Annotated in this window: 48 protein-coding genes and 2 pseudogenes; 16 read left to right on the top strand and 34 right to left on the bottom strand. The window is 41.8% G+C overall.

What is annotated here, in order from left to right; translation table 11 throughout:
• Positions 1-109: 109 nt before the first annotated feature.
• Entirely contained in the window at positions 110-475 is a 366-nt protein-coding gene (locus RTX25_RS11360; protein ID WP_312653759.1) for a DUF5412 domain-containing protein, read from the bottom strand.
• A gap of 390 nt (positions 476-865) precedes the next feature.
• On the opposite strand from RTX25_RS11360, the gene RTX25_RS11365 reads away from it, so the two are divergent.
• From RTX25_RS11365 to RTX25_RS11405, 9 genes are all read left to right on the top strand, one after another.
• Positions 866-2,308: a MerR family transcriptional regulator gene (locus RTX25_RS11365; RefSeq protein WP_312653761.1), complete on the top strand. Its 1,443-nt coding sequence runs from the start codon at positions 866-868 to the stop codon at positions 2,306-2,308.
• A gap of 100 nt (positions 2,309-2,408) precedes the next feature.
• The gene (locus RTX25_RS11370) at positions 2,409-2,819 is read left to right on the top strand and encodes a hypothetical protein (protein ID WP_312653763.1); all 411 of its coding nucleotides are present in this window, start codon (positions 2,409-2,411) and stop codon (positions 2,817-2,819) included.
• A 139-nt stretch (positions 2,820-2,958) separates the two neighbouring features.
• Positions 2,959-3,117 carry a hypothetical protein gene (locus RTX25_RS11375; RefSeq protein WP_312653765.1) on the top strand — a complete coding sequence of 53 codons (159 nt, stop codon included), beginning with the start codon at positions 2,959-2,961 and terminating at the stop codon, positions 3,115-3,117.
• A 65-nt stretch (positions 3,118-3,182) separates the two neighbouring features.
• Complete coding sequence (locus RTX25_RS11380; RefSeq protein ID WP_312653767.1) at positions 3,183-3,638, top strand: immunoglobulin-like domain-containing protein; 456 nt, start codon at positions 3,183-3,185, stop codon at positions 3,636-3,638.
• 56 nt (positions 3,639-3,694) lie between these two features.
• On the top strand, positions 3,695-3,886 hold the full coding sequence (locus tag RTX25_RS11385; protein ID WP_312653769.1) for a hypothetical protein: 192 nt from the start codon (positions 3,695-3,697) through the stop codon (positions 3,884-3,886).
• Positions 3,887-3,899: 13 nt separating this feature from the next.
• Positions 3,900-4,220 carry a hypothetical protein gene (locus RTX25_RS11390; protein WP_312653771.1) on the top strand — a complete coding sequence of 107 codons (321 nt, stop codon included), beginning with the start codon at positions 3,900-3,902 and terminating at the stop codon, positions 4,218-4,220.
• 103 nt (positions 4,221-4,323) lie between these two features.
• Complete coding sequence (locus RTX25_RS11395; protein ID WP_312653772.1) at positions 4,324-5,064, top strand: MerR family transcriptional regulator; 741 nt, start codon at positions 4,324-4,326, stop codon at positions 5,062-5,064.
• Positions 5,049-5,786, top strand: a complete 738-nt coding sequence (locus RTX25_RS11400; protein ID WP_312653774.1) for a hypothetical protein — start codon at positions 5,049-5,051, stop codon at positions 5,784-5,786. Before RTX25_RS11395 ends, RTX25_RS11400 begins: the two co-directional genes overlap by 16 nt.
• Positions 5,787-5,892: 106 nt before the next feature.
• Positions 5,893-6,300 carry a hypothetical protein gene (locus RTX25_RS11405; protein WP_312653776.1) on the top strand — a complete coding sequence of 136 codons (408 nt, stop codon included), beginning with the start codon at positions 5,893-5,895 and terminating at the stop codon, positions 6,298-6,300.
• Positions 6,301-6,449: 149 nt separating this feature from the next.
• Here the strand turns inward: RTX25_RS11405 and RTX25_RS11410 are convergent, their stop codons facing one another.
• The 7 genes from RTX25_RS11410 to RTX25_RS11440 all read right to left on the bottom strand — a co-directional run bounded on the left by RTX25_RS11410 (position 6,450) and on the right by RTX25_RS11440 (position 13,776).
• Positions 6,450-6,929, bottom strand: a complete 480-nt coding sequence (locus RTX25_RS11410) for a group II intron maturase-specific domain-containing protein (RefSeq protein WP_312653778.1) — start codon at positions 6,927-6,929, stop codon at positions 6,450-6,452.
• Complete coding sequence (gene ltrA, locus RTX25_RS11415) at positions 6,875-7,750, bottom strand: group II intron reverse transcriptase/maturase (protein WP_312653780.1); 876 nt, start codon at positions 7,748-7,750, stop codon at positions 6,875-6,877. The genes RTX25_RS11410 and ltrA overlap by 55 nt, the downstream gene beginning before the upstream one ends.
• Positions 7,751-8,439: 689 nt before the next feature.
• Positions 8,440-9,186, bottom strand: coding sequence for an ion transporter (locus RTX25_RS11420; protein ID WP_312653782.1), 747 nt, complete (start codon positions 9,184-9,186; stop codon positions 8,440-8,442).
• 146 nt (positions 9,187-9,332) lie between these two features.
• On the bottom strand, positions 9,333-10,619 hold the full coding sequence (locus RTX25_RS11425) for an L-serine ammonia-lyase, iron-sulfur-dependent, subunit alpha (protein WP_312653784.1): 1,287 nt from the start codon (positions 10,617-10,619) through the stop codon (positions 9,333-9,335).
• A 214-nt stretch (positions 10,620-10,833) separates the two neighbouring features.
• On the bottom strand, positions 10,834-11,544 hold the full coding sequence (locus tag RTX25_RS11430) for a Crp/Fnr family transcriptional regulator (protein WP_312653786.1): 711 nt from the start codon (positions 11,542-11,544) through the stop codon (positions 10,834-10,836).
• A 50-nt stretch (positions 11,545-11,594) separates the two neighbouring features.
• Positions 11,595-11,813, bottom strand: coding sequence for a heavy-metal-associated domain-containing protein (locus tag RTX25_RS11435; protein WP_312653787.1), 219 nt, complete (start codon positions 11,811-11,813; stop codon positions 11,595-11,597).
• A gap of 55 nt (positions 11,814-11,868) precedes the next feature.
• Complete coding sequence (locus RTX25_RS11440; protein ID WP_312653789.1) at positions 11,869-13,776, bottom strand: cation-translocating P-type ATPase; 1,908 nt, start codon at positions 13,774-13,776, stop codon at positions 11,869-11,871.
• A 285-nt stretch (positions 13,777-14,061) separates the two neighbouring features.
• Between RTX25_RS11440 and RTX25_RS11445 the strand changes: the two genes are divergently transcribed.
• Positions 14,062-14,490 (top strand): hypothetical protein, encoded by a 429-nt coding sequence (locus RTX25_RS11445; RefSeq protein ID WP_312653790.1) that lies wholly within the window; start codon positions 14,062-14,064, stop codon positions 14,488-14,490.
• 147 nt (positions 14,491-14,637) lie between these two features.
• Here RTX25_RS11445 and RTX25_RS11450 read toward each other — a convergent pair whose 3' ends face one another.
• The 4 genes from RTX25_RS11450 to RTX25_RS11465 all read right to left on the bottom strand — a co-directional run bounded on the left by RTX25_RS11450 (position 14,638) and on the right by RTX25_RS11465 (position 18,258).
• Positions 14,638-15,789 carry an SH3 domain-containing protein gene (locus tag RTX25_RS11450; RefSeq protein ID WP_312653792.1) on the bottom strand — a complete coding sequence of 384 codons (1,152 nt, stop codon included), beginning with the start codon at positions 15,787-15,789 and terminating at the stop codon, positions 14,638-14,640.
• Positions 15,790-16,043: 254 nt separating this feature from the next.
• Positions 16,044-16,487 carry a GNAT family N-acetyltransferase gene (locus tag RTX25_RS11455; protein WP_312653848.1) on the bottom strand — a complete coding sequence of 148 codons (444 nt, stop codon included), beginning with the start codon at positions 16,485-16,487 and terminating at the stop codon, positions 16,044-16,046.
• Positions 16,488-16,598: 111 nt separating this feature from the next.
• On the bottom strand, positions 16,599-17,639 hold the full coding sequence (locus tag RTX25_RS11460; protein WP_312653794.1) for an LD-carboxypeptidase: 1,041 nt from the start codon (positions 17,637-17,639) through the stop codon (positions 16,599-16,601).
• Between the two features lie 355 nt (positions 17,640-17,994).
• On the bottom strand, positions 17,995-18,258 hold the full coding sequence (locus RTX25_RS11465; protein WP_312653796.1) for an ATP-binding cassette domain-containing protein: 264 nt from the start codon (positions 18,256-18,258) through the stop codon (positions 17,995-17,997).
• Positions 18,259-18,596: 338 nt separating this feature from the next.
• Between RTX25_RS11465 and RTX25_RS11470 the strand changes: the two genes are divergently transcribed.
• Positions 18,597-19,136 (top strand): hypothetical protein, encoded by a 540-nt coding sequence (locus RTX25_RS11470; protein ID WP_312653798.1) that lies wholly within the window; start codon positions 18,597-18,599, stop codon positions 19,134-19,136.
• A gap of 240 nt (positions 19,137-19,376) precedes the next feature.
• Complete coding sequence (locus RTX25_RS11475) at positions 19,377-19,751, top strand: PH domain-containing protein (protein WP_312653800.1); 375 nt, start codon at positions 19,377-19,379, stop codon at positions 19,749-19,751.
• Between the two features lie 345 nt (positions 19,752-20,096).
• Here the strand turns inward: RTX25_RS11475 and RTX25_RS11480 are convergent, their stop codons facing one another.
• The 12 genes and pseudogenes from RTX25_RS11480 to RTX25_RS11535 form a co-directional block, all read right to left on the bottom strand.
• Positions 20,097-21,344, bottom strand: a complete 1,248-nt coding sequence (locus RTX25_RS11480; RefSeq protein WP_312653802.1) for a glycerate kinase — start codon at positions 21,342-21,344, stop codon at positions 20,097-20,099.
• An 11-nt stretch (positions 21,345-21,355) separates the two neighbouring features.
• Positions 21,356-22,252, bottom strand: coding sequence for a dihydrodipicolinate synthase family protein (locus tag RTX25_RS11485; protein ID WP_312653803.1), 897 nt, complete (start codon positions 22,250-22,252; stop codon positions 21,356-21,358).
• A gap of 26 nt (positions 22,253-22,278) precedes the next feature.
• Complete coding sequence (gene garD / locus RTX25_RS11490; RefSeq protein ID WP_312653805.1) at positions 22,279-23,790, bottom strand: galactarate dehydratase; 1,512 nt, start codon at positions 23,788-23,790, stop codon at positions 22,279-22,281.
• Positions 23,791-23,862: 72 nt separating this feature from the next.
• On the bottom strand, positions 23,863-25,353 hold the full coding sequence (locus RTX25_RS11495; protein ID WP_312653807.1) for a tripartite tricarboxylate transporter permease: 1,491 nt from the start codon (positions 25,351-25,353) through the stop codon (positions 23,863-23,865).
• A 13-nt stretch (positions 25,354-25,366) separates the two neighbouring features.
• The gene (locus RTX25_RS11500; protein ID WP_312653809.1) at positions 25,367-25,774 is read right to left on the bottom strand and encodes a tripartite tricarboxylate transporter TctB family protein; all 408 of its coding nucleotides are present in this window, start codon (positions 25,772-25,774) and stop codon (positions 25,367-25,369) included.
• 77 nt (positions 25,775-25,851) lie between these two features.
• Positions 25,852-26,892 (bottom strand): tripartite tricarboxylate transporter substrate-binding protein, encoded by a 1,041-nt coding sequence (locus RTX25_RS11505; protein ID WP_312653811.1) that lies wholly within the window; start codon positions 26,890-26,892, stop codon positions 25,852-25,854.
• A gap of 64 nt (positions 26,893-26,956) precedes the next feature.
• On the bottom strand, positions 26,957-28,282 hold the full coding sequence (locus RTX25_RS11510) for an enolase C-terminal domain-like protein (protein WP_312653813.1): 1,326 nt from the start codon (positions 28,280-28,282) through the stop codon (positions 26,957-26,959).
• Between the two features lie 19 nt (positions 28,283-28,301).
• Positions 28,302-29,192 (bottom strand): annotated as a pseudogene (gene garR, locus RTX25_RS11515) (2-hydroxy-3-oxopropionate reductase); the annotation flags it as partial.
• 275 nt (positions 29,193-29,467) lie between these two features.
• The gene (locus RTX25_RS11520; RefSeq protein WP_312653814.1) at positions 29,468-30,610 is read right to left on the bottom strand and encodes a sugar diacid recognition domain-containing protein; all 1,143 of its coding nucleotides are present in this window, start codon (positions 30,608-30,610) and stop codon (positions 29,468-29,470) included.
• Positions 30,611-30,802: 192 nt separating this feature from the next.
• Positions 30,803-31,750 carry an AEC family transporter gene (locus tag RTX25_RS11525; protein ID WP_312653816.1) on the bottom strand — a complete coding sequence of 316 codons (948 nt, stop codon included), beginning with the start codon at positions 31,748-31,750 and terminating at the stop codon, positions 30,803-30,805.
• A gap of 541 nt (positions 31,751-32,291) precedes the next feature.
• Positions 32,292-33,128 carry a nucleotidyl transferase AbiEii/AbiGii toxin family protein gene (locus RTX25_RS11530; RefSeq protein WP_312653818.1) on the bottom strand — a complete coding sequence of 279 codons (837 nt, stop codon included), beginning with the start codon at positions 33,126-33,128 and terminating at the stop codon, positions 32,292-32,294.
• On the bottom strand, positions 33,125-33,718 hold the full coding sequence (locus RTX25_RS11535) for a type IV toxin-antitoxin system AbiEi family antitoxin domain-containing protein (protein ID WP_312653820.1): 594 nt from the start codon (positions 33,716-33,718) through the stop codon (positions 33,125-33,127). Before RTX25_RS11535 ends, RTX25_RS11530 begins: the two co-directional genes overlap by 4 nt.
• Before the next feature lie 372 nt (positions 33,719-34,090).
• On the opposite strand from RTX25_RS11535, the gene RTX25_RS11540 reads away from it, so the two are divergent.
• Entirely contained in the window at positions 34,091-35,074 is a 984-nt protein-coding gene (locus RTX25_RS11540; protein WP_312653822.1) for an NADH:flavin oxidoreductase, read from the top strand.
• Between the two features lie 225 nt (positions 35,075-35,299).
• Positions 35,300-35,881: a helix-turn-helix transcriptional regulator gene (locus RTX25_RS11545; protein ID WP_312653824.1), complete on the top strand. Its 582-nt coding sequence runs from the start codon at positions 35,300-35,302 to the stop codon at positions 35,879-35,881.
• A gap of 122 nt (positions 35,882-36,003) precedes the next feature.
• On the opposite strand, the gene heR is transcribed toward RTX25_RS11545, so the two are convergent.
• Positions 36,004-36,795 carry a heliorhodopsin HeR gene (gene heR / locus RTX25_RS11550; protein ID WP_312653826.1) on the bottom strand — a complete coding sequence of 264 codons (792 nt, stop codon included), beginning with the start codon at positions 36,793-36,795 and terminating at the stop codon, positions 36,004-36,006.
• A gap of 305 nt (positions 36,796-37,100) precedes the next feature.
• Between heR and RTX25_RS11555 the strand changes: the two genes are divergently transcribed.
• Complete coding sequence (locus RTX25_RS11555; RefSeq protein WP_312653828.1) at positions 37,101-37,295, top strand: DUF4177 domain-containing protein; 195 nt, start codon at positions 37,101-37,103, stop codon at positions 37,293-37,295.
• Between the two features lie 59 nt (positions 37,296-37,354).
• Here the strand turns inward: RTX25_RS11555 and yiaK are convergent, their stop codons facing one another.
• Entirely contained in the window at positions 37,355-38,359 is a 1,005-nt protein-coding gene (gene yiaK / locus RTX25_RS11560; RefSeq protein ID WP_312653830.1) for a 3-dehydro-L-gulonate 2-dehydrogenase, read from the bottom strand.
• A gap of 82 nt (positions 38,360-38,441) precedes the next feature.
• A complete protein-coding gene (locus RTX25_RS11565; RefSeq protein WP_312653832.1) occupies positions 38,442-39,779 on the bottom strand; it encodes an MATE family efflux transporter in 1,338 nt (445 codons plus the stop codon).
• Positions 39,780-40,108: 329 nt separating this feature from the next.
• Between RTX25_RS11565 and RTX25_RS11570 the strand changes: the two genes are divergently transcribed.
• Positions 40,109-40,999 (top strand): DMT family transporter, encoded by an 891-nt coding sequence (locus RTX25_RS11570; protein ID WP_312653834.1) that lies wholly within the window; start codon positions 40,109-40,111, stop codon positions 40,997-40,999.
• Here the strand turns inward: RTX25_RS11570 and RTX25_RS11575 are convergent, their stop codons facing one another.
• From RTX25_RS11575 to RTX25_RS14645, 7 genes and pseudogenes are all read right to left on the bottom strand, one after another.
• Positions 41,000-41,302 carry a DUF960 family protein gene (locus RTX25_RS11575; protein ID WP_312653836.1) on the bottom strand — a complete coding sequence of 101 codons (303 nt, stop codon included), beginning with the start codon at positions 41,300-41,302 and terminating at the stop codon, positions 41,000-41,002.
• 90 nt (positions 41,303-41,392) lie between these two features.
• Complete coding sequence (locus RTX25_RS11580) at positions 41,393-44,311, bottom strand: DEAD/DEAH box helicase (protein ID WP_312653838.1); 2,919 nt, start codon at positions 44,309-44,311, stop codon at positions 41,393-41,395.
• The gene (locus RTX25_RS11585) at positions 44,312-44,713 is read right to left on the bottom strand and encodes a (deoxy)nucleoside triphosphate pyrophosphohydrolase (RefSeq protein WP_312653840.1); all 402 of its coding nucleotides are present in this window, start codon (positions 44,711-44,713) and stop codon (positions 44,312-44,314) included.
• A gap of 15 nt (positions 44,714-44,728) precedes the next feature.
• The gene (locus RTX25_RS11590; protein ID WP_312653842.1) at positions 44,729-45,499 is read right to left on the bottom strand and encodes an SDR family oxidoreductase; all 771 of its coding nucleotides are present in this window, start codon (positions 45,497-45,499) and stop codon (positions 44,729-44,731) included.
• Between the two features lie 166 nt (positions 45,500-45,665).
• Positions 45,666-46,427 (bottom strand): ABC transporter permease, encoded by a 762-nt coding sequence (locus RTX25_RS11595; RefSeq protein ID WP_312653844.1) that lies wholly within the window; start codon positions 46,425-46,427, stop codon positions 45,666-45,668.
• Positions 46,424-46,645: a hypothetical protein gene (locus RTX25_RS14640; RefSeq protein ID WP_397428552.1), complete on the bottom strand. Its 222-nt coding sequence runs from the start codon at positions 46,643-46,645 to the stop codon at positions 46,424-46,426. Before RTX25_RS14640 ends, RTX25_RS11595 begins: the two co-directional genes overlap by 4 nt.
• A gap of 47 nt (positions 46,646-46,692) precedes the next feature.
• Positions 46,693-46,891: pseudogene (locus tag RTX25_RS14645) on the bottom strand (ABC transporter ATP-binding protein); the annotation flags it as partial.
• Positions 46,892-46,947 lie beyond the last annotated feature (56 nt).

Raw genomic sequence — 46,947 nt, forward strand, 5'->3', positions numbered from 1 at the left:
GGACAACAGAAAGGAGCCGTTATAAAACCAGGTTACCTAGTTTTGCAACGACTCCAATTATTGCTGCTGAAACGTTTCAAGTGTCTCAAGATCAGATCTGTTTCATCTGTCACCTGTTTCTGAAATCAAACTTACTGTTCGGTACAGTTAGACCTATTCCATTGATGACAACCTTATTATCGTCAATCCATTTAATTGATGCTGAATCCTCCCTGTAATTCCAGTAGATATTCTTAGACCTTTTAGAGCTGTTATTGAAAATCAGCTCTCCTCTCACAGAATCAGAGACGGTCGCTCCGCCCTCAACATGATAAGCTTTCAAAGTATAGGTTCCATCCGGAGATTCCAGTTCATTAATCAGAACACCTTCAGGTAATCTGCTCATATCAAAAAACGCCCAGTATACACCAAAAGCAATCAGCATGACCGTTACTAGAAAAGTTGTAACAGCAGTTATGATTATGTTCTTTTTCATCCTCACTATCTCCTCTTAATTATAATCAATTGTTATAGTAACTATACCGTATTTCCTCCAACCCCGAACTCTTCTGGATCTGATCTATTCAAGTATAAAAAACGAGGTGGGGAGCTACTGATTAATCAAAATCATGATATTAAACTAATTTTTGTCTGCACCTTCGCTATTGTTTATTAAAGAATATATTCTATTTATCTTTCATAGTTATTATATTATTATTTGAGTATGCTTTACCAGTTAAAACTCTTTTTCCCTAAAAAATTATATCCGTTTAATTCAGACAGCTAGTCTAAAAATATGATTTCACACTTTTTGAAATAAAAGTGTTGACTGTAAAGGTCCTTGATAGTCTACAATGAAGGTAGCAACGAAGAAAGGAAGTACATCATGAAGATCAAAGAGATGGAATCCCGCTCGGGAATTGACCGGGCAACAATACGATATTATGAGAAAGAAGGTTTATTTGAACCTCTGCGTACGGATAATGGATATAGAGAATACTCAGAGAAAGATCTGGAACTTCTTATGAAAATCAAACTGCTTAGAAGTCTTCATGTCACGCTGGATGATATTAAATCACTCATTAAGGGTAAAACAAGTTTAAGGGATACTGTATCCAGTCAGACGAAATTTCTGGACAGCGAAGAAGAAAACATCACCTATGCAAAAGAGATGTGCCGAACAATCTATAAAAATGAAATGAATTTTGAACAGCTCGATGCAGAAAAATACCTTTCCGAAATCAACAGGTCAGCTGAAGAATCCGGCAGCAAGTACTTCCAGGTTAAGGAAGAACTTCCTATGGTCTACGATCCCTGGAGAAGATTTCTTGCAAGAGGTTTCGACTTGGCACTTTATCTTACTCTCTGGCATGCCGTTCTGGTAAAGATATTTCATGTCAATGTTGGAGAACGTATAGGACTGATCGGCTATCTTGATCTCATCGTCATCATCATCATGATGATTCTTATTGAACCTGTTCTACTCCACTTCTTCAGAACGACTCCAGGAAAAGCCATTTTCGGTCTTCGTATAGAGAATGCCGATGAAAATAGACTAACCTATATCGAGGCGTTCAACAGAACATGGGGAGTTGCTCTGAAAGGTCTTGGACTTGCTATTCCGCTTGTCAGTTTCATCACCTATTGGACGAGCTATGACCGGATGAAGAATGGTGAGATACAGCCCTGGGATGAAGGGATATCCTACAGGATCAAAGACAGAAAGATCTACCGCTTCGTCGTCTTCGGTCTTGCAAATGTCCTTCTAATTCTTGTGTTCAGCTTTGTCGAGTTTTCCTATTATGTTCCCCCTCACAAGGGAGATCTTACAGTAGAAGAGTTTTCCGAGAACTTCAACCATTATGCAAAAATCTACGATATGGACTTCGGCAATCTTTATCTGGACAAGAATGGTTCCTGGCAGGAGATCGTCAAGTATGATCACAGAACAAGCCTTCTTCCTGATTATCTGCTTCCGCCTGTCGTCCGCTTCAGACAGAAAGATGGCCTTGTCACGGGTATTTCATTCGTGGTGGAAGTTGAAGAAACTGATCTCTGGATAGAATCCAACAGGAATTTCATGATGCTCTCTAGCCTCGCGCTGAAAGGAAAGAATCAGTCTATCCTGCAGACGGATAGTGATCAGGCAATTATCGATGAAATATGGCGAAAGCCTTTTGAATCCTTTGCAATTGAAGCAGGCGGTCTACTGATAACAAACAGGATTGAGAATTCTGGTTACTACGATGGGCATGACTACATGCGTATGGACAGAGGCTATGATGACTATTATTTCAGACAGGAATTTTCAGTAACTATCACAGAATGACTTTGCTATATATTTATTTGTTAAAATATGTAAACCTTATTATAATGATAATATCGATAATATTTGAATACATAATAATCAGTGGAGGTAAATAAGCAACATGAATGATCTGACTTCACTACTTAGCAATCCTGATCTTGCCTCATATCTTGAATATCGAGATACGCTATCCAGTGGTGAACTCCGCTTCTCCTATATTGTAGTGTTTCTTTGGATGATTGTATTTGCTGTGTCGCTATGGTGGTTTATTCGAATTAAAAGAAGAGACATTGATCTGATTAATGCCTATATTGAAAAGCTGTTTCCAGATGAATCAGATTATGGGTTAATGCTGAAAGGTATAGAGAGATACGGTTTGACTCAGATGATATTTCCATTAATCATTGTCCTTGGTACACTTCTCTTTCCCACTAAAGAAATCCACTGGTTCAGTACAGCTCTATATCTCACCAGTATAAAAGCTGCTCGAGAGTGGTATAGAAAATCTGAATACAATACTTTTATCGGCTAGTTCACTTCAGATAAATATTGGAGCATTCCTGTAATGAAAATATCTGGACTTTGAAAAAAGAGACCCTTAGCAATACAATGAAAGTGTGCTGATCCAAGGCAAGAAAGGCACAAATTCAAAGTATGAAAGGAGTCTCCAAATGGATAGTACACAAAATGACAAGCTATTGCAAATTAATCCGGAAACGCTGGTGGTCGGAATTGATGCGGGAAAGAACAAACACTTTGTTCCCCATGCGCGGATCCTCTCAGTTATCAGAATATGCCCTGATCCTTGGAGTATGCTCTCACCAGGTTAATATGGAAAACTAAGATATATCAAGATAATAAGAGATAATTGGTTTAAATTAAGGGAGGTCCGAATATGAAAAAGATGACACTCATGTTTATAGCAGTATTTCTTTCAATAGCTTTTACAGGATGCAAAAACGAATCCTATGTCAGTGATCTGGAGATCAATAATGTACCTGGTGTCTCCATCAGTGAAGTAACACCTCTTGAAGACAAACTGAATTTCAATCTGGTCAATGAGTCTGATCAAAGAATATATTTCGGCGCAGACATCCGGCTTGAAAGAAAACGATTCGGTAAGTGGTATAAGGTAGATAAAGCAAATCTTGCTGAGTTTCCAGCACCACTTTATGATTTATCTCCTGAAAGTAAAGAGGAAAACAGCTGGCCTCTTGAGCACTGGAAAAACATGAAAAATGGTGATTATAGATTGATCAAAGAAATATATATTACAGAATATAATGAGCTCTTCAATCGGGAAGAACCCGGTGATGAACTTTACTATATCGTCAGAGAATTTGAGTTGTAGCAATAAGTGAGCTCTCACCATTAATATTTGCGAATTACATATATAGGAGGAAAAGAATGAAAGCACTTCTTTATGCCATCATTGGGATTGGAAGCACCATCTGGATGAACGACACACAAGAACAGAAAAATAAAAAAGGAAGGCTGATTAAATTACTGTTGAGCTCTATTCTCATATTCATATCCATGTTTTTATTCATCAATGAAGTATCGGAAATTGATTTCACAAAATACATGAATCTTCAATAAGCAGGAGGGAAAAATGATTATCGCATATATCATAATAGGAATACTTCTGACCTTACTTATACTAATCGGACTCTACAGACTATATGAGCTCCTGATTGCAAGAAAAGAAATCTATGACATCAAAGATGTTTATATAACTAAACTTCTCGAAAAAGAGATTTCTGAGAAAACAATTATAAGTCACCTGAAATTAAGATACAGCATTCAGATTCTATTTGGATCACTCCTTTCAGCAGGACTATTGCTTCTGAAAGATGGTTTTCTTCCCTTTGTATTACCTGCATGTGTCATCATTATGGTTGTGGTGAAAATCACTGAATTAGCAATATCCTAAGAAGATTATCTTTATGTAATTCATTATAATCTTGAAAAAAGGGTTGACTGTAAAGTCCCTTGATAGACTACAATTGAGCTAACATACGGAAAGGAATGAGTACATGAAGATTAAAGAGATGGAATCCTGCTCAGGTATCGACAGGGCTACCATAAGATACTACGAAAAGGAAGGTCTTCTTGATCCTTCCCGTACAGATAATGGATATAGGGAATATTCAGAAACAGATCTGGATCAGCTTATGAAGATAAAGCTTCTTCGTAGTCTCCATATCTCCCTTGTGGATATACGATCACTGATTCATGGGAAAACCAATCTCAGAGACATCATATCAGCCCAGATTAAAGAACTGGATAAAGAGGAAGATGATATTGGTCTTGCACGAAACATCTGCTCTTCCATCTATAAGAATGAGATCAACTATACGAGGCTCAATTTCATGAAGTATCTCCATGAAATCGACCATTCACTGAATGAAGACGGCAGCAGATATTTTAAGTTTACCGAAGAACTTCCCATGTTTTATGATCCCTTCCGGAGATTCTTCGCAAGGTCCTTCGATTTCACGCTCTACCTATTTATCTGGATAATCTCTCAGATCTTTGTTATGAATATCAGCATATTATCACGAACAGGATGGCAGTATACTACTGACTTGATCGCTGCCATGCTCATCATGATTCTTATTGAACCTGTCCTTCTTCATCGAACAAAAACTACAGCCGGAAAGTCTATTCTTGGCCTTAGCATTGAAAATAAAGATGGAGAACATTTGAGTTACAAGGAAGCATTTGACCGGACCCTCGAAGTTGCTATTAAGGGATGGGTTTGGCACTCCCTGTAATCAGCATAATTACCCATGATATTTCATATGACCGTCTCAAAAATCGCGAGATTCTCTCCTGGGACGAAAATATATCCTACCGCATGAAAGACAGAAAACTATATCGGTTTCTCCCTCTGGCTGCAGGATATATCATAGTCTTCGCTCTATTTGCCTCTTCTCTCTATTCAACCATCACTCCGCCTCACACTGGAGAGCTCACAGTTAAAGAATTCACCAATAATTTTATGCACTATGCTGACTTCTATGATGTTGATCTCGGTAACCATAAACTGCTGGAATCAGGAATATGGGGAACTAATAGCTATGATATCCTGAATGATCATCTTCCTGCCCATTTCCTCCCACCACTTTTTCGTTTCAAATTAAAAGATGGTATCGTTCAGGGGGTTTCCTTTGTAGTTGAGGTAGAAGATACAGATATTCGGATAGTCTCCCATCAAGACTATATGATGCTTACAAGTCTCTCATTGGCTGATTTTGGCGGATTCAGCATTAAATCACCCGAGAGAATTGATAGATTCATGATGGATATCTATCAGAAGTCCACAAAGGACTTTACTTATTCTAATTTCGGTATTGCTCTTGAGAATAAGGTGGAAACTGAAAACCTTCTAAACTACACAGATTACCTGTTCAGAGATGATAAAAATAAAGAAATCCGCTACAGGGAGGAATTCTCAGTTCTAAATACTTCAGAACTGCCGTCTGAAGAAAACTGACACCATTTTGTAAGAGTGTAAGAACCTCATCAATCCGCTGTTAAAATTAAATCAGTATTATATCTACGAAAATGCAATCACACAATATGCTTAATCAGGAGGTTCCATGAAGAAATATTTAGCTGTTATCCTAACCATTCTCGCTCTTCAGTTATTTGCCGGATGCGAGAAAGAACCAGAGACACTTGAGAGAATTGTAGAACACATCAATATACTTGAAGAAGAACTGCCTAAAGAAAACAAAGAATATCTGGCCGATAACCTGGTTGATATTAAAAGCGGATTAATTCCTACAAGTCCATCGGGAGAACTCCCTACTAGTCCAGCAGGTTTAGCACACTGGTACGGCCGTGACGGTAAACTTGATGAATCACATGAATTTACTTCTGATCAGTATCTTTTTATCTCAAGAGAACTGATCATGAAGCATACAGATGGAAAACTGTATGGTCAGTATTATGTAGACGAAAATTTTGATGTGTATTATTTCGGTGGAAGAGAAAACAGCAAGTAAGAGTTTCATCATAGAGTAGAACACTGATTTCAACGGGTGACCCTTTCGGGTCGCTCGTTTACTTTCAGCATCCCCTCATCAAACCGTACGTGAAGTTTTCCTTCATACGGCTTTCCTATACTCTTCGTCATGTGCATTACGGTTACTCTCTAAGCGAGTTTCAGAAGCCTACCTTCAAGCAGTCCTTTGACTGTTTCCCAGTTGCTTCTTTTATTTCCATTGTTACGACGCTTGTTATAGTGAAGGAGCATCAGCCCTCTGATGTACCAGTCGATTCTTGCCAGCCATCTGGCAGAGAGCACAGAGATATCGTAATAGTTCTTCAGACCCCTGATCTTCCGGTTCAGTCCCGGAATGAAATCCAGCGTATCCCAATGGAGCCTGTTCCGAGGAGAGATATACTCCCTGAACATGCTTCTCATTTTCTTCATGGCTCCCTTCTTGGGGATATGTTCCATGAAGTAGAATATTTTTCCGCCTTTCTTCACCCTCGGGAACTTGCGGTTATGGAATCCTAGAAAGTCGAATCCGTTCTTGTCATCCCAGATGTTCACCACTCTGCTCTTTTCCTCATTCATCTCGATTTCCAGCTTATGGAATATCCCTTTGAGTATACTCCAGGTTTCCATGGCGTCCCGCTTTGACCTGTCATCACGACCAGGTCATCAGCGTAGCGCACCAGTGTTCCAAGATGCTGAAATCTCTTTTCCCAGAGGTGATCCAGTACATTCAGATAGATGTTCGCCAGAAGCGGAGAAATTACCCCGCCTTGTGGTGAACCGAGTTCAGACCGTTCCAGACTTCCGTCCTCCATGACCCCTGCCTTCAGCCAGTTTCTGATGAGCCTAAGAATCCGTTTGTCGGATATCTTCTGCTCCACCAGCAGCATCAGCTTCTTGTGGTTGATGTTGTCGAAGTAGCCCTTGATGTCCACATCCACAACCCAGTAGTTTTTCTGACTGGCTTTTCGGATAGCCTTCATGGCCTGATGGGCATTTCGTTTCGGTCTGAATCCGTAGGACGAGTCCTTGAAAGTGGTCTCGAAGATGGGCTCCAGAACAGACTTGACTGCCTGCTGTACTACTCTGTCTTCTATTGTCGGTATGCCCAGCGGCCTCATCTTCTGAGAATTCGCCTTGGGAATCCAGACTCTCTTGACAGGGCTTGGATGATAGGTCTCAGTTTTCAGTTTCTTGTACAGATTGTTCAGAAACTGGTTTTCTCCTATCTCGTTCACTATTTTGTCGATGGTGATTCCATCGACTCCGGCACTTCCATTGTTGCTCTTCACTTTGAGCCACGCGGTCTTCAGGATGTCTGGCCGGTGGATTTTGTCGTACAAGGCATGGAATTTCCGCTTAGGGTTCGCCTTGGCACAATGATATAGCGTTGTCGAGAAGCGTTCCGCTTTTTGTTTCAACACGGCATTAGTCATATTTCGGACATTCATGTGTTAGTTCGCTCCTTTCCAACTCTTGATATATAGCAGGGACCCTTCCCTCCATCCGGTTATGTTGTCCGGATGTTCAACAGTACTATGTTCCCCTCTGACTCCCTTCCGCCAGGTTCCCATTTCGGCATCACCTTATAGGGTTCCAGTCTACGACCGTGCGGTCGTGACGGGGAGGGTCTCCCCAGTTCCGTTTACTACTTTCCCAGCATGTCGCTTCCCGTACTCCGGGAGATTCTTTGGTGCTGACTTCCAAGTTCATGGCACCGTCCGTGGCCTTCACCCATGCGATAGAGGTTCGGCTTCTCCTTGTCCGCTTGCGCGGTGATTATTGACGAAGCTGCAGAATTCACTTGATGTTACAACCTGCTGGTTTGCTCGCCCGACTTGAGGTCGGTACTTTATCACAGGGCTTCAACCTTAGGATTTCTCCACCAGTCGCCTGATAGCTACTGAGCATCTTGGTATTTACTCAGACTGGACTTTCACCAGTTAGCAATTAACGGCTTGCTGGGCACGCATCGTTAAATAAAGGATTCCTGCGAATCCTTTTTATGCAACATTTCCAAGACTATCCGCAAAAAGAGCCTATAACAAAGAGATCGCTAAGGATCTCATTGTTATAGGCTTTTTCAGATTTTTCTTTTTAGTTCCTTTGGTATGATGTTTGGGACCATCACGCTTTCATATCAGTCTCTTAACCCTTTAACAATATTCAGTACCGCATCAAAATCTTCATCGCTTAAATCCGACAGATCAAGAACCCGTGAATGTTCATCTGCAGCTTTGGATTTTGGTGAGAGGAAAAATGTAGCTACAGTTCCGGTAAACATACCGATAAAGCCTATTCCCGTCAGCATAAGCACTGCTGCGATGATTTTACCGATACCCGTTGCAGGAGATATTTCTCCAAAGCCTACGGTGGTTGTCACAAAGGACCACCATAGGGCATCGGCAAATGAATGAACGCTCTTACCGTTCTCTGCAAAGAAAATGGCAACTGCACTTAGAATCACACTCGTAAAAGTCAGATAGATGACATAAACAAGTCCATTGGTCCTGACGAATGAACGGGAAATCGTATTGAACTTCCGAAGAAAGACAGCCAGCCTGAAAAACCTTGTCACTCTCGTGAATCTTGTAATTCTTATGATCTTGATGAGGTGACCGATTCTGAACAGCCTGAAAAATGCGCTGAAAGGAATAATCGCGATGAGATCAAAGATGTACTTTTTAACGTAATCCGTTTTATTCTTGGACAGATACAGCCGCAGAAAATAATCCGCAGCGAATATCAGAAGAATTGCCGTATCAATATTCAGCAGATAACTGTCAGCGGAAATATTGCCGGAAAGATCCATCAGTGTAATCACGACAGTAACAACGGCTAGAAGCGACATGACGATTTCATAGTACAGACTCTTGTTATATGCCATAATTTGACCTCCTGATAAGGATTATCCTCAGCTTTCAAAGTCCACAGAACAGCAGTTAACCTATGTCATTTTTATCCGGAGAGTTTCGACTCTTATATCAGTAACTGAATCCACTCTGTATGCAGAACTGTCTTTTAGATCAGTCATCAGTTTCTGATCAGCCTGTTTTCCTTGTCCAACATGATCTCCAGAATGATTCTGTCTGATTCCTTGGTTCCCTCATTACTTAAAAGGCAGAGATTGTCGATGGTCTTCTCCGGGTCGTTGTCAATGATCCCTTCGGTGCATCCGATGGCTATACCGTTCATTGCAAGCGAAGAGGACAGTGATGCTGCACTTGTACAGGTTGCCACCTTAAGTGCGCAGCCTCCCTTGGCTCCATCACAAAGCATGCCTGTGACATTGCCCAGCATGTTCTGTATGGCTCCAAGGATTTCCTTTTTCTTTCCGCCCTGAAGATAGGTGATTCCGCAGCTTGCGCCGGTGGCGGCAATGGTTGCCCCGCAAAGAGCGGAAAGCCTTCCGAACTTCGTCTTGATATAGATGGTCACAAGATGGCTAAGAGCCGTTGCTCTTAAGAGGTCCTCATATGACGTACCCAGCTTCTCCCAGTAGGCAATGACCGGAAGGGTGGCGGTGATTCCCTGATTTCCGCTTCCTGAGTTACTCATGACACTTAAGGATGAACCGGCCATCCTGGCGTCTGAACCCGCTGCTGTAAGGGCCATGGCATAATTAACCGGGTCATTGGTCTGATGTCCTTTCAGTATCCCCTCATAAATGGTCTTTCCGACACGAAGTCCATAATTATTCAGAAGCCCTTCATCTGCAATCTTCTTGTTGATGTTTATGCTCTCTTCAACTTTGGTCAGCTTTCTGACATCCACTTCCTGGATAAAATCCCAGATGCTGTCGATATTCATAAACGAAAACTCGTCAGACTTTGAGCATTGCGGGATATCATCTGAGGTAAAGACTATGGTTTCATCTGTTTCAATGAGTGTGATGTTGGTATGTCTGTCCTCTATAATCACCCTTGAAGTTGAAGTCTCTGATTTTGCCAGAACTTCAATATAGAGCTTCTTCGGATTATCCGATTTTCTGATCTGGATCTTTCCTTCTTCTATGAGCTTAAGCGCCTGACTGATGTGCTCATCTTTGAGTCCGCAGAGCACCTCCAGCTTTCTCTCCGAATCACCAAGTGAACCAAGAGCCGCAGCAAGATTCATTCCGGTCTTCCCCGTACCAGGAATACTTACGCCCATGGCGTTCTTGATGATATTTGCGCTGGCATAGACTTCAAGCGACTTCAGTTCTCCCTTAAGATGTTTGCTTGCAACAGCCGATGCAAGAGCGATCGCTATCGGCTCCGTACAGCCAAGTGCCACCACCAGTTCCTGATCCAGTATGTCAAGGAACGCTTTTTCTAACATATAACTTCCCCCCATTAATGACTATTCCCCAAAATATTCGTAAGAAGGGATTATCCTGCCCTTCTCTTCTTCACTTTCATTATATCAAGAGGCAGTGTCTGCATCTACCGTAAACGGACTATTTTGGTTAACAAAATACCGCCAAAAGAGAATACTTTTCCCTTTGGCGGTCATATGGATTCAAAATAATACAGGTGTATCCCTGTGGGCTCCATCAGACAAGAAGAAGTGCATCCAGATCAAGTACCTTCACCCTGTTCTTAGGCAGCTGAAGAATGATTCCTGCCTCTTCCAGCTCCAGCAGCTTTCTGCTAATGGTCTCAGGTGTCGTCCCAAGATGGGAAGCCAGGTCTTTTCTCAGCATCGGCATTGTCACCTCGGCTCCCTCGCCATAACGGTCAAGGGTCTCAGCGATATACATGGCAAGCCTTGTTTCCACTTTTTCGTTCGCTATGCTCGTCGCCTGCTTTTCCGATGCACCGAGCCTCCTTGAAAATTCCGATAGAATCTTCATGGAGATGGTAGGATACTTCACGAGAAGCTCCTTGAGATCCTCTCTTCTTACTACGCAGATGTTCGTCTCTTCCATGGCTTCTGCATAGGAGTCATGGATGTCTTCACTGAAGAGCGCAAGCTCTCCGGTAAAGTCTCCTGGTGTCAGCACTCTCTGGATCTGCTCTTTGCCCGATTCGGAGATCCTGTAGATCTTCACTCTGCCCTTACTGATGATATAGAGAGAATCCGAAGGCTCATTCGCGCGATAGATGGTCTCTCCTTTTCTGAAGTGGGTAGCATGGGTATGGGAGGAGATCTCCTCCATCTGTTCGTCAGTGAGGTGATTGAATATGGGTACAAGGGATATGCAGCTGTCATGACTCAGTCCGCCATGCCCGGCGCAGCCTGGCCCTTTCCTTTCTTCATTCATAATGATCTCCTCCTTAAGTTCTAGTATTTTCTTCTCTTACTATTCTACGCCTATTCCTTCATGGAAAGTACTGCATAACCAAGATTCATGATTTTTCTGTTCAGATCCTTGGCACTGACTTCCTCTTCATTATACGATACTTTTACCTTGCTTGAATTAAACAGCACTGTAGCAGTGTCCACTCCCTCTGTTTTATGGAGAACGGTTTCGATTTTCTTCACGCAGGTGGGACAGGTTAAGGGTTCCAGCTGCATAACTACTTTTTTCATTTTAAATTCCTCCTAATGGTTTTATCTTATCTTCATTGTATCTGTACTTTCTCTTCTACGCCTTGACGTCCGTCAAGTTTCTCATTTTTACCTTCGTTCTTTCTTCATTTTTCTTCTTTCCGAATTTTACCAGCCTCATGGCGTTTACGATGACCAGGATGACGCTGGCTTCATGGATGAACATCCCTTCGGCAAGATGGATGGATCCGTTCAGTACGCCATAGAGAAGGAGCACCACAACGCCTACGGCAAACCAGATGTTCTGCTTCATGTTTTTAATGGTTGTCTTGGCCAAGGTATAGGCATGGGTGAGTTTTGAGAAGTTGTCTCCCAGTAGCACAAGATCTGCTGTTTCAAGGGCCACATCCGTTCCTCCGTCTCCCATGGCAAGTCCGATATCCGCTGTAGCGATTGCCGGTGCATCGTTGATGCCGTCTCCAGCCATAAGTACGATCCTTCCTTCCTTTTTCAGCCTTTCGATATGTTCCACTTTATTCTTCGGCAGAAGCTCCGCATAATATTCATCCAGCTCCAGTTCATCACTGACAAGCTTTGCCGTATGTCTGTTGTCTCCTGTGAGCATGATGATCTTCTTGATCCCAGCCGCTCTTAATTCCTTCAGTGATGAATACGCATCTTCTCTGATCTGATCCTTGATCATGAAGAGTCCCATCAAGGTACTATCCACAGCGCTGAATACCACTGTGTTTCCTTCCTTCTCGCCTATGGTCGCAAGTTCCTCTTCTCTTTCTGAAATCCTGATTCCATTCTGCTCCATGAGGCTTCTATTTCCTGCAAGAACTGTCCTTCCAGCAACTTCAGCAAGGATTCCCTGACCTTTAATGACACTGACATTGTGCGCTTCTTCAAAGTCCGTATTGTTTCTTTTTACCGCTTCCTTCACGATAGTCTGTCCCAGATGATGTTCGGAAACATTTTCAGCAGACGCTGTGTAGCGTAGAAGCTCTTCTTCCTCCATACCACCAAAAGTGACGATTTTTGTGACCTCAGGTCTTCCTTTTGTCAGGGTTCCGGTCTTGTCAAATACGATGGTATCGACTTTAGAGAGCCTGTCCATGACTTCTCCGCCCTTGACGAGGACGCCGTTTTTGGCTCCGTTTCCGATACCGGCCACATTAGACACCGGAGCCCCTATAACAAGCGCACCGGGACATGCCACAACGAGGAACGTGATGGAGATATGGAGATCTCGTGTGATGAGATAGACGAGTAGCGACAGAATAACCACTGCCGGGGTATAGATCTGAGCAAAACTGTCAAGGAACCTTGCTGCCTTAGATTTGGCTTCTTGAGCTTCTTCAACAAGTTCTATGATCTTGGCAAAGGTTGTGTCTTCTCCCACCTTCTCTGCCGTCATTTCCACATAGCCATGGTCCACAAGGCTACCCGAGAATAGTCTGTCTCCTATAGTTTTTGTCACAGGTACAGATTCTCCGGTGATGGCCGCTTCATTGATCAGTGCCTCACCTTTTGTGATGGTACCATCCACTGCAACCTTGCCGCCTGATCGGATGGATACAGTCTCTCCTTCTTCAATATCCTCAACGGCAACGATGATCTTTTCTCCGCCTCTTATGACTTCAGCTTCCTGAGGGGCAAGATCCAGAAGACTCTTAAGAGAAGATCTCGTCTTCTCAAGGGTTCTCGCTTCAAGGTACGCACCGAAGAGGAAGAGGAATGTCACGACGGACGATTCCACATATTCATGAATGTACAGCGCACCGACCACCGCGATGATGACCAGAAGCTCTATGCTGAACGCCTTCATCCGAAGACTCTGGTAGGCTTTCATCCCTATGGGAATACTTGCGATGAGCGTTGCTGTAATCAGTGAATAATCCTTTAGCCCTGTTTCACCCATATTCCCGAAGATGTATCCGAGTACGATCAGCACAAAGGATACTGCTGTAATCTGATTCTTGTATTTATTTATAATCTGCATTTTCTCCACTCCCTCATTCTTTATCTTGTCTCTATCATAGGACAGTTTGAAGTATGGTACCTTGATGCGCATCAAGTTCGTTGAGGTAAGTCTCGAAAAAAGAAAACAGCAATCTGAATAAAGATACCCCTTATGCCGATTACTTCATCACGAAAAAAGCTGTTGTATATCCCTTACAGGTACGGTAGACTAATATATATATATTACTGTCAGTAACAAGAAAACCTAAATCCTATCCAAAAGAAATCATCATTAAGATTGAACTGATTCACGAGGAGGCTTTTAATGAAAAAAATCGTATTTGTCCTCTTACTGTCATTCATTGCACTGATATTGCCCGGCTGCAAAGGTCAGATATCAGAAGACGCGTATGAAGACTTCATCAGACAACTGGAAGACATGAATTTCACCGTAACCGAAGAAGATGTAGGGAAGGATATTCTGGAAGGTGAACGTAAATGGGTCACTGTCGATGAAACAGAAAACCTGTCAGTCTACCTGTATGAAAGTAACCAGCATATGGAAAAAGACGCCTCCTTCATCGATGCAGGCGGAACGGGTTATCATAATGGAAGAAATACTGTAGAAGTCAGCTGGGTATCCTATCCTCATTTCTACAAGACTGAAAACATCATTGTCCTGTATGTAGGAGAAAACGACGACATCATTGAAGCCATTGAAAAAATCATCGGTGAACAATTCGCAGGTTATTAACCTGTCATGCACTTTCAGAAAATGGATCAGGAATAAATTTCATCAGAACCGAAAAATGAAGAAGACATGTGTCTTCTCCCGCAGACAGATGCTGAGATGAGCATCTGTTTTTTTGCTGTTAAACCCTTTAAGTTCGGAGCATCCGAGTCAGCTTATGAAAATTCTCGTTCCTTTTGGTATTGTGTCAAATATATATTTTGCATTTGCAAGTGAAACCCTGACACATCCTTTTGACAGCCTCATTCCTAATCGTCCATCAATCAGCTGACCGCTTTTATTATAGACAACAGAATGAATCAGGTAATCCTTATAGAACTGGCTGTAGTATCTGCAGATCCAGTCATCATGACCATCCACCGTGAAATAGCTTCCCTTCGCCAGAAGCGTAAAGGATCCTTTTATTGTCGGGGTTGATTCTTTCCCGACAGTGGAGAGCATATCTTTCACCATTCTCCAGCTGCCCGCCTTGCCTGTGAAGACATAGGTGTGGATGGTTTTCGTGTTGATCCAGATGAGGTATCCGGTGGCGCTTGTAAGCCCCTTACCGTTCACAAAGGCTTCCGCTGCGGCTTTCGTATCACTTACAGAGACATAGCTTCCGCTGACAAATCCTGTCTTCCCTGAGTAAATAACCTTGAACCACCCGCCAGCACTTCCAAGGACAGAAAGGGCTGTTTCCTGAGGAATGACAGAGATGATAGAATAACCTGTACCCGGTCCGGATCTGAGATTAAGGCTTGAAATTGTAGTATAGACATATGCTCCTGCCGGCGAAACCGTGCCTGAAGCCTTCAAATAAGCTGAACTTGCGTATCCGCTCTTACCGTTGTAGACAACCTTAGACCACCCGTCTGCAGTGCTGATCACTCTGACCTCTGATCCTTTCGGAATCACCAGTAGGATGGCATAACCAGTTCCGGGACCTGTTCTCATATTAAGATTTGCAGTCGTAAACCTTACTTCGGTTGTCACAGCCTGATCCTTGAGATAATCCGTATGGCAGTATCCGTTCTTTCCGCTGTAGGTGACTTTTACCCAGACTCCAGAGTACCCTGTTACACTGACACTTGCGCCTTTAGGAATGACAAGGATGATAGAGTAGCCTGTTCCAGGACCTGTTCTCATGTTCAGGCTCGCAGTCGTCACTTTTATTTCACTTGCAGCAACAGTAACGGATTCAGCATCCAGTTTCACTCTACTCATATCATAATGGGGGCTAACGAGAAAAATGTTTGCGACAAAGACAATCAGCGAAATAGAAGTAATAAGCAGCAACTTGAGTACACTGTTCTTGCTCATACTATTACCTCCCGGATAATATTATCCTGGTCGCAGGACATCAGATACGAAATCTGATCACTCTTTACCTGATAACTGATTCTAGCATGAGGGGTGCTTTCATAAATTTCAAATTGTTATCACAAAGGTTAACATTTGGGGTCTTTTAAAGGATCTGTCATCTTGAGGTGAAGCTTCTTTTGGGATAACAGAAAAGCAGCCTCACTTTAATAAGATCAGCCGCCTGATTGAAGTATACATAAATGACTTCTCCTCTACAGCTCCAGGCTGTAGAGATAGGTTTCCATCACCGTATCTGTACCCATTTTTTCAAACTCCGCTTCACCGACGATCTTGAATCCGAAGTTTCTCATGATCGCATTTGAAGCACCATTCTTCTTGTTGACTGATGCTTTGGCTATCTTTGCGCCTTTGGATTTTGCATAGCCGATCAGCCCCTGCACCATTTCCGTGCCATAACCTCGCGTCCAGAACTCCATATGTACACAGTAGCCCAGATCGTAGGTTAAACCGTCTTTACTGGGAACAAAGCTGCATGTTCCGATTCTTTTCCCCGTATCTGACGATTCGGAAATCAGGTAGCAGCACATCTCATCTTCTTCCAGTGTTTCATACACTCTTCGGTAGTCTTCATCCATGTTTTCTATTGATGGATCCGGCATGTATTTCCCCATCTCCAGATCATTCCAGATGCTGATGACAAATTAAGCATCCGATTTCTTATAGTTCCTTAGATATAAGCGCTCTATTGAGATCCTCTCGATTTTCATTTTTTCATCTGCTCCTTAGATCACATTTTGATTGTATGCCTATACCACGCCCGACTCCAGAAGGGAAAACTTCATCTCATCGCAGTCAATCTCTGCTCTGGCACCATAGGGCAGCACCATCATCGGTGAGGTATGTCCGAAATTCATATTGTAAATAAGCGGAAGATCCCGAAGCTTCAGCTCATCTCGGATCACTTTTCTGATGACATCCTTGTACTCTTCATAATACCTGTTGTCATAGGGTTTGCCGAAGATCACACCCCTCACCTTCTCAAAAATGCCCTGAGCACCATAATTTCTGAGCCAGTGTTCTACCTGAGACGGGTGAGGAGTTTCCTCCGACGTCTCAAGAAACAGGATCGTATCCTCCCACATCTTTTCTTCCGGCCAGATTTTAGTCCCTTTAATCACTTCAAGTACATCAATGCATCCGCCGATGAGCTTGCCTTCGACTTTGCCCGAACCCTGGAGCATTTCCAGACCTTCAGACTCAATGGTCTTTCTGATAGTCGTCCGATTTGTTTCCTCCCATGCTAAATGCTCACTTGTCCAGCATTCGGCAGGAGGAACTTCCCCGATCCTTTCCGAACTGAACAGCACCTCATGAATCCATTGCTTTGTGTAGTCGAACATCTCCACATTTTCTGCAAACTCAGACAGAACGGCGGCTCCGTAGAAACTTGAAAGACCTGCTTTCAGACACATCATATGGGCAACCGTCGTATCGGAATATCCGATGAAGACTTTGGGATTATCCCTTATGACATCAAAATCAATGTACGGAAGCAGCCTGATGCTCTCATCCCCGCCTATACAGGAGAATATGCCTTTGATGGTTTCATCCCGGAATGCGTTCATGAAGTCCTCCGCTCTTTTCTCCGGATGCTGATAGAGGTATTCAGTGCCCTTCAGCGTGTTTTCCATCTCGACGACGATAAGGCCGAACTCCTCCTCCAGTCTTTTCTTTCCCTGATGGTATCTCCAGAGAATTTCCTTGTCTCCTGCTCCGCCCCAGGATAAACTGACCGTTGCGACTTTATCTCCTCTTTTAAGTGCCGATGGCTTAGTTAATTGAAGCATCCTCATGACTCCTTTTTGAGTATATGTTAACCATAGGATACCATCATATATGAAAAATAAAAAGGTGTCAGATATCCTTCTTATTGAATGATCTGTGCATGCCAGCTGCCGATTTCACCATGCTTGACATTCAACATGAATCAGGCAGAACCAGGCAATGAAAAAAAGGGGTGCTTAGTCCCTTAAGAGTGACGATCATTCTATACACCCTTGACAGATGCTGCCCTGACCTTACCTATAGATATAATGGTCTTCCTGGGCACATCATAACTCATGATACTTTCCTTCTTTGTCTGTGACAAAAGAATTATGATTTCCATACTGCACGATTTTTCCTTGATGAAATACAGCGATGTTATGACAGAACTTGCAGGAAGACAGCTTGTGTGATAAATACTGCCGTTTTGTCTTTAACAAGTGAATCAAATTTTGAGTACACTTCATATTCGGCTATGGAATCAAGGGCTGCCGTCGGTTCATCCAGGACAACAATTAGTGCGTCTTTATATAATGTTCTAGCTATGGCAAGCTTCTGCTCTTCTCCGCCAGAGAAGTCCCTGCCATTTTCATCGAAATTCTTACCTAATGTCACCTGATAAATCACATCCGAATCTGTCACCAGATTTCCAAGGCCAGAGTTAACAGGCAGTCATCCAGTTTCTCAAGGTCAACCTCCTCACTCACTATAATCACACATTGTTTCAATGCTATACCCTCAACTTAAAAAATATAAATGTTCTCGTATCACTCAGACACAACCTTGCATATTTATATAGATGTAGTGTCAAACAATCAGAAATATATAATTTGATCTAAATCAATACGTAAAAGTCTTGTAATATTTGATGTAGTAAATATATAATTATATTGTTGCATATGTTGTTATTTTAAATATATTTATAATGTATTAATCTGACCTAATACTATTTTAAAATTAATGCAAAGGGGTGCAATGGTTTGTCAAGAGATAATGAATTTATGAAAGGTGTACTGTTTATTGCTTTATTTACCTGCATTCTACTAGGTCTAGACTTCTATAATAGGAATTCCGAACAGGTACTTGGCTTGCTTGGAAAGGATGCACTATTCATGAGCAATGCCCTGACCCTGGATGAATTTAAAGAAACCCAAGGTTGGGGAATTGAAAATCTCCAGTTGTTAGAAGATCAATCCGGTATCAGTTATACAATTACAAATGGCGGTAAAGATATTTATACACCTGATCGTTCCTGGTATAGTTCCATAGGGGTTAGAACCTATGGGATGAAACTGAGTTTGAGAACCCAAATCGATCGTGAACCACTTAATCTCGTTCCCAATACTCCAGTAATCTATACCCTCCCGATGGGAGATGATCGGTTGGGGGTAGGCTCAAGACAGGCAGTTAAAAGGTTTAGGGTTGACGGTGAAGACTTCTACTGGGTTATGCTGTACAACGTGGACCATAAACAGAAAATATCAGACTTTGATAGCAGAATACTGATCAATAAAAGGTAAGTGCTGGTATCTGATATTATTCGAAATCTTACAAAACAGTGGTACAGCTTACTAGATTCTACAGTCTGGAGCATAGCAAGCAGAAATCTTAACTGTATTGATTGAGTTATGATATCTGGAGTAGAATAGAATTAGTGCTGATGTCATTATGGAGTATTGTTGTTTACATGTAACAAGTGACATTGGAAACTTTTCATCTAGACATTCTTAACCAAAAATAAAATATTAAGGAGAAAAAGTATGATTGATTTTCAAAATGCCTCGTTTATGAAATTGCGTCCCGTGAGTGACAACTCCTTTGCGAATCTTATTTCACCACTCCTGGTATCTGAGGAGATCATCCAAGCCTCCTATCAGGGACTTCGTGATGGTGTAGTCTTTACAAGCAAACGAATTTTCGCCATCAACGTTCAAGGGATTACAGGTAAAAAGAAAGACATCTCCTCACTTCCCTACAGCAAGATCCAGGCTTTCTCCATTGAAACTGCAGGCGTTCTCGACCTGGACAGCGAGCTTGAGATCTGGTTTTCAGGACTCGGTAAAGTGAAGTTCGAGTTTGTGAGCCGTGCGGATGTTAGTGGTATTTGCCGCATGATTTCTGAAAGAGTACTTTAAGAATATCCATTAAAGTCGTTTTTTGCGCAGTAATATCTAGTATAAAAGTTAGGTTCACCTTGCCAAATCCTAAGTCCTCATATTAAGAGAAAATATCTTATCAGTAAAACCTCTCATACCATTACTAAATGGAATGAGAGGTTTTATCTTGTTTCAGGTAATAAGTAGAATTTTGTTCAAACTTGCTGCATGAAAAGCAAGATGGTTCAGCCCCACTGTGCACCTGTGATTAGAGACATCCAGATACTTTTCTTCGGTCTGGACAAAAAGATGTAGGCATCATAGCATTATGTAATCCTTTTGAATCAGTAACACAGCACCTATCATGTAGAAACCGCTTTTTCTTTATAAGCTGACAAGCAGAACCATCAGGTCATTGACGTTTGTGCCAGTTGGACCAGTCATAATGAGCCCATTTGCCCTATCCAGAGCGTGGTAGCTGTCATTGTTGTCCAGATAGATTTCAAGCGGTATTCCTGAATCCCTAAGTTTAGCTGCGGTCTCTCCATCCACAATTCCCCCCGCTGCATCTGTAGGACCGTCTGTTCCATCAGAGCCTACAGAGAAGAACAGTGTATCTCTCAGCCCTTCGATTCCTTGAGCACATGAAAGAGCAAGCTCCTGATTCCTTCCACCAAGTCCGCTTCCTTTGATTTTAACAACGGTCTCTCCGCCTGCTATGATTGCACATGGTGCTTTGAAAGAGGATGTGCCATTTCTGATTTCCCTTGCTATTGCACTGAAAAATCGTCCGGCCTCTCTCGCTTCGCAGTCAATTGTTGATGAAAGAAGATATGGAGTATAGCCTTTTTCTGATGCCGCTTCTTCAGCAGCTCTGCAAAGAGCTGTGACACTCCCGGCAATCACCGTTTCACAGTTTCTGACATCCTTTGGTGTCTCAGTTTTTAAGACATCAAGGATGTGCGGCTCAACCATGATCTGATACTGCCTAAGGATATCCAGTGCCTCAGCGCTTGTCGAAGAGTCTTTATATGCAGGACCTGATGCGATGGCATCAAGCGGATCTCCGATAACATCTGAGAGGACGATGGATAAAATATTGGTGTTCCTGCAGTGCTCCGCAAACTTTCCGCCTTTAACTTTTGAAAGGTGTTTCCGAACAGTATTGATCTCTACGATATCCGCTCCGCTTTTTAAAAGCTGATCGGTGATATCCATAATTTCTTCCAGTTCCACTCCCTCCATCGGCAGCTCGAAAAGCGCAGATCCTCCTCCTGAGACAAGAAAGATTACATGGTCTTTCTCACCCAGTTTCTCAGTGACTTCAAGAACTTTTTTCGTCCCTTTGACCGAATTATGATCAACGATGGGATGTCCAGCTTCCACGATGTCAAGATTTCCAATAGTCCCTTCGGCATGACCATATTTTGTAATGACCACCCCTCCGGTTACCTGGTCTGCGAGAATCCCATAAGCTGCGTCAGCCATATTGAAAGCCGCTTTACCAATTGCAATGATTACGACTTTACCGCCAAAAAACCTATCCTCAAGTGCACTGATTACCGCTGCATCGGGTTTCACACTTTTAATCGACTGATCAATGATGCCTCTAGCATCTCTGCTTATATTCATTTCTTTTCTCCTCAGGAAATAAGACCGAGATTCAGAAGAATCTCCTTAATCTCTTCTATCTTTTCTTCCGTACAGTGCTGAATTGGTCTGACTGGGTGTCCGATATTTAGACCCATGAGATTCAGACAGTCTTTCATAACTACTGGAAAACTGCCGTAATCATAGGTATCTCTTAGCGGAATCAGGTCAAACTGCGCCTTAAGTGATCCTTCTAGATCTCCAGATACAAACTTCTCATAAATATCGGAAACAAGTGCAGGTGCGACATTAGCGGTACCAGCAACACATCCTGCTCCACCGTATGCAAGAGTTGCATAAATATAGTAATCTGAACCTGCAAGCACTTTAAAGTTTGCAATGTCTTTTGTCGCATCAATAAACTTGATTGTCTGTGCAAAATCCAGCGATGTGTTCTTTATTCCAATAATATTATCAATCTGAGCGAGTCTTCTGACCAGTATTACAGAGATATTGTTTGCGGTTTTCCCCGGATTGTTATAGAGAAGAACAGGCAGCTTTGTACTTTCTGCAATTTCTCTGAAGTGGTCATACAGCTCCTGGTCAGTGAGCTTGATAAACATAGGTGTAAGAAGCGTTACAGCATCTGCTCCCGCTTCTTCTGCCTGTTTGACAAGTCTGATACAAGCTTTTGTTGTAATCTCACCTACACCAGCATAAACCGGAACTCTACCATCAACATGTCTGACAGTGATTTCCACTGCCTTTCTCTGATTATCTTCATCCATAGCATAAAACTCGCCATTGCTGCCCATAACAAATACACCATGGACGCCTCCAGCAAGAACATGGTCAATTACTTTCATCAGGCCCTGTTCGTCTACATTCTCGTTTTCATCTACAGGTGTCACGATTGGTGGAATGACACCTTTTAAATCATTAATATCCAAAATATTTCCTCCTAAATATGCTTATCTTATGTAATTGGAGCGGGGTTGAAAAGACAGATGGCATTTTCTATGCCCAGCTTGTCTGCGAAACATTTTTCTCTTCCGGATGCGATATCCAGTATCAGACGGAAGATTTCCCAACCCTTATCTTCAATTGTTGACTCTCCTGTGGCAATGGTGCCGGCATTGACATCAATCAGGTCGAACCACTTCTCCTTCAGTTCATTTCTGGTGGATACCTTTATTACCGGAATCATTTTTAGTCCATAAGGTGTTCCTCTTCCAGTTGTAAATACCTGAAGTGTGATGCCCGATGCCATCTGAAGCGTTCCGCAGACAAAGTCGCTTGCAGGTGTCGCAGCAAAGATCAGACCATTTTTCCTTACCTTCTGTCCTGGACCAAGTACATCAGAAATGGCACTGTTGCCCGATTTCGCAATAGAACCCAGTGACTTTTCCACGATATTGGCAAGTCCGCCTTTCTTGTTGCCCGGTGTCGGATTTGCATCCCGGTCCACATGACCCAGGTCAAGATACTCATCATACCAGGCCATTTCTTCGCGGATCCGCTCAGCAATTTCGACAGTCTCGGCTCTAGGTGTCAGAAGATGTACTCCATCTCGGACTTCAGTGACTTCAGAAAACAGAACAGTTGCACCGCATCGAACGAGAAGATCCGATGCATAACCTACTGCAGGATTTGCTGTAACACCTGAAAATGCATCACTTCCTCCACACTGCAGACCGATGACCAGTTCCTTTGCATCACAGACTTCTCTTTTTCTCCTATCAAGTCTTTTCAGTATCGCTTCACCTTTATCGACAATGTCTTTTACCATTGCCTGGAAACCATGATGTTCCTGAAGCATGATGTAATTATTGTCCTTAAGATCCATAAATACTCTTTCAGGAATCATCTTCTCACAGCCCAGCCCGACATACAGCATTTCACCGCCGAAGTTTGGATGCTCTGAAAGATTCTTGATTGTCCTTATGGGTATTTCCGCGTTTTTTGCCGAGATCGCCACCCCGCAGCCATAGTTATGATTGATCGGCATAATACCGTCAACATTTGGATAGTCTTCAAGTTTCTTTTCCAATTCTTTCACTGCAATATTAAGAACACCCTCAACGCATTGGACACTAGTAGTGATTCCAAGCATATTTTTTGTTCCGACACTGCCGTTCGGATTTCTGTATCCAAGGAATGTGTAACCTTCCAGTGGTGGAAGCTTTTCTGGTACAGCTGTGGCAAGATTCAGCTCCTCAAGCTTTGGTGGCGTTGGAAGATTCAGCCTATGCTCTGTAACCCAGCTGCCTTTAATGATGTCCATATTCGCATATCCGATGATTTCATTGTAACGAATGACCGGATCACCAGCTTTCAGATCAGTCAGGTTCATTTTGTGACTCTGAGGAATATCTTCCCTGACCAGAATCTCATCCACGATTTCATCTTTCTTCAATCCATCTGCTGAGACAACGATCTTCACGTTGTCATTAGGATGGACTTTTATCACTCTTACATTACTACTCATAATTTATCCTTTCGGCTAAACGAAAGGATATTCTAATAATCCAGATTATATAGAATATCCTCATCTTCGTTATTAAGCTGCCTTCTTTAATGTATTGCTGAATTTTCTGTTGTCATAGTAGGCATAAGCCAGTGAGATCAGGATCAGCACCCAGATGAAGTTACCTATGGGTCTCGAGAAGAATACGGACAGACTTCCTGCCGATCCCTTCAGTGAGTCCACGAAATACTTCTCCAGATCTCTGCCCAAGATAAATCCGATAAGGAATGTGGTCACCGGCACCTTCATCTTGGTAAACACATAGCCCACCAGACCGAAGAGAATCAGGGTCATGACATCCACCATGTTCCCGTTTCTTGTGGAAAGGGCACCAACTACACACAGCAGTATGATCGCCGGATATAGCCTGTACTTGGGAATCTTTATGATGTTGGCGATATACTTGATGGGATAGAACATGACGATGAACATGAGAATATTTGCGATGAACAGTCCGAAAAGTATTGTTCTCCAGAGTCCTGGATTCTGTGTGATGAACAGTGGTCCCACCTGGATTCCCTGGAGCATGAATGCACCCACAAGAACCGCTGTGGTACTGTCTCCGGGGATACCCAGTGACAGGAGAGGAACAAGGGCTCCTCCTGTGAGACCATTATTGGAGGATTCGCTGGCTACAAGGCCTTCGATGGCTCCTGTTCCAAGCTTTTCGGGCTCCTTCGAGAAGTTCTTGGCCTGTGAATAGGCAAGAAGCGATGCCGCACTGCCACCGATACCCGGCAGAATCCCCATGAAGGTTCCTATGGCAGATGAACGGATGATGTTTACAGTTTGTCCCTTCAGGTCCCTGAAGGAGAACTTCTTGGTCTGGTCAGCCTTCAGCATGTCCTCCTTGACAATGGCCTGCTTCATACCCAGCTCCGATTCCTCGAAAAGCTGAGAGAAGGCGAATAGGCCGATAAGTACAGGAAGCAGCTGGAAACCGTCTCTCAGTCCGATTTTGAACAAATCTGGCACCAGACGCATGGTCTGGTTGTCCGCAAACACGCCCATAAGGGAGACAAACACCCCCAGGAATCCAGCGAAGATCCCCTTGGTCATATGCCCTTTTGAAAGAGCGGCGATGACGGTCATGGCGAAGAGGATGATAAGGAACTTCTCCACGGCGGAGAACTTGATGGCAAGATCTGCAAGCACCGGGGTGAACAGCCAGAGTACCACCAGGCTGAAGAGTCCACCAAGAAGAGATACCGTGATACCGATACGAAGGGCGCGTACCCCTTCTCCCCTCTTGGCCATGGGATGTCCGTCAAATCCGGTGGTCACCGATGACGGTGTTCCCGGGATATTGATCAGAATGGCCGGTACAAGGCCTCCGCTTATTCCCCCCACATATAGTCCAAGAAGAAGATACAGTGAAGTAGAAAGATCATAGGCATAGGTCAGGGGCAGGAACACTGCAATGGCCATGGTTGCTGTCATGCCAGGCAGAGCGCCGAAAATGATTCCTATGGCCACCCCCAGGAAAGAGACCAGAAGCTGTATTATTCCGAATTCAAAACCCATCTTTTTCTCCTCCTTAAGGCAGGGTTATCTCAAAGAGATACCCGAATATAAACCAGACTGTCATGGTCTCGATGGCTGAAATCCCGATGGAAAGCACCATGTCTTTCTTTCCGAATTTTGCGGAATACAGGATGTTGAAGAGACTCATGATCAGGATACTTGCAAAAATAAAACCCAGTGGCTTCATGATGACGATATAGAGCAGAAGGAGAATAGCGCTGCCGAAAAGCTTCACTTTATCGTAGTCTTTCTCGAAGAAATGTCTTCCCTCAAGGGAGAAGAGCTTACCCTTTTCCTTCCTTGTCTTTAGTACATATTGAATGAACATAATAATGGCTAATATCACCAGAATAGCAAAAATGATTCTGGGGACGACTTCATGAGATGTGGAGTATATTATTGGGATCTTAATATCTGGCATCTTCTTTCTCCTTAGTTTTTATTGATATCAGGAAATCGGGATAGCCAGTTGTCGATCTATCCCGATTAGTTGACTGGTTACTTTACTGTCAGTTCATCCAGTGATGGAGCAGTCTTTATGAGAGCATCCAGAGAGTCTCTCTTGGCCTTTATGAAGGTGTCCGCCTCTGCTGATGGCATGAAGGCGACCTTGTACTTCTGCTTGGCCATGGCTTCGATGAACTCAGGATTCTTCGAGATGGCTTCCACCGCTTTATCCAGTTCTGCCACATAGGCAGGATCGATTCCCTTAGGCAGGTAGATCAGGAAGTCCTTTGAAAAGACAAAGGGTTCTCCGTTAAGGGTGATGCCCATTTCCTTGTATGTAGGTGTGTCGTCTCCATCGATCTCGTCGAGAACGCCGACGAACTTCATGGCCAGCTTCTCGTCCACGCCTTCTTCAGTGTACTGAAGAAGTGATGAGTAATCAGCGAAGATAACGTCTGTGTTTCCATCCCAAAGCATCTGGGATTTCTCCGCTGTGGATCCACCCACAACAACCTGTACTCTTTCTGCTACATCCTCACCATAAGTTTCAGAAACCCACTCATAGTAAGAAATAAATCCGATATGAGATACGCCACCAGCTTCAACAGCAACTCTTACGACTTCATCTGGATTAGCAGCAAGCCATTCCGCCATTTCCTTCATGTCATCATATGGAGCATTCTTTGATGCTGCGAAAAGTGATCCAGGATTCTGACCTACTCTTGGTCCCACAACCATATTTTCCAGAGCATACTTGTCTTCGAAAGCTCCGAAGGAGATGCCGAGGTATGTCATGTCATGGAACATCATGATTGTGGTTCCATCTGCCTTTTCATTGACGATGGCTTCAAATGCCGGACCTGCTCCTACTGCATCAACCTTGGTGTTTGCACCCAGCTCCTCTGCAAGATATCTCATAGCCGCATCAGCGATCATGTAGGAATCCCCGGTAGTTGAAGTTGAACCAATAACAACTCTTGTCTTCTTGCCTTCAAAGCTGTTGCTTTCTTCTTTAGCGCAGCCTGTGAAAACAGAAAGTGCCATTACAGCAGATAAGCCCAGTAAAACTAATTTCTTTACATTTTTGTTCATTAATCTTTCCCCCTAAATTTTTTTCCTATATAGAACTCAACATCTCATTGAGCAGCTATTAAAATTATCTGACCATGCATGGTCTTTTAGAATCAAACTTCCAGTCTTTGATGAGGTACTGCATTCCCGCAGCATCGTCTCGTCCGCCTAGGCAGTTTTCCACATAAAGCTTATTCGCTTTCATGATCTGTTCCATATCGACTTCGATTCCAAGCCCCGGTTTCTCACCGATTTCGATACAACCATCAACAATCTGCATCGGCTCTTTTGTCAGTCGTTCAAAGCCTTCCTGCCATATCCAGTGTGTATCGATGGCGTTGATATTACCCGGCACAGCAGCCGCAGTATGTGCAACCATAGCGAGTGAAATATCAAAATGATTGTTGGAGTGACATCCCCACGTCAGACCGAACTCATTACAGAGCTGTCCTACCCTCACCGAACCGGACATGGTCCAGAAATGCGGATCAGCCAGTGGGATATCAACGGATTGGAGTGCAACGGAATGTGCCATCTGTCTCCAGTCTGTTGCAATCATATTTGTAGCTGTCGGCAGCCCTGTAGCTCTTCTGAACTCAGCAAGAATTTCTCTTCCTGAGAATACACCTTCAGCACCACATGGATCTTCGCAGTAGGTCAGGATACCATGCATGTCTTTGCATAACTCAATGGCATCTTTTAAAAGCCATCCGCCATTGGGATCAAGTGTGATTCTAGCGTCCGGATAAGCTTCCTTCAAAGCTCTTACAGCTTTCATCTCTTCTTTGCCTTCAAGTACTCCGCCTTTTAGTTTGAAATCAGAGAATCCGTATTTTTCCTTTGTCGCCTTCGCCAGTGCAACGATCGCCTCAGGAGTCATTGCCTCTTCATGGCGGATTCTATACCAGTCGCATTCCGCTTCAGGATAACCGTCATAGTTAAGGTCTGTTTTCTTTCTGTCTGCTATGTAGAACAGATAGGAAAGCATTCTTACGCTGTCTCTCTGTTTACCTTCGCCCAGAAGTGATGCAACAGGCACACCCAGATGCTTCCCCAGCAGATCCAGAAGTGGTGCTTCCACAGCGGTTACAACATGTACACCTGTTCTCAGATCGAATGTCTGAGCACCTCTTACGTCTTCCTCGTCCCCAGTCAGCATGTCCTTTACTTTAAGTAGCGTATCTTTGTATTCCCCAAGACTTGTTCCAATTACTGCTTCCTTAATACCTTCAAGAGCTTTTGTGATTTTCTCGCCACCAGGTACTTCACCCAGTCCTGTCGCTCCTGTATCATCTGTCAGTATGACAATATTCCTTGTAAAATATGGTGCATGTGCCCCACTGAGGTTTAAAAGCATACTGTCTTTTCCTGCAACAGGATAGACTTCCATTTTTATGATTTTAGGTGTCATTCTCTTTACCTCTTTCTTATTATCTCTTTAGTGTGATGTTCCCCAATTTCTCATAGTACTTCACGATTGCACCATGATCATTTTTTCCGAATCCGTCTGCCTTAAGCACCTTTAAGATTTCCATAGCCTGTACAGTTAATGGCAGTGGTGCTTCGGATGCCTGTCCTGCATTGATTGCGTTATTCAGGTCCTTGATGTGAAGCTCGATTCTGAACCCTGGATCAAATTTTCTGTCCAGCATGAGTGGTGCCTTAGCATCCATTACAGTGGAACCTGCTAGTCCTCCACGAATTGCCTGATAGACAAGTTCAGGACTTGCACCGGCTTTCTGTGCAAAAGTCAGTGCTTCTGCCACAGCTGAGATATTCAGTGCAACGACGATCTGATTTGCAAGCTTTGCGATATTTCCAGCACCGAGTTCTCCAACATAAGTTACCGATCCAGCCATAGTCATCATCATTTCGTAGTACAGGTCAAAATCTTCCTTATTTCCACCCACCATGACTGACAAAGTACCATCTACAGCTTTAGGTTCCCCACCACTTACTGGAGCATCCAGCATACGGATTCCCTTTTCAAGCAGTGCAGCACCAATGGCTTTACTTTCGGTAGGATCGATTGAACTCATATCAATGAGGATAGTTCCTGGCTTTGCTGATTGGTGTATACCATTTTCTCCTAAAGCAACTGCTCTCACGTGAGGTGAATTAGGTAGCATAGTGATAATGACATCACATTCACTGGCTACTTCTCTCGCACTGGAAGCCGCTTTAGCACCGAGTGCGACCAGTTCATCTATGGAGGACTGATTAAAGTCATTGACAACCAGTTCATATCCCGCTTTTACAAGATTCTTGCTCATTGGCTTTCCCATTATCCCTAAACCAATAAATCCAATTTTCATCATATAATTCTCCTTCTCTACTGAACGATATTTTCACAAGCAAAACTCTGATAAGCTTTACATTTGTTAATTAAATTATAGATTAGGATCTAATTGTTTAATATGTGTCAAATGTCACAAAATACACTTGTTCTTTGTACACATGATACATTGTTAATTTTTGTCAAAAAAACACCGTCTAGTAATCATTTGAAACCATTACTAGACGGATAAAATATTCTATTTATCTAGGATTATAGTCTATATAGGATTATAATACGTTTTCATCGTTTGTGATGAAATTATCGTTTATTTTTGAAATAATAACCCAGTTCGTTAAAGAACTCCCGATCATCAGCATTGGAGATCGGATCAAGGTTCAGTGACTCCTTCAGCTTGTTCAATCTGAATATCATTGTATTTCGATGTATGTAAAGTTCTTTGGCGCTGTAGACTACGTTGTAGTTATTGTTCCTCAGTGCTTCAACAATTTCCACCAGCTGTTTCTTCTCCTCTTCGGTAAACAGCTGATCATATGTATTGAAAATTTCATAATACACTTTCATCGTCACTTTATTTCGGTAATAGTTCATGACGTGATCCTGGAAAAAGTGTACGCCTTTGTCACCCTTGTGATACAGACTCATGTCCAGAGCATGGACATAAGAATTTCTGTAGTTCTTCAGCTGGTTCTGAAGCGAACCGACAAAAAATTCAAACTGATCGACCGGACATGTTTCCGGAAGTTCCTTCATAAAGGATTCTATATAGGATTTGAGCATCTCAGTATACTGCTTTGAAACAATCGCAAAATCACTTCCAAGGGCTTTGAATATAATTACATCGTCATTTCTTGCTCGTCCAATCAGGTCATGGTGGCTGTGCCCTTCAGATTTTGATAGAGCATTGATAATCAGATTGGGATGGACACCATCTTCAGCTCTAATTACTATGCAGGCTCTGACCTGCTCCTGATTCAGCTCAATTTTATTCGCCATCTTCTCTGCAATGCCCAGTTCCATATGTTCTTCAAAAAGAAGATAATAAAGGAACTGCTCCGTTTTATCTTTACGTCTTCTTTCAACATCCATCTGAAGCTCATACTCGAGCATCGCTTCCATAGATGTCTTCACAAGATTTGCAAAAGCATGGACAGTATCAGGATTGCCTGATACACATATTACCCCAACGTGTTTGTTTTTATAATCTATGAAAAGATTTACTCCTGGTTTCGTTCCTAAATAAAGCTGATCTTCATTTACAATACCAGTATCTCTTGTTCCTTCAAGCATTTTAAAAGCGACTTCATGGAAATTGCCAACTCGTGTTTTGTCTTTGCTGGCAATAATAATCCCTTCATCATTCATAATATTTATATTATATTCAAGGTGTTTAGCCGTCTTGTCGATAAATTTCTGTGCCAATGCGGGTTCTAGAATAGACAAATTTAGTTCCCCCCCTTTTGATATTCTCTCTAACTTTAACTAATGTAAGATTGAATGTCAAATCAGCTGCAGCACTTTATATTCAAGGAAATCGAAGGATACATATCCTGCAGTAGTGTTTTTGATATCAATAGAAAAACCTTTCCACATTTAAGCAGAAAGGTTATATTCAGCATCAATTAAATACATTTTCTAAACATAGCCCAGCATCCTAAAAGCAAATATGAACAGCGTCATCGTAACATTTGATAGAAGCGTAGTCAGCATAATGATTCCACTTGCAAGATCTGAATCCGCATTCATTACAATGGACATGATATAGGAAACAGCAGCTGTTGGGACACCAAATACAATATAGATAACCAGTATTTCTTCTGAACCGAACCCCATATTCACTGCAATAATCACTGCAAAGAGCGGTAGAATAACAAGCTTCAGCATTGAGGCGATAAGAGTTACTTTAAAGCTCTCTCTGATTTTATGAAACTTGAAAGAGCCCCCAATCGTAAGCAGCGCCAGTGGGGTAACCAGAACCCCAAAATAGGAAAATGTCCTGTCGATAATACTGGGCGTATAAAGATTGAGATTTGAGAAGATAAATCCTGCAGCAATGGATAGAATCAGCGGGTTCTTAAGGATATTGATGAGAACAGATTTATAACTGACTTTATTTTCAGTATCATTCCCATAATAAGATAAGACCATGACCCCCAGGACATTATATAGCGGTACGACAAATGCAATGGCAAGGGGTGCTATGGCACCTACACTGCCCATGACATTTTCCATCAGAGAATATCCGACATAGAGAAAATTTCCTCTGAACGCCCCCTGAACAAATGCACCTTTCTGTGACTGAGTTTTAACTGCAAATTTAGCTGCAACAGCACTGATCAGTACACTTAGAATGGTACCCGTAACGATAAACCCTATGAATCTCCAGTCAAAATTACCCTTAAAAGAGGTTTTTGAAACATCGGAAAACAGCTTGATAGGCAACGCCAGATTGAATACCATTTTATTCGCCTGGTTGATGAAGCTTTCATCAATCACCTTTTTTCTCTTAAGCATATATCCCATAAACATAACCAAAAAAATCGGCAGCGCACTGCTCAAACTGAACATCAGATTCTCATACATTAATTATCACTCCCCCAGAACAATTATAATCCAACACTTCCTGATACTTAATGTGATAACCGCCCTAAAATTAGTATAATCTCTGTATAATCTATCCAATCACAGAACAATTTACTTTCACCCGAAATGAAACCCACAGATCAATGTAATACGTATAAACATATCATTGTAAACATGCCGAAATCTTTTCACTTCATTTCAACTGACTGTGGCATTTCCTCAATCTTACTTGAATAGTTGATAAAAGATTATATTAATTAGGGAGAATCGAGAATATCTGGTTCAATAATTTTCTAATCCAATCATCATGTCTAAGCGTAATATTTAACGCAATATCTAGATATGGAACAGGCTTTATATTATTAATTGATCTATGTGATATAAAGTCGTTTCTAAAACTGGTAATACTCTCCCAATATATTGGAAAACTATCTTTGTTTAGTCATTTGATTTAAACTCATATGGTAATGAGTCTATCAAGCTCTTGGAAGACACATTAAGTCTAGAGAATGAGTATAAAGTCCTGAATCGGTTGTGGTTTTTAGCTCAGAAAATTCTCCGCTAGTGCTTTTACAGCTTGGATAACCATCACCCACGTAATGTCAGATGCATAGAAGTATTTCTTTTGGTATTTTTGCCAGAGATCAGTCATTGTCTCGTTTTCCATTATAAAATCAATATTATTCATAACTTCCGATGACATCTGTTTGGTAGTACCGCGTTTTTCAGCTGTCTTGTTCAATGCCTCCTTAAAAATGTTTGCGTCGAAGGTCTGGGTATTGGTCAGGACATATACATCGTAAAAATCTCTCATGCGGGTATTGGTAACGCCACGAGTAATGATCGTCTCATACTTCTCTGCAAGCACCGTTTCCAAATTGTATGCCATAATGCTGATTGTTCTATCTTCAAACATAAGTTTAAAGGCATATTCAATTTCCCTGGGTGTAACAGAATCCCCAGTTGTGATGTCTATCTTCAGCATTTGGCGCGTTTTATCAAAGATTGCTCCGATAGATACGCGATACCCCGGATAATCCGCTTTCTCTCGGATCTCCTCAATCCCTTGCAATGAAAATACAGCACCGTCCTCAATCTGAGTTTTTAAGATGTTTTCAATCATCACTGTTAGTTCAGTCTTAGATAGAGGCTGCCCTTTGATCGTTGCATCCATATCCATTGTGGTGCGCGCATCAATACCAACCATCGCAGCAATGAGCATGCCGCCTTTAAGGATAAAATTATGTTTGTAATCTGAAACAGCTATACGTTCCAAAAACCGCTCCATCATGAAATTACGAAGCAGGATTTCGGCCTCAACATTCGATTTTTTCGAAAGGTTTCGGATTAAAACTTTTAACTGTGTGGATGTTTTCATAACAGTACCTCCATGTAGCTTCTGAGCAGTTTGGTCACTTTGAACGTTTCTGCCATTTGCATGAGTTTACTCAGATTTTTATCTTTTCGCTTGGCGTAACGCTTGATTGCATCTGTCACAACGGCGATATCCAAATTGTTCCGACTTCTCAAGCAATCACAAATTGTGCGTTCCAAATCATAAACCGTAACAGAGTTTCCAAACATAGTTGTAAGTTTTGTAACTCCGATTTCGTGCAATTCCCGCTTAATTGTGAAGACTGTAAAGCCATCCTCTCGAAGCCGTGTTGGGTTGTACCCTGTTGGAACTGTAACCATATAGTTGATTGGATCACGGTCTGTCAGCTCATGCAGAAACAGTGCCGTTTCATGAGAGTAGATGATTTTTGGACGCCGAAGCTGGACGATAAACATTCTGTCAGTAAATTCATCAGGCAAAACATAAATTCCTGTAGTCACTCGTTCCAAATCGCCTGAATGAACAAGTAGGCGCAATCGTTCGTTTGAGACTCCGGCTTCATTCGCTTGAGCGGTAGTAATGATTCCGTTATTTTGTTTTAGGGCTGATTGAAGTTCATTGGGTACAGCCAAGCTTATCACCTCTAATTTTGATTTCTGTGCTAATATTGTATGCTAAACCTGCACAGAAATCAAGATAATTTTGATTTCTGTGCACATCTCATCAACAAAACAAGCATGACTATCAAATTCTCTTCAATTCATTCATTTTCAAAGGTACTCCGAATACATGTGATATACTTGTTTCACATAACATCATAGAGTATCATGACAACTTATAAATTCTAAATTTAATTAAATTTTTAGACAAGAATGACAGTTTGATCCAAATGATATTATATAATGTCATTGAAGAGAAGGTAATCAATTATCTCTATGATGATAGATATTATTTATCATCTTGATTTTTAAATATTCCAAATCGCTATTATGAAAGGATGAATGATGAAAAAACTGTTATCACCATTAAAAGCAAGAAATATTGAACTGAAAAACAGACTTGTCCTCCCTCCCATGGCGACAGCCAAGGCTGAAGAAGACGGTGCCATGAGTAATGATATTCTCAGCTACTATGACGAGAAGACAAAGGACGGAATTCTATCTCTTGTCATAGTGGAGCACAGCTTCATCAGCGAAGAAGGCCGTGCCAACAAGAGACAGATGTCAGTAGGCTCAGACAACATGATCGAAGGTCTTAAAAATCTGAGAGAAACCATCCACAGTAACGGTTCTCTTGCAGTCATGCAGATCAACCATGCCGGCATGTACGCAAGACAGCTTGATGAAACGCTTTTTCCAGCCGGTCCATCAAAATCTGAGGAAAAGGAAGTCAGAGTGCTTCAGAAGGAAGACCTGCCGAAGATCATCGCAGATTTTGCAGAAGCATCTCTTCGGTGCAAAGAAGCAGGATTTGATGGGGTAGAAATTCATTCTGCACATGGTTATCTTCTTAATCAGTTCTATTCTCCCCTGATCAATAAGAGAACAGACGAATATGGCGGAAGTCTCTTAAACCGGATCAGACTTCATGTTGAAATCATAAGAGCTGTCAGAAAAGCTGTAGGACCAGATTATCCGGTCTTTATCAGACTTGGTGCATCTGACTATAAAGAAGGCGGCACAACCATCGAAGACTCCGTCACAGCAGCTAAGATTTTCGAAAAAGAAGGCGTTGATCTGCTTGATATATCCGGAGGTTTCTGCGGATATACCCATCCTGATGTGACCCGTCAGGGTTATTTCTCTGAAATCACAGAAGCCATGAAGAAAGAAGTTTCCATTCCAGTCCTTCTTACAGGTGGAATCACTGATCTTCACGCTGCAGAAGATCTGCTGGTTAACGACCAGACTGATCTTATCGGAATCGGAAGACCAATTTTCAAGGATTCAGATTTCCTTAAAAACGCACTTGATTCCTTTAACGAGTAATCACTGCTGACCATCCATGCACAAAAAATATCGGGTGATCTTTCGAGATCACCCTTTTGTATTATTATCTTTAATCAGCACGATATTTAAATATTTAACCCCTGGAAATTCACGACATTTAACTAACTGCAACTAAAGGTTGCGAATGTTCAAGGTATGATATATGGTATCGCAACCGCTCTATTGCTATACTGGAGATATAATAATTATGAGAGGTGGCAATACATGAAACTTCAGGAAAAAATACTCTATCTCAGGAAGAAGTCAGGATACTCACAGGAGTCACTGGCAGAAAAACTTGGTGTCTCAAGGCAGGCTGTCAGCAAGTGGGAGAATGGTGATGCTGAACCGGAAATCGGAAAGCTCCGCCTTCTAGGAGAGATCTTCAAGGTCTCCACAGACTGGCTCCTATCAGATGAAGATCCGGTGGAAGAACCTGTAAGAAATCTTCATAGAGCTTCTTCAATAGAAAATCATCCGCACTGGTCAGAAAACATACCAGGAATCATCGGTAAACTGATTAAAAGATATGGCTGGCTCTTTGGTGTATACATGGCCGTAAGTGGAGCCGTCATTTCAGGTATCGGACTTCTCGCAAGGGTTCTGCCCCAGAAAATGCTCTCATCCTTCACTCAAAATCCTTATGGTGATGTCTTTGGCATGGATGATCCATTTGCAAATATCATTGCAAACAACCCAGTCACCATTATGGGTTCCTTCATTATGTTTTTCGGAATCCTATTGATGATCACCGGAACGGTCCTTGCAGTGATTTTGAAAAACAAGAGCAATGAAATCACCGACTGATATCGATCAATTTTGATTCAGTGGCAAATTAAAGATCCTGCATGGAAGTTTGAGGTATTACGCCATCAGCTTCCATGCAGGATCTTTTCTTTTGTTTATTGCTTTTTAGAGTTGTCTCCTGGCTATGGCTGCATAGCTCCGAAGAGAACCAGCCAGGCAAGTATAGATTTGGCAACTAAGCTTAAAATGATATATACCCTTTCTCCGTAAACATAATCTTTCCATTTACCGACCTTCTTGTACTGAAGAATCATATTCACAGGGAAGGTGTTGAATGCTACAAAGTAGGTACCGACGATGGCCCATACAAACCAGGGCACTTCACCGAAATTTCCATTACCGAACATGTAGAGAAGGATTGCAACCCAAGGTGCGATTCCTGCAATGGATCCCCAGATAAATGGACCCCAGTCGATATTGTCTTTGTTTCGTCCTGAGTTCAGCTGCTCCATGACCAGGCCAAAGAGATTCATTGATGCGTTGACCGCAAAGATCAGGATGAGTGATGCGATATCATAGATTCCAAACAGAGTAGAGATAAGGACGATCATTATGGATGAGCTTAATGCATATTCAAACCATCTGAACTTATTGATGCCCATCTCCAGATCTCTTGAGTATTTTTCATTAAGCTTTCTCGGGATGGAAACCAGCGCATGTGCTGCTGCAGAAATAAAGAGAAAAAGTGCTACCATGATTCCAAATGGCAGATCAAAAATCGCTTTAGACTGAAGTTCCAGTGACATGGTTTCCTGATTGAAAGCCAGAAAATTCTGGGTGATAGTCGGCTGGAATTCCCCGATCTTCTGTATAACTGTTGTGGCAAGAAACAGCATCGCCAGTCCCTGCACGAAATGGAGTCCGCCCATAATCATGTTGAATCTTCTCAGCTTTTTTAGTGTGATTTCTTTCATGGCTTCTCTCTCCTTAATATATTTTTATCACGTTTTGTGTTCTTGTATTTATCATATTCCTCATATTCACGTTATGCAATATAATCAAGAACTAAACCCATTAATAATCACATATCGTGTTAGTTTTAGGTTATCATTTTTCCTATGACAATCTGCTATGTTATTTCATTAGTTGAAGTGATTGATTACTAAACACCGGTATCATGGACACATCACCTATTATTTAGTATATAATATAAGTAACTCAAGATATGTTTATCAATAAAGTTATGCATAGTAATTCTATCGTAATCGGAGGAAAGAAAATGAAAAAATATGAGTATCAGATTTTTGATTTGAGTCCGACATGGACCCTTAACCCCTCTAAAAAACAGAATGAACTCATTGATCGTCTGAACGAGCTTGGACGTGATGGCTGGATCATTATGTCAGGATTTGAGTTCATGAAACATACAGTTTTCATGAGGGAGATCACTGATGAAGAGAGCGATTTCAGATAACTGAGAGATTTTAGAAAAAAGCATCCTCATATGAGAATGCTTTTTTTGCTAAAGATATTCTATAAGGCTTTTATTTTGTTCCAGATTTCAGGTACCACAGGAATTCCATTTTCCAGATTATCTTTTCTTCTTCTTATTGTTGATTCTCCAGGATAGGATACTCTTCCGATTTTCTCATCCACATCGGATGATTTGATGTCATCGACGATACGGCTGACCATCTCATCGATCTGGTCTGCAGTGTTGAACTTCTTAGGATCGATGGCAATCATGACCTGTGATAGACCAGCTTCATCCTGAACCTCCTTGGCAATATCCTGAACAGCGTTACCACCGGATAGAACAACAGCTAGCATATCAAGTACGATGGACAGCCCGCTGCCCTTCCAGAATCCTATGGGCAGGACTCTTTTTGTCTCTTCAATCACTTTCGGATCGGAGGACAGATTCCCTTCATGATCATATCCTCCAGGTATCGGAAGTTCCTTTTCCTTCAGTCTGTACTCTTCCAGCTTTCCATAGGAGAACTGTGACATGGCCATATCAAGGACCACATGTTCCCCGTTTATTCTTGGCAGTGAGATGATGAAGGGATTGTTCCCGATTTTCGAATCTTTTCCCCCATATGCAGGCATATTGGGCATGGTATTGGTAAAGCAGATACCGATAAACCCGGCCTCAGCCGCCTGCCATCCGAAGGCTCCGCCACGAAGCCAGTGATTGGTGTTTCTTATGGCTACAATACCCATCCCGTTTTCTTCAGCTAAGGTACATGCTCTCTCCATGGCTCTTTTTGCATTGATGTTTCCAAGTCCAAGGTTTCCGTTCCATCTTTCCATGGATCCGAACTTCATCTCACACTCTGGCTTTGCATCTGGCTTTATGACGCCTCGATCGATATAATCGATGATTCTCGGGAATCTGTTTATTCCATGGGAATAGACGCCATCAAGACTGGTCTGTGCAAAATTCTCAGCAGCTTCATGGGCTGTCGCCTCATCAAGCCCACGTTTAAGTAGTATTCTCTTGAATTCATTCAGCATTTCTTCATATGAAACTCTCATAGTAATCCTCCGTAACTGTTCTGATATTCTATACTCATCTTATCATGAAAAGCCTGTTTTTCATCAGCAAAAAGCAGATACCCTAAGATATCTGCCTGGACTTTTTCCGTTCAAGAACCAGAAGGCTCACCGCAATCATGAAGGTGATCAGCTCAACGATTGGAATGGTCATCCATACCCCATTAATGCCCATATTTGAGGCAAAGATGAAAAGGATCGGTGGAATCAGCATGATCCCTCTCATAAGTGAGATGATGAAGGATGGCCTTGCTTTGGCTTTTGCGGAGAAATAGGAGATGATTGTGATGTTCACACCAGCAATGAGGAACGAAGAAAAATAGATTCTCATTCCTTCCTTTGCAATCTGGTAAAGCTCAAGATTGTTCTCTGAATTGAAAGCTCTGATGATCTCATCCGGATAGCTTGCAAAGAGAAGATAGAGGGCTGCGCCTAAGACAGCTGAGAGGATGACGCCAAGCCTTAACGTCCTTCTCACATTCTCCTTGTTCCCGCTCCCATGATTGAAGCTTATGATGGGCTGTATCCCTTGCCCGATTCCTGAGAAGATGGCAATGAGGATCAGTGCCAGGTTTGCGATGATGCCATAGGCTGCAACACCGATGTCTCCGATATAGTGAAGAATCACAAGGTTAAATATCAGAATCACAAGGCCTGATGACAGCTCTGTGATAAACGTTGGAATTCCTATGGATATCACTCTTCCGATGTCTTTAAGCCTTAACGCTGTTTTGACCAGTTTAAAACGGTTCTGCTTCTTTACAAAGAACGGGACCATGACCAGAATGCTGAGAAGAGGTGCGATACCTGTTGCAAGTGCTGCACCGAACATTCCAAGCTTCATCGGATAGATGAAGATATAGTCAAGTAAGATGTTACTTAGACTTCCTGTCATCATAGCTGTCATGGCAAGCTTCGGATGGCCGTCATTTCTCACCATGCTGACCAGTATGCTGTTCACCATGAATGCTACGGAAAAATTGAATACTGTTTTCGTATAGTCATGGGAAAGTTCTGTGAGCACGCCTTCCGCACCCAGAAGGGTGACGATTTCCTTTGAATAGAGGAGTCCTGTCAGGGTAAACAGAAGGCCAATAAAAATGCCCAGAATAATCATCTGGGTAAATACCTCATTCCCTTTTCTGGCTCTCTCCTGCCCCCGGAAGATGGCATAGACCGTACCCACGCCCGAACCGATGAGAAGGCTCATGGCGTAGACCACTGTATAGGCAGGAATCACAAGGTTCAGTGCGACAAGACCGTCTTTTCCCACACCGTTGGCGATAAAATAGGTATCCGCCAGGATAAATGCCGAAAACCCGATCATGCTGATCACATTTAATGAAACGTACTTCAAAAACGTACGATATAATTTCTTCTTCTCTACGGAAACGCTGTTCATCTCTTCCTCCAACGGCAAAAAATCAGGAATGGTCTTACGAGTTCAACAATATGAAGTCATAAAACCCCTTTTAGAATGCTCAAATCCTATATACTATACCTAATTTTTAAAAAATCGTCAAAGGCTGAAATTTTCAATTTGGATAACCCCACTCAGTATTTTTTACGATTATGTTTATTCTACATGAAAAGTAGTGACACTCTATATGATTTTCATCTCTTAACACCCCATTTTCTCACACTCTCCGGATTTCAATGGTTCTATGAAAACCTTTGAAGCTGTGATAAGATATTGAAATGTAAAATATAATTAGACGGGATGGGTTAAACATGTTCATCGGTGAAATTGCCGCACTTTTAACTGCCTTCTGCTGGGTAGGATCATCAGTATCCTTCGAGTACTCAGGAAAGAAAGTAGGTTCGCTTGTACTTAATCTCATGAGACTTGTCATCTCATTATTCATCATCACCATCATCAATTTCTTCATCACAAACGGATTCAGAGATCTCAGTGTCTCACCTGAAGCATTTCAGGCACTGCTCATCTCGGGGCTTGTGGGATTTGTCATAGGAGATATGTTTCTCTTCCAGGCATTTGTTGAAATCGGCGCTAGAGTATCCATGCTGATCATGGCCCTTGCACCGCCCATCACAGCGGTTCTAAGTTACTTTATCCTTGGTGAAACTCTTGGTCTCATCCAGATTGCCGGTATGATGCTGACCTTCATCGGTATCGCCATCGTCATTACCGGTAAAGAAAAAGGAAGCCAGAAAATTGTTGTGAAGCATCCTCTTAAAGGAATCACATTCGCTTTCCTTGGTGCTGTTGGACAGGCACTTGGACTGATCCTCTCTAAAGTCGGTGTAGCGGAGCTTAATCCTTTTGTCGCTACAGAGATCAGAATTTTTTCCGGAATACTCGGATTCATCCTCATCATCACATTGACAAAAAAGTGGCCGAATTTCTTCAGCGCCTTCAAAAACAAAACTGCCATGGTGGGCATCACCATCGGGTCTCTCTTCGGACCTGTCATTGGTGTTTCCTTATCACTCATGGCAATCAAGTATACTTCTACCGCTATAGCTTCCACGCTTATGGCGATTGTACCGATCCTGATCATTCCTGTAAGCATCATCTTCTTCAAGGAGAAGATCAAAGCCAATGAAGTCATCGGTGCACTTGTGGGTGTACTTGGTGTAGCAGTAATCTTTATGGGCTAATCAGTATTCATTGGCAAACATCATTGTAGAATATTCTCCATCGTCGATGACAAAGATCTTGTTATCTGATTCGATGGAGAATATTTTTGATTTCAGGATGTAATCCCTTGAGTAATCCGGTTCCTCCTGACGATGAGTAAGTTTAACCTCTCCTTCTTTATTCTCAAGTTTAAAAACCTGAAGATAATCCTGCTCACCCTCCAACTGGTCAATGAGATCCCATATAAGAAGCTGCAATTCGTATGCCAGAGAAGTATTGATTCCTTTGGTAGTAAATCTTGCGCCTTTGAATTTTCTTTTCATTCCAATCACCTCGTATTTTGATACTGATATTATGGTGATAAAATGATTCATATATTCAAAAAAGATGACCAAAATCTGGTCATCTTTTGACTAGTCACTGACTAGATAATCGTATAAGTCTTCTCTGACTGGAACATCAAGTTTATACTGAATTTCCACAGCAGATAATGTAGTATTCTGCATGATAAACTGGTGTGGTGAACCTACAGCATGAATCTTTCCTAAATAGTAAAACTCTTTTGAGATGACATCGTCCTTGTCTTTTCTCACGAACAAACTGATTTCCACCCCATCTTGGTTTGCACGATAAATTTGTCTGACATCATCAGAATTCACTGTGCGTTTAGACTTAGATATTGCAACAAAATCCGATGGTGACAGAAACCGGTCATGGTACTGAATAGAATGGCTGATATTCTCAGATTTGTTGTAATTAACAAAAACCGGAAAAGACTTAGTTGCTCGGTCGAATTTATAGCCGCCAATGTTCAGCGCTACCTCATTACTGCTCCAGTCGAGAAGCTTACATACATCTTCATAGGTATATTTCTGGTACAGTACAAAATTGGTCTCTTCATACGGATCACTATATTTCTCTCTGTTATTTTCAAGTCCCATTTCAACTAGTTCTGACATCATGTCTTTAAAGTTAGAATCCCTAAGAGAAGTCTCAAATGCAGAAGAAATATTATAGAGGTCCCCATTTTCCTCAATGAAAACTACATCTGCATAACTTGATTTTGATGACCCAGTTGCATAATTCTGCGTAAACTGATTCACGAGGTTGAGGATGGTATTTTCCTTAATCAGAATCTTATATTCTTCAAGAAGAACTTTTTCTAATTTGGGTATGACATCATTTTTTCCGCTCATGATTATCTTGATGAATTCCAGTTCATGCGGTCTTTTCCCATTAACATACTTCTGTGAAACGAATTCCACAAATCGCTCCTGGACATCGTTTAATTTAATATCATAATCTTTCTCATACATCTTCAGGAAATTATGATAGGACTTTTTCTTCGCAAAGATTCTTTCTATATCAATAGCTCCATTCTTCTGAAATTCATTCAATTTCGGTATTCTTCCTAAACGTTGCCGAAGCATCATATAGGATTCCTTGATCAGCTTCAGATCATTAAAATTTGCACGATCTATAGCTTTATAGATTCTTTCCCTTGTGATTTTATCGAAATTTACTGTTGAAGACCCATATATTGTCTTATTTACTTCTTTGATATACTTACGGATATTATCTTTATTGTAGGTCTGATCTCCTGATAAAGCGATCGGAATCAGGTAATTATTATCGTAGTTTCCGATGAAATCAAGTACCACAACATACTCTTTATTCATAATTTTTCTAAGTCCTCTTCCCAGCTGCTGAACAAAAATAATTGCTGATTTTGTTGGCCTTAACATAATGACCTGATTAACCTCTGGGATATCCACACCCTCATTAAATATGTCTACTGTGAAAATATAATCCAGTCCACCAGTATGGCTTTCCTGTCCTAATCGTTCCACAGCTTCCATTCTCTCTTCTTGTGTATTTGCACCACTTAATGCAACTGTTCTATAGCCAAGAAGATTAAACTTATATGAGAGTTCTCTTGCTTCCTCGTTTGTACTGCAAAAAATAAGTCCTTTTACTCTATTTCCTGAATAACCATAAAACTCGATTTTATCTCTGATATATGCTACTCTTTCATCCGATACAAGATGGTTGAACGTAGTCTTGTCATCAATCAGGCTTCCGTTTATAGTCAGCTCAGTAACACCAAAGTAATGAAACGGACAGATCATTCCAGCCTTCATTGCTCCATTTAGTCTGATTTCATAGGGTACATTATGATGAAACAGCTCATAGATATCAAAGCCATCCGTTCTCTCTGGTGTAGCAGACATCCCCATCAGAAACTTCGGCTTGAAGTAGTCTATGATCTTCCGGTAAGATACAGCTCCAGCTCGATGTACTTCGTCAATAGCAATGTAGTCAAAGTCCCTAGGATCAAACCGATGGAGTATGTCATCCTTTGATATGGTCTGAATCGTACTGAAGATAAATTCTGCATCAAGGTCCTTATGATTTCCACTTAAAACCGCCATCTTCTTATCCTGTCCAAAGACCCTTCTAAAACTCTTCAGTGCAGCTCTTGCTATCTGTTCCCGATGGACTACAAATAAGAATCTTTTCGGATTAAACTTCTTCACATCAAAAGCCGAGAGATATGTCTTTCCAGTCCCGGTTGCTGAGATGATAAGAGCCCTCACTTCTTCAAGGAGTCTGACCTTTTCCAGCTCGTGAAGAGCTTCCTGCTGCATGATATTAGGTGTGACATGATTAAGATTTAATATTTCACTACTAAAGTTTTCTCTAATCGTTTTTTCAGTATTTTGTCGTATCTTTTTTTCGATATCGTATATTTTCCTATACTCATCCAGCCATGATTCTGTTACAGGTGTAGCTTGATCAAACATGTAGTAGAATTCGTGCAAAGTATTTTTTACTAATGCACCTTCCTCAGAAGAAGAAACCTTCAAATTCCATTCTTTGTTTTCACATAAAGCACTTTGGGTCAAGTTACTGCTTCCAACGATTATGGTGTATTCTTTATCTTTTCTGAAGATATACCCTTTAGTATGCATCTTAGCTGCATCTTGAGTAATGATTTTAAGTTCGATATTCTCTAAACTCAATAATTTTCTTAGTGCTTTCGGATCTGAAAAGTTCAGATACTGGGATGCCAGAATCTTTCCTTTAATTCCCCGATCAGCCAGTTCTTTAAGTGTATTAAGGAGGACAATTACCCCAGTCTCTGTCACGAACGCTACTGAAAACAAAAATTCATCACATTTGCCCAGTTCGTCAACTATACTGGTCAGTACTTTTTCTCCTCGATTCGGATCATTAATAATAAGCCTTGGCTTATACTCTTCCAACGCGATTTGTGTCCCATCAATAAATCCATGGATTAGCCCTTCTTCTAGCCGACTACTGCTGTTCATTTATACCTCCTGTGAAAGCTTATTAACTATGGGTATATCTGCAGGTGCCCAGTCAAGACCCTTTAGTTTATCTCTTGTTAACCACTTAAATCCTATATGATCATTCATAACAAAATCAATTTCTTTTACATGCGCAGTATAGCTGTGCATGATGATTCTAAAGTCCGGGTAAGTATAATCTACTGTCAGATAGTAATCATCTTCTGAAATATTAAGATGAATGCCCATTTCTTCTTCAAGCTCTCTCATCAAAGCCATATGCTTTGCCTCACCTGATTCCACTTTCCCACCAGGAAACTCATATTTCTTTGATATATATTCTAGTTTATTGATATTTCTCTGCATGCAGAGCACTTCATTATCCTTAATAATGATTGCTGCTACTACCTCAATTGTCTTCATTATTCACCTTCAAGATTATTTATTTTCCTTGATATTGTATGTCCATTTTTCATCCCCATGATAAATCATCCTTTTAGACATGCCACCATCTACAGTAATATTCTCTCCGTTAATAAAATCCGAATTCGGATCACATAAAAATAATACAGTGCGAGCAATATCATGAGGTTTTCCCACTCTTTGGGATGGATGCTGAAGTCTGTCAGACTCGCTGAACTCATCTTCCTCGGTTGTATCAATCCATCCAGGACTGATGGAGTTTACCCTCACTTTACCAGAGAGGCTCATAGCCATGGCATGTGTAAGTGCTGTAATACCACCTTTTGCAGCAGAATAGCTTTCTGTATCCTTCTGACTCATAAAAGCTCTTGTAGAAGAGATATTTATAATGGAAGCTGCTTCAGTGAACATTTCTTTTAGGAGTAAGGTAAGAAAATAGGGAGCAGTCACTCCAACTCTTAAAACCTCATTGAAGTCATCATAGGAGCAGTCACTGTCTAACCCTTTATTGCTGAAGCAGGCATTGTTGATCAGGTAATCAACCCTTCCATACTTCAATTTTATCGCGTCTGTAAAATTGCGAAGTTCTTTTTCAATCCCAACATCACCCGTATAAAAAAGATGCTTTGTATCTTCTCCATTAATTTCTTCAATAAGAGATTCGCCAGCATCCTTGTCTTTATCGATAAATGCCACATGACATCCTTGCTTCACAAATGTTTTCACTAAGTAACGTCCGATTCCATTGGCTCCGCCTGTAATGACACACACCTTATTGTAAAACATGATAACCCTCCTCATTTATTGAATCAGTTCATACGCTATTTATATTATACATGATCTTCTTTTCATTTGTGTCATCTAATATATTATTGCTTATAATATAGAACATTAATTGTCTCTTTTCAGGATAATCAAAAAAAGCCGCTATGAACGGCTTTTATGATTATCACTATGACAGTCTGATCCAGTCAATAAGAGAAGACATCAGAAAGATTACAATCAGAACTAAGGTAACAGCCATCGCAGTATATATATCCTGAGGCATAAATTCACCATTAAGAAGTGGAACTCCTTGTGATATCAGGCTCATTGGATTATACGATGCTGCATCAGGAAAGATTCCTAATATGGTCAGGATGATCACTACTCCACCTGTAAAAAGGAGAGATCCGTAAATGCTCTTAAAGAGCAGACCGCCAAAAATCGTGAGAACCAGAAGGAGTATCCCAAAAAGCCACATGGCGATCATAGCAAGGGGCAGATTCCTGATTTCACTGGTATCCCATAAGTATTCAGTATAAATGTAGGTTATGCCAAAACATAGGACATACGCTGCGCTCCATAGGAGAGCACTTGCAGTGAATTTTGAAAGGATGATTGTTCTTCTGGACAGTCCCTTGGTACGCATAATCTCCAATGTCCCCTTACTGATTTCATTGGCCATGATACCGCTGAAGACAACTACAAGCACAATCATACCGGTCTGAGAAATATTCTTGAAGAACTGCATCCATGAATCCAGAGCTTTCGGTTCTTCGAGATTGATGATCATTCCTTCAGGAAGGAAGCTGCTTAGCACTTCCGGCATGACCTTTGCAATGATGGGGTTCATGAAACCGAAAAGCATAAATATGATAAGAAGAACGAAGAGCTTATATGTCCTTGTACTTTCCATCAGTTCTTTTTTTGTAAATGCCAGATAGCTTCTCATCTGACCACCTCCAGGAAGAGATTTTCCATTGTTGGTTCCATAACTTCTATTTTTACCGGTGTCATCCCCATTCTGAGAAGAGCTGCATAAACTTCCAGCTGCATTCTACCCATTTCCGGGCTATAGAGGATAACTCCTGTTCCATTCTCTTCAAGCTCATTTCGGTATGTCCCAAGAGAATCATCCTTCAGAAATTCTTCTTTTTCCTTACTTGTCATGAAATCGATATGAAGACCGTCTTTCCGATGTTTTGACCTCAGTTCGCTGAGCGATCCCTGAAGCACGATCTTTCCCCCATGAAGGACTGCAACCTCATCACAGATCCTTTCCACATCCGACAGGATGTGTGTGGAGAAGATGACCGTTGTCTTTCCTTTCACCTTCTGCAGGATATCCAGAATCTCCTTTCTGCCGATAGGATCCAAAGCCGATGTGGGTTCATCGCAGATGAGAAGTTTCGGTTCGATCGAGTAGGGAGAAATTTCTTCCCCCTCTCACACCACCGTACATGCCGTTCGGC

The organism is Proteiniclasticum sp. (assembly GCF_032054185.1).
GTDB lineage: Bacteria > Bacillota > Clostridia > Clostridiales > Clostridiaceae > Proteiniclasticum.

Coding starts and splice junctions, on each gene's coding strand:
- RTX25_RS11360 (WP_312653759.1), bottom strand. CDS start 475: ATGAAAAAGAACATAATCATAACTGCTGTTACAACTTTTCTAGTAACG.
- RTX25_RS11365 (WP_312653761.1), top strand. CDS start 866: ATGAAGATCAAAGAGATGGAATCCCGCTCGGGAATTGACCGGGCAACA.
- RTX25_RS11370 (WP_312653763.1), top strand. CDS start 2,409: ATGAATGATCTGACTTCACTACTTAGCAATCCTGATCTTGCCTCATAT.
- RTX25_RS11375 (WP_312653765.1), top strand. CDS start 2,959: ATGGATAGTACACAAAATGACAAGCTATTGCAAATTAATCCGGAAACG.
- RTX25_RS11380 (WP_312653767.1), top strand. CDS start 3,183: ATGAAAAAGATGACACTCATGTTTATAGCAGTATTTCTTTCAATAGCT.
- RTX25_RS11385 (WP_312653769.1), top strand. CDS start 3,695: ATGAAAGCACTTCTTTATGCCATCATTGGGATTGGAAGCACCATCTGG.
- RTX25_RS11390 (WP_312653771.1), top strand. CDS start 3,900: ATGATTATCGCATATATCATAATAGGAATACTTCTGACCTTACTTATA.
- RTX25_RS11395 (WP_312653772.1), top strand. CDS start 4,324: ATGAAGATTAAAGAGATGGAATCCTGCTCAGGTATCGACAGGGCTACC.
- RTX25_RS11405 (WP_312653776.1), top strand. CDS start 5,893: ATGAAGAAATATTTAGCTGTTATCCTAACCATTCTCGCTCTTCAGTTA.
- RTX25_RS11410 (WP_312653778.1), bottom strand. CDS start 6,929: ATGGAAACCTGGAGTATACTCAAAGGGATATTCCATAAGCTGGAAATC.
- ltrA (WP_312653780.1), bottom strand. CDS start 7,750: ATGAATGTCCGAAATATGACTAATGCCGTGTTGAAACAAAAAGCGGAA.
- RTX25_RS11420 (WP_312653782.1), bottom strand. CDS start 9,186: ATGGCATATAACAAGAGTCTGTACTATGAAATCGTCATGTCGCTTCTA.
- RTX25_RS11425 (WP_312653784.1), bottom strand. CDS start 10,619: ATGTTAGAAAAAGCGTTCCTTGACATACTGGATCAGGAACTGGTGGTG.
- RTX25_RS11430 (WP_312653786.1), bottom strand. CDS start 11,544: ATGAATGAAGAAAGGAAAGGGCCAGGCTGCGCCGGGCATGGCGGACTG.
- RTX25_RS11435 (WP_312653787.1), bottom strand. CDS start 11,813: ATGAAAAAAGTAGTTATGCAGCTGGAACCCTTAACCTGTCCCACCTGC.
- RTX25_RS11440 (WP_312653789.1), bottom strand. CDS start 13,776: ATGCAGATTATAAATAAATACAAGAATCAGATTACAGCAGTATCCTTT.
- RTX25_RS11445 (WP_312653790.1), top strand. CDS start 14,062: ATGAAAAAAATCGTATTTGTCCTCTTACTGTCATTCATTGCACTGATA.
- RTX25_RS11450 (WP_312653792.1), bottom strand. CDS start 15,789: ATGAGCAAGAACAGTGTACTCAAGTTGCTGCTTATTACTTCTATTTCG.
- RTX25_RS11460 (WP_312653794.1), bottom strand. CDS start 17,639: ATGCTTCAATTAACTAAGCCATCGGCACTTAAAAGAGGAGATAAAGTC.
- RTX25_RS11475 (WP_312653800.1), top strand. CDS start 19,377: ATGATTGATTTTCAAAATGCCTCGTTTATGAAATTGCGTCCCGTGAGT.
- RTX25_RS11480 (WP_312653802.1), bottom strand. CDS start 21,344: ATGAATATAAGCAGAGATGCTAGAGGCATCATTGATCAGTCGATTAAA.
- garD (WP_312653805.1), bottom strand. CDS start 23,790: ATGAGTAGTAATGTAAGAGTGATAAAAGTCCATCCTAATGACAACGTG.
- RTX25_RS11495 (WP_312653807.1), bottom strand. CDS start 25,353: ATGGGTTTTGAATTCGGAATAATACAGCTTCTGGTCTCTTTCCTGGGG.
- RTX25_RS11500 (WP_312653809.1), bottom strand. CDS start 25,774: ATGCCAGATATTAAGATCCCAATAATATACTCCACATCTCATGAAGTC.
- RTX25_RS11505 (WP_312653811.1), bottom strand. CDS start 26,892: ATGAACAAAAATGTAAAGAAATTAGTTTTACTGGGCTTATCTGCTGTA.
- RTX25_RS11510 (WP_312653813.1), bottom strand. CDS start 28,282: ATGACACCTAAAATCATAAAAATGGAAGTCTATCCTGTTGCAGGAAAA.
- RTX25_RS11525 (WP_312653816.1), bottom strand. CDS start 31,750: ATGTATGAGAATCTGATGTTCAGTTTGAGCAGTGCGCTGCCGATTTTT.
- RTX25_RS11530 (WP_312653818.1), bottom strand. CDS start 33,128: ATGAAAACATCCACACAGTTAAAAGTTTTAATCCGAAACCTTTCGAAA.
- RTX25_RS11540 (WP_312653822.1), top strand. CDS start 34,091: ATGAAAAAACTGTTATCACCATTAAAAGCAAGAAATATTGAACTGAAA.
- RTX25_RS11545 (WP_312653824.1), top strand. CDS start 35,300: ATGAAACTTCAGGAAAAAATACTCTATCTCAGGAAGAAGTCAGGATAC.
- heR (WP_312653826.1), bottom strand. CDS start 36,795: ATGAAAGAAATCACACTAAAAAAGCTGAGAAGATTCAACATGATTATG.
- RTX25_RS11555 (WP_312653828.1), top strand. CDS start 37,101: ATGAAAAAATATGAGTATCAGATTTTTGATTTGAGTCCGACATGGACC.
- yiaK (WP_312653830.1), bottom strand. CDS start 38,359: ATGAGAGTTTCATATGAAGAAATGCTGAATGAATTCAAGAGAATACTA.
- RTX25_RS11565 (WP_312653832.1), bottom strand. CDS start 39,779: ATGAACAGCGTTTCCGTAGAGAAGAAGAAATTATATCGTACGTTTTTG.
- RTX25_RS11570 (WP_312653834.1), top strand. CDS start 40,109: ATGTTCATCGGTGAAATTGCCGCACTTTTAACTGCCTTCTGCTGGGTA.
- RTX25_RS11575 (WP_312653836.1), bottom strand. CDS start 41,302: ATGAAAAGAAAATTCAAAGGCGCAAGATTTACTACCAAAGGAATCAAT.
- RTX25_RS11580 (WP_312653838.1), bottom strand. CDS start 44,311: ATGAACAGCAGTAGTCGGCTAGAAGAAGGGCTAATCCATGGATTTATT.
- RTX25_RS11585 (WP_312653840.1), bottom strand. CDS start 44,713: ATGAAGACAATTGAGGTAGTAGCAGCAATCATTATTAAGGATAATGAA.
- RTX25_RS11590 (WP_312653842.1), bottom strand. CDS start 45,499: ATGTTTTACAATAAGGTGTGTGTCATTACAGGCGGAGCCAATGGAATC.
- RTX25_RS11595 (WP_312653844.1), bottom strand. CDS start 46,427: ATGAGAAGCTATCTGGCATTTACAAAAAAAGAACTGATGGAAAGTACA.
- RTX25_RS14640 (WP_397428552.1), bottom strand. CDS start 46,645: ATGACAAGTAAGGAAAAAGAAGAATTTCTGAAGGATGATTCTCTTGGG.